This window comes from Kitasatospora sp. NPDC008050, from assembly GCF_042957465.1.
Lineage (GTDB): Bacteria > Actinomycetota > Actinomycetes > Streptomycetales > Streptomycetaceae > Kitasatospora.
Genome location: NZ_JBIBIJ010000010.1, coordinates 259,704 through 314,506, shown reverse-complemented (window position 1 = coordinate 314,506; position 54,803 = coordinate 259,704). Strand labels below are relative to the sequence as shown.

Genomic DNA, 54,803 nt, shown 5'->3' with positions numbered 1-54,803 from the left:
GGGGCGGGGGGTGCCGGAGTCGTCGACGAGGAAGAGGTAGCCGGGCAGGCTGGTGGACTCGTAGGGGATGCGCACGGCCTCGACGGGGGTGTCCAGCAGGCTCGCGGCGGTCGCGAAGGTCTCGCGGGAGAGCGTGGAGAGCAGCTTGACCTCGGGGTCGGTGGCCGGGTCGTCGCGGCGGTAGAACTCGGCGGTGCGGTAGTAGTTCGAAGCGCGCAGCAGGGCCTCGCGGGCGCTGACCCGGTGGCCCGCCGCCAGGGCGCGGGTGCCGATGGCGTGGACGCGCTCGGCGGTGGCCCGCCACTCGCGCAGCCAGGCCTCCTCGTCGCCCTCACCGATGGCGCGGGCGGTGGTCACGACCTCGCCCAGGTCGGCGCCGCCGTCGTTGGCGAACCCGGCCGCGCGCAAGGTCTCGAAGGAGAACGACTCGTCCTCGAAGAGGAATCGCATGGTGTGCTCCTGGTTGGGTGCTGGTCCAGTCGGTGCTGGTCCGGTGGGTGCTGGTCCAGTGGGTGACGGTCGAGACGGAACGGAGTCGTCTCGCCTACGAGGAAGACGGTAGTCCTGACATAGTCGAGACGCAAGCGTTCCGTCTGGTGTAGGTTCGGGGCATGTCGACCTCGCCCACGCCTCAGACCCCCGCCCCCGAGCGCCGGCTCCCCGGCGGTCCGGTGCTCCAGGACTCGGTGACCGAGGCGATCTCGGCCGCGTTCTTCGAGGAGCTGGCCTCGGTCGGCTATGCGCGGCTCTCCCTGGAGGCGGTCGCCAAGCGGGCCGGGGCGGGCAAGGCCGCGATCTACCGCCGCTGGCCGTCCAAGCTGGAGATGACCGTCGCCCTGGTCTCCGCGGTCGCCGTGGACGCACCCGAGGTCGCCGACAGCGGCACCCTGCGCGGCGACGTGCTCGCCTTCCTCACCGAGATCGCCGGCGCGCTGCGGCACCGGCTCCCGTCGAAGATCATCCCGGACCTGCTCGCCGAGGGCACCCGCAACCCCGAGCTGGCGCAGGCGCTCTTCGCCGCCGTCCGCGACACCCGCCGCGCCAAGGCCACCCGCCTGCTGGACCGGGCGGTCGAACGCGGCGAACTCCCCGCGGACGTCGACCGCGAACTCGCCCTCGACTTCCTCGCCGGCGCGCTCTACTGGCGCCTCGCGGTCGTCCACACCCCGACCGGACCCGACTACCTCGACCGCCTCGCCGACAAGCTCCTCGCCGCCTTCGCCGCCTGATCGCCCACGTCCCGGTCCCCGTCCCCGTCCCTGTCCACCGGACAAGCCCCAGGCCACAGGCCTGGGGCTTGTCGGTGGAGGTGGGGAATCAGGTGAGGGCGTTGGTGAGCCAGTGGGTGAGCAGGGCGGGGGTGCCGGTGACGGTGAGGGCGGGGGTGGTGGCGGGCAGGCGGCGCTTGAGGAGGAGGAGCAGGTCGGCGCAGCTGCCGGTGACGGTGACGTCGGCGGGGTGGCCGGCGGCGGCCAGGTCGGTGCGGGGGCGGGGGCCTTCGGGGGTGCGGGTGATCAGCCAGGCCGAGGGGGCGTCGTCGGGGGCGTCGGTGACACGGAAGAGGAGGGTCTCGCCGGTGCCGCGCAGGTTGGTCACCTTGGGGTCGTAGAAGGGGATGGTCGCCGGGTCGCCGAGGGCCGAGAACCAGAAGTCGATGGCGTCGTAGGAGAGGTCGGCTGCCAGCTCGAAGTCACGGCCGGCCAGGAGTTCGGCATCGGCCCGGTGCACCGCGGTCTCCATCGCGCCCCAGCGGGACCAGAAGTGGGCCTCGTGCGGGCCGTAGGTCGTCCAGACCGGGGAGTGCGGGCCGCCGGAGCGCAGGGCGTGGACGAAGCGGTCGGCCTCGTCGGTCAGCCAGGCGGACAGCCTGTCGCGGCCGCCGTCGCCGGCGAACTGGGAGATCGAGCCCTGGGCGAGGTCGTTGACCGCGGTGGCCCAGTCGGCGTCCCCCGCACCGGCGCCCTCCGCCGCGCCGGTCGGGGGGACGAACTGGGGGGCCTCGGTCTCCACCAGCAGCGCTCCCCAGCCCAGTGCCTGGTGGAGGTGGCCGATCAGGTGGCCGGCGGTCCAGCCGGGACAGGTGGTCGACGGGTGGTCGAGCGGGACCGTCTCCAGGGCGCGGACGAACTGCCGGGCCTCGTCGGCGATTCCGTCGCAGAGGCGGTCGTGGGCGAGTGGGGTTGAGGGCATGCGGGTTCCTTTCGTCGCAGCGGCCGCCGTGGCCTGATTTCGACGCGGCTGGCCGGTTCGGTGAGCTTGCGCCGGCTCTGTGACGCCCCAATGACTCGCCAATGACACGCCAATGACACGGCGCTGACGCGTAGTTGGGAAGCCTGGCGGAGCCGGGCGGCGGCGGATACGGTGCCGTGTGCGCTGAGTGATTGGGCGTCAGCGCCGTGTCAGCACGCTCTGGTTGCATGGACGCGTGTGGGCGCCGTGTGACCGTCGCTCCGGGGCCGGTGCGGCCGTCGGAGGCGAGAGCGGACCGGGTCGGACGGAGTCAGCGCTGTTTCGCCACAGTGATTGCCCCAAGTGGCCGCCAGGAAAGGGAAATCCCATGCGCAGGTCTGTCAACGTCGCTCCGCGCGCTGGCTGTTGTGGCCTGTTGCGGTGTCAGCGTGCTGATCGGCGGCCGGCCCCGACCGCGGAGCATGGACAGCTGTTACGACTCAGGAGGGCTCGGACATGACCACCGAAGCAGAACTGAAAAGCGCCACGGCCGAGGCTGTGCCGCCCCCGGAGGGCTCGGCGGACAAGCCGGCCTGGGGGGCGCTCCTGGTGGTGCTGGCCGGTCTGTTCATCACCAATCTCGATTTCTTCATCGTCAATGTGGCCATCCCCTCGTTGCAGAAGGGGATGCACGCGAGCCCGGCGCAGATCCAGCTCGTTGCCGCGACCTTCAACATCGGCCTGTCGGCCATGCTGATCACCGGTGGCCGACTGGGCGACCTCTATGGACGGCGGCGGATCTTCTCGATCGGCCTGGGACTGTTCGCCCTCTCCTCGCTGGTGTGCGGCATCGCGCCGAACATGACCGAGCTGATCATCGCCCGTGGGGTCCAGGGTGCGGCCGCCGCGCTGGTGATCCCGCAGGTACTGGGCATCCTGACCACCGCCTACGAGGGCAAGCACCGGGTCACCGCGTTCAACGCCTACGGTCTGGCGCTCGGTGCCTCGGCGGTGTTCGGGCAGCTGGTCGGCGGTCTGCTGATCAAGGCCAACATCTTCGGCCTCGACTGGCGGACCATCTTCCTGATCAACGTGCCGATCGGTGCGGTGGTCCTGCTGCTGGCGCCCAAGAAGGTGCCCGAGTCGAAGTCCGACGGCCGTACCGGCCTGGACCTGCTCGGTTCCGTCCTGGTCACCGCGGGCCTGGCCGCGATCGTGCTGCCGCTGGTCCTCGGCCGCCAGCAGGGCTGGCCCACCTGGACCTGGGAGTGCATGATCGCCGCCATCCCGCTGCTGGCCGCCTTCTGGCTGCTGCAGCGCCGGCTGGTGGCCCGCGACAAGTCGCCGCTGGTCAACCCGGCCATGTTCGGTGACCGTTCGTTCAGCGTCGGGGTGGCGGCCATCTTCGGCGTCTTCTCGGTGATGGCCTCCTTCTTCCTGGTGCTCGCGCTGTACCTGCAGGAGGGACGCGGCACCGGGGCGCTCAGCTCGGGTCTGCTCTTCATGCCGCTGGGTCTGGGCTTCTTCCTCTCCTCCACCCAGGCTCCGCGGGTCGCCGCGAAGCTGGGACGGCAGGTGCTGGCGCTGGGTCTGGTGGTGCAGGCGGTCGGCTACGTGGCGCTCGCCGAGACCGCCTCGGAGCTGCACCACAGCGGTTCGGTGGTCTGGTGCATCCCGGCGATGGTGATCTGCGGCGCCGGTATGGGCCTGGTCGTCGCGCCGCTCACCTCGCTGGTGCTGGCGGGCGTGCGGCCGCAGTACGCGGCTGCCGCGTCCGGGGTGTTCTCCACCGCGCAGGAGATGGGCAACGCCGTGGGCATCGCGATCATCGGCGTGGTCTTCTTCACCGCGGCCGGCCACCACAGCGGCACCACCGGCTACCCCGGCGCGTTCGGTACCAGCCTGTTCGTCCAGGCGGGGATCTGCGTGCTGGTCGCCGCCCTGGTGCAGCTGCTCCCCCGGCAGTCCGCCCCGCAGGGCTGACCCGAGAGAACGCGTGCGGACCGCCAGGCCGGCGGGTGCCCCGGAGGAAAGCTCCGGGACGCCCGCCGGCCGTCGTGCGTGCCGGCCTTCGTGCGTGCCGGCCTTCGTAGGTGTGGGCCTTCGTAGGTGTGGGCCTTCGCGCGGGCCGGTGTGGGGGCCGGGCCGGACCGTCAGGCGGGCATCAGGGTGGGGTCAGAGCCCAGGCGCAGCATGGTGGTTGTCAAGAAATGCCCCCCATCCACCGCAGCCAGAGGTACCAGCCGTGTCTGACACCATCGAGGCGTTCCCCGCCTGGCCCATGCCGCGCTCCTGCCCCTACTCGCCGCCCGACGCCTACCGCGCGCTGCGCGACCAGCCGCCGCTGAAGGTGCGGATCCGGGACGGTGAGGCCTGGCTGGTGACCCGGCACGACCAGGTGCGCCAGGTGCTGACGGACCCGCGTTTCAGCGCGGACGACCAGCAGCCCGGCTTCCCGATCCGCATCCAACTGCCGCCCGAGCCGGGCGTCATGTCCTTCAACCGGATGGACGACCCGGAGCACGGCCGGCTGCGCCGGATGGCGATGACCGAGTTCACCGCCCGCCGCACCCGTGCCATGCGCCCGGACGTCGAGCAGCTGGTGGACCGGCTGCTCGACGAGCTGGAGGCGGGCCCGCGCCCGGTCGACCTGGTCGACAACTTCGCCGTCCGGCTGCCCTCCCTGGTGATCGCCCGGATGCTCGGCGTCCCGGAGGAGGACGAGCACGACTTCACCGAGCAGAGCCGGACCATCCTGTCCCAGGAGGCCAGCGGCGAGGAGATCTACGCGGCCTTCGTGGAGATGTCCCAGTACCTGGACCGGCTGACCGCGCAGAAGGAGCGTGAGCCGCAGGACGACCTGCTCAGCCGTCTGGTGGAGCGGTACGTGGCCACCGGCGAGCTGACCCATCAGGAACTGGTCGCCATGGGGCGGTTCTTCCTGGTGGCCGGCCACGAGACCACCGCGCACCAGATCAGCCTCAGCGTGCTGAGCCTGCTGCGCGACCCCGCGCAGCTGGCCGAACTGCGCCAGGACCCCGAGCTGTTCAAGCCGGCCGTCGACGAGCTGCTGCGCTACTGGTCGATCTCCCAGGACAACCAGGTGCGGGCGGCGATCGAGGACGTCGAACTCGGTGGCGCCCTGATCGCCAAGGGCGAGGGCGTGATCGTGGCGATCCCCGGCGCCAACCACGACGAGTCGGTCTTCCCGGACGCGCACCGGCTGGACATCCACCGGGACGCGCGAGCGCACATCGCGTTCGGCTACGGCCCGCACCTGTGCCCGGGCGCGCCGCTGGCCAAGATGGAGCTGGAGGTCTGCCTGCGCGCGCTGTTCACCCGGTTCCCCACGCTGCGCCTGGCAGTGGACGAGCCGAAGGTCGACTTCCGCGAGAACACCATCGTCTACGGTCTGAACCAGCTGCCCGTCACCTGGTAGGAGTTGCCCGTGTCGTCGTCCGAAGAAGTGGTGCCGGAGGAAGTGGTGCCGGGGGAAGTGGCGCCGGAGGAACTGGTACCGGAGGAACTGGTGCCGGAGACCTTGCTCCGGCTGATGCCGTACGCCGTCGAGCTCGGGGTGCGGCTGGGCCCGGCCGCGGCCGGGCAGGTGCGCGGCGAGCTGGACTGGGCGCCGCGGCTCTGCACGGCGGGCGGGGTCCTGCACGGCGGGGCGCTGATGTCGCTGGCGGACGCGGTGGGCGCGGTCTGTGCCTTCCTCAACCTGCCCGAGGGGGCCGCCACCAGCACGGTGGAGTCCTCGACCCACTTCTTCCGGGCGGTCCGCGGCGGGACGGTGTCCGCGCTCGCCACCCCGCTGCACGTCGGGCGTTCGTTCGTGACGGTGCAGACGGAGCTCCACGGCGAGCAGGGGCGCCTGGTGGGCCGCACCACGCAGACGCAGGCGGTGCGGCAGCAGGGCTGAGGACGTCCCTTGGGCGCGGCCGCGGGCAGGGAGAACCTGCCCGCGGCCGCGCCCAAGGCGTTTCAGCGGGCCGCGGGCTGGTGTCCGGCGCGGGCGCGGCAGGAGCGGCCCGGTGGGGCGGGGGTGGCGCCCGAGGGTGACCGGGCTGGGGGAGGTGCCGGCCTGGATGCGGGCGGCCGGGCGGCCGGGCGGGCAGGCCGGTCAGCCCAGGAACGCGGCCTCGATCCAGCGGCGCACCGCGCGCGGCCGCATCCGGTGCAGGCCCGCGGCGGTGTCGGCGACCCGCTGCGGCCCGCCCACGGAGAGGAACTTCTGCCGCATCATCTCGGCGTGGTTCACCCGGGTGTCCGGCCCGGCCGCGCCGATCGGGATGAGGCGGGAGCGGGTGACCGTGCGGCCGTCCTTCATCCGCACCACGACGCGGGCGCCGGTGGCCTTGGTGGAGCCGGTGAAGTCGGGGGCGTCGCCGCCGAGGGTGCCCACCAGCTCGACCAGTTCGTCGCCGCCGAAGCTGCGCAGCCAGGGCGTGGCCAGCGGGCCGGCCTCGCGCACCGCCTCGCCGAACGGCGCGTCGGAGGCGAAGAGTTCGCGGGTCATCGCGGTGTCGTGTTCGAGGCGGATCCGGCGGGCCAGGTTCCAGCGGGCGGGGTCGTCCAGCAGTGGCGAGGAGAAGTCGTCCACGCCGAACTCCCCGGTCAGCAGCGTGGTGGCGACCGGGTAGGGCACGTCGAGGACGAGCGCGCCGAGCGGGGAGCCGGGGCCGCAGATGTAGGAGGAGGCGCGCTGCCCGGCGAAGAGGGTGTACAGCGAGGCCTCGACCACGATGTCCGCGACGTCCTCGGGGCGGATCGGCCCCAGGATCCGGTGGATCTCCGCGGCGCAGTCGATCGCGGCGTCGATGCCGGGGCCGCCGGGGTGCACCTTGAACGACAGGGTGTCGGTGTGCCAGCGCCGGCCCAGGCCCTTGGCGACCGCCTGGGGCAGCGGGACGGTGGCGAACCGGGCGAGGAAGCCGTCCTCGTGCTCGATGATGTCGGGGGCGCCGCGCAGGCCGGCGATCGCGCCGTCGCAGGCGTCCATGGCGGTGCGCACCGGCGTGAAGGTGTTGAACAGCCGTGCGTCGCTCGCCAGGAACCCGCGCATCAGCGGCCAGTTGGGCATGGCCAGGGCGAGGCCGAGGGCGTCCTCCCAGACCCGGCCCGGGGCCCGGTCGCTGTGCAGCCGCCCGGCGACCGCGCCGGCCAGGTGGGTGTGCACCGCGCTCTGGCCGCGCAGCGGGCCCAGGGTGGCCGAGGCGGTGATCCGGGCGGCGCACTCGTTGGCGGCCACCACCGCGGTGAGCAGCGAAAGGCCGTCCAGCTGCCGCGCGTAGGCGTAGGCGAGCGGAACGGCGACGGTGGAGTTGGACAGGTGGCCGGCGTAGGCGGTGTCGTCCAGGTTGAGCCAGGAGCCGAGCGCCGCGAACATCGCGGCGGAGGCGCGGGGGTCGGGCTGCAGCGGGTGGCCGAAGGCGGCGACCAGGCGCCGGCCCAGCGGGTGGGCCAGTCCCGCGCGGATCGAGGCCGCCTGGGAGAGCACCTGACTGGCCGCCAGTTTGAGCACCCGGCAGGGTATGTCGGTGGGGCGCAGGGCCGCGGCCCAGTGCGCCAGCTCCCGCAGCGGGGTGTCGGCCGTGGCACGCGGGCGGTGCCCGGCGGTGGGTCGCTGCCACTCCTCGCACAGGGTGGACAGCACGTCCTCGCTCAGGATCGACGCCATGGGCTGTGTCACATCCCTTGTCCGGTCTGGGGCCTGTCCAGCGGATCTTGCCGGACAGGCCCTGGGTAGGCGAAAAAGCAGAACGGGAGCTGCCGGGTACGGGGGTGAACCCGGCAGCTCCCTGTTCGGGTCGGGCGCCCTGGGGTGGGCGCCCGACCGGTCAGGCGGCGGGCAGCTTGTCGAGGAAGCCGTAGACGCCCTTGATCCGGCCGTCCTCGTCGGTGACGGCGACGTCGAAGCCGATCGCGATCGGCTCGGCACCCGCCTCGGTCACCAGGCCCCACTGGAAGCGGGCGATGTTGTGGTGGGTGTCGACGGCGCCGTGCAGCTCGAAGGAGAGGCCCTTGAACTGGTCACGGGCGCCGGTGATGACGGCCGCGATGCCCTCGTGGCCCGCCACGGCGGCCAGCGGGTCGATGTACGGGGCGTCCGCGGTGAACAGCCCGGCGATGGCGGCCGCACGCTTGTCGGCGTCCGCCTCGTTCCAGATGGCGAGGTAGCGGTTGACGGTCTCGACCAGGTCGCTCATGGTGTGTCCCTTCGATACGGGGGATTCGCATACGGGTAACGGAGTGGCGCAACGGTGTGCCGCGGGTGCGGCGGTGCGGTGCGGATGGCTGCCGCACCAGGTGACCGGCTGCCGCGGGTGCGCGCTGGAGCGCGCCGACGGCGGCGCCGGAAGCTCGGTGTTCAGTCGGTCGGTGCCCAGGCGGCCAGGGCGCCCGGCATGACCTCGAAGGTCGCGCGGGAGCCGATCTCCATCTGGTACTCCCCGTCGTGTTCGAGGGGGAGCCGTTCACCGTCGGTGCGTTCGACGGTGATCCGCCGGCCGCGGGCGTAGACGGTGGCCGGGTGGGTCAGGTGGGCGGCCTGGAGGGTGAGGGCGGGCACCTCGGCGGCCGGCAGGTCGCCGATGACGCAGACGTCGAGCAGGCCGTCGTCGAGCAGCGAGTGCGGCAGCACCAGGTACTGCCCGCCGCGGTAGCGGCCGCCGCCGACGTTGGCCAGCGTGGTCGGGCCCTCGTGCACCACCCGGCCGTCGACGGTGACCCGCCCCGGGTACGGGGTGTAGCCGCGGGCGGTCTCGGCATAGGCCCGGGCGTAGCGGGCCCGGCCGGCCTCCGGCACGGTGCGGGCGGTGAGCAGCGAGTCGGCGATCACGCCGGAGCAGCCGCCGAGGTAGACCACCCGGTCGGTCTCGACGAGTCTGGCCAGGTCCAGGCGGCGCAGTCGGGAGCCGCCGCCCGGGCCGGAGTCGGCCAGCACCGACTTGAGGGTCTCGGCCCAGAAGCGGTCGCCCCAGAGCATCCGGTAGCCGGAGTTGCCGGTGCCGCCGGGGACGACGAAGAGCGTCGCCTCGGTGCCCCGGGCGTCGACCAGCCCCTGCACCACCTCGCGGACGGTGCCGTCGCCGCCGATCGCCACGACCAGGTCCGGTGCGCCCTCGGTGCGTTCGAGTGCGTGCCGGACCGCGGTGGTCGCGTCGCCGGGGGCGGTGGTGCAGTACACCTCGGCGTGCCGCAGGTAGTCGGCGCAGAGCTCCTCGACCTCGTAGACCAGCTGCGGGTTGTGCGAGCCCGAGGCCGGGTTGGCGACGATGAGGGCCCGGGACGGGCCAGCCGCGTGGATGGGATCGGCCATCTCCGGGACTCCTCCTTCAGTCGATGGATCCAGTCGGTGAATCGGGTGGCGGCCGGGGTTGCGGTGGCCGCCGCATCGCATCTGTCTCGACTATGACGAACCGGGCTGACGGGGCCCTGACGCGTGGCTGACCGGGCGTCAGCTCACGGCAACTGCCGCGCCGGGGCCGCCGGCTCAGCGGCCGGCCGCCACCAGGCGCTGGAGCCGGTGCGCGAAGTGGCTGGTGACCGCCTGGGCGTGGCTGTCGATGTAGAAGTGGCCGCCGGCGTACTCGTTGTGGCCCAGGTAGCCGGGGGTGCGCTCGGCCCAGTGCGACATGGCGTCCGGGTGCTCCTGCAGCGGGTCCGAGCGGCCGCCGTAGGAGGCCAGCGGGCACTCGACCTTGGCGCCGTCGTCGACGTACTGGGCGGCCACCCGCAGGTCGGCACGGAGCGCCGGGACGACCAGGGCGAGCATCTGCGGGTTGTCGTAGACCTCGGCGGGGAAGGAGCCCAGCTTCTTGATCCACTCGACCATCTCGGCGTCGGGCATCCGGCTCTGCTCCTCGGTGGGCTGGAAGAAGCCCTCCGGCGACCAGCCCGACATGCCGATCATGATCGGCTTCGGGCCGCCCTCCTGCTCCATCTTGATGGTCAGCCGGAACGCCAGCTGGGCGCCGAGGCAGTGGCCGAAGAAAGCGAACGGACGGTCGTCCAGATCGTCGAGCACCGCGTCGTACAGCGCCTCCAGCAGCGGGTCCCAGTCCTCGTAGCTCTCCTCGTAGCGGCGGTTGTGCCGGCCGGGCAGGGTCACCGCCTGCGGGGCGATGTCGGCCGGCAGCAGGGACTCCCAGTCACGGTAGATGACGGCCCCGCTGCCGGCGTGCGGCAGCATGAACAGCCGAACGGAGGCGTCCGAGGAGGGTTCCACCGGGTGGAACCAGTGGCCCGCCTTCGACATCTCCTGGCCCAGAACATTGGTCACGATGCACTCCCAAGGGCGATGGTCGGTGAGCCGAGCGCGCGCACCGCGGGGAGCAGCACCTCGGCGATCTCCTGAAGTTGCGGTTGCGGGTCGTAGGACCCGATCCGGATCACGATGTGCCGGGCGCCGGCCCGCACGTAGCCGGCCAGCCATTCGGCGCAGCGCTCGGCGCTGCCCCAGCCGTAGGCCTGGATGGCGGCCATCTGCTCCAGCGAACGGCCGTAGTAGTGGCTGATGTAGTGCTCCAGCTCGGCCTTGGCCGCGGCCTCGTCCCGGTTCACGGTGATCGTGGCGTAGAGCGCGGGGGTCACCGCCTCCGGGGCCCGGCCGGCCTCGACACAGAGCTCGGCGAGCTGCTTGCGGGCGCTCGCGTAGGCCTCGGTGGAGGGCAGGAAGGGCAGCCAGCCGTCGTAGTCGCGGGCGACCCGGGCCAGCACCTTGGGCGTGTCACTGCCGGCCAGCCAGAGCGGCGGGCCGCCCGGGGTGCTGGGCCGCGGCAGCCGGTCCAGGCCGGCGGCCTGCCAGTGCTTGCCCTCGAAGGAGGTCGGCGCGCCGGGCTCGCCCGCCTGCCAGGCCCGCCGCCACAGCGCGGTGATCTCGTCCAGCCGGCCGACCCGGCCGGCGAAGGAGGCGCCGACGGAGGCGAACTCGGCCTCGGTCTCGGGCATCGGGAAGCCCGAGCCCAGGCCGAGCACCAGGCGGCGGGAGGCCACGTGGTCCAGGCTGGCGATCAGGTTGGCGCCGATCAGCGGGTGGCGCAGGGCGGGGGTGAGCGCGGCGGTGCCGACCGTGATCCGGCTGGTCACCGCCGCGGCGGCGGACAGCACGACCAGCGGGTCCAGCCGGGGGCGGGCGGTGAGCGAGTCACCCGCCCACAGCGAGTCGAATCCCAGCGACTCGGCCTGCCGCGCGAAGTCGAGCAGCGGCGCGGCCGAGTAGCCGCCACTGATGGCCTGCTCCCGGGTCGGCAGCAGGATGCCCAGCTGGGGTGGCCCGGCGGACGAGGACATGACGGTCTCCGATCGTGGAAGGGCTGATGATGCGTCAGATATCGTTGGTTCGGCCGACCTTCAGCCGGCCTTGTGCAGGCTCTCGCGGACGGTGCGGCGCAGCACCTTGCCGGAGGGATTGCGCGGCAGCTCGTCGACGATGTGGTACGCGGTGGGGATCTTGTAGTCGGCCAGCCGGCCGCGCAGCGACAGCATCAGCTCGCGCGCGGTGACGCTGTGCCCGGGCCGCAGCACGACGCAGGCGTGCACGCTCTCGCCCCAGCGGGTGTCGGGCAGACCCACCACGGCGGCGTCGGCCACCGCCGGGTGGTTGCCCAACTCCATCTCCACCTCGACCGGGTAGATGTTCTGGCCGGCCACGATGATGGTGTCGTTCATCCGGTCGCACAGGTAGACGTACCCGGCCACGTCCAGATAGCCGGCGTCGCCCATGTGCAGCCACTCGCCCACCACGGTCCTGGCGGTCGCCTCGGGCAGGTTCCAGTAGCCGAGCATCCGGGAGGGGGTGCGGATGCAGATCTGCCCGATCCGGCCGGGCGGCAGCTCCTCGCCGTCCGGGCCGATCACCTTCACCTCGTTGCCCGGGCAGGGCCGGCCCACCGACCGCAGCCGTCCGACGCCCGGACGGTGGTCCTCGGGTGGCAGGCAGACCGCCACGCTGCCGGTCTCGGTGCTGGCGTAGATCTGGGTGAACTCGCAGCCGAAGGCCGCCAGGCACTCCTGCAGCAGCAGCTCGGACATCGGCGCCGCGCCGTAGGCGATCTTGCGCAGCGAGGTGAAGGAGGCGGGCCCCGCCTCCCGTTCGGCCATCAGCATCTGCAGCATGGCCGGGGCGGCGAAGGTGATGGTGACCCGCTGCTCGCGGATCAGCCGCACCGCCTCCTGCGGGATGAACTGCGGCATCACCACGTTGACCGCGCCGGCGTTGAAGCCGTGCATGAACCAGCCGATGCCGGCGATGCCGAAGCCGGGCAGCGAGATCAGGCTGACGTCCTCGGCCTGCCAGTCGATCCAGTCGACGCCGTGCTCGCGCATCGCCGCCGGCAGGCTGAAGAAGCTGCGGTGGGCGAGCACCGCGCCCTTGGGCAGGCCGGTGGTGCCGCTGGTGTAGATCTGCACCACCGCGTCGTCGGGGCCGGTGCCCGGGTCGAGGTCGGTGTCGGGCTGTCCGGCGTACCAGGCGCGCAGGCCGGCGCCGCGGTCCGCCGCGCCCTTGGGGTCCGTGCCGTCCAGCGCCACCACGGTCCGCAGACCGGGCAGCTGCGGGCGGACCGACTCCAGGGCGGCGGCGAACTCGGCGTCCACGTAGACCAGGACGGCGCCGGAGTCGCGCACGATGTGCTCCACCTCGGTGGCGGTCAGGCGCCAGTTGACCGGCACCGTCACCGCCCCCGCCTTGGCGCCCGCGAGGAGCGCCAGGTAGTAGTACTCCGACTCGCGTCCCAGGTACGCCACCCGGTCGCCGCGTCGCACGCCCGCCGCGAGCAGGGCGTGGGCGGCCCGGTTGCTCTCCCGGTGCAGCTGCCCGTAGCCGGTGGTCCGGCCCTCGCAGACGATCGCGGGCCGGTCGGCCCGGGTGTCGGCGTGCGCGCGCGAGGTGTGGACCAGCGTCCACGCTCGGTTGTCTTCCACTGTCTGTCTCCGAAGGTGTCGAAGGTGGCGGCCGCGGCGGTGCGGGCGGCCCGGCTCAGGCGCCGGCCGGGGCGAGCTGCTCCTCCAGGAAGGCGCTGAGCTGACGCACCGTGGGGTGGTCGTACGTCAGGGAGGCGGGCAGCGGGAGCCGGAAGGCGGCCTCCAGGCCGGTCTTGACGGTCTGCGCCATCAGCGAGTCCAGGCCCAGCGAGAGGAACTCGGCGTTCGGCGAGAGCTCGTCGCCGCCCTCCATGTGCAGCACGTCGGCGACCTTCTCGCGCACCAACTGGTCGATCAGCGCCAGTCGTTCGGGCTTGGGCAGGGCGGCCAGCGCCTGCGGTTCGAAGCTGCCGTCGGCGGCCTCGCCCTGGCGGGCCAGGCGGTCGTAGAAGGCGTCCTCCACCCCGCCGACCACATAGCGGTCCCAGTCGAACTCGCCGACCAGCCGCTGGGTGCGCGGGCCGTCCCAGAGCCGGGCCAGGGTGGCCAGGGCCCGGGTGGGGGAGAAGAACCGCACGCCGCTGCGCTCGATCTCGGCGATCAGGTGCTCCTCCAGCCGGGCCGACATGCCGACCCGCGCCCAGGCCGCCCAGTTGACGGACAGACCGGGCAGGCCCTGCCGGGTGCGCCACTCGGCGAGGCTGTCCAACGCGGCGCCGGCGGCGGCGTAGTGGCCCTGGGTGGCGCCGCCCAGGACGGCGGCGATGGAGGAGTAGGAGACGAAGAACTCCAGCTCCGGGAAGGACGCCGCGGCCTCGTGCAGCAGCCAGCCGCCGTAGGCCTTGGCGGCCAGCTGGTCGTCGATCGCCTCCCAGGTCAGGTCCGCGATCAGGGTCTTGTCGAAGGAACCGGCCGCGTGCACGATCCCGCCCAGCGGGCGGGCGGCCGTGTGCAGCAGGCCGGCCAGCCGCTCGACGTCCTCGGGACGGCTCACATCGGCCCGCACCACCTCGACCTCGGCCCGCTCGGAGAGCTCGGCCAGCAGCCGGGCGGCCTCCTCGGTGGCGCGCCCGCTGCGGCTGACCAGGGTCAGGTGCCGGGCGCCCAGGTCGACCAGCTTCGCGGCGGTGACCAGGCCGAGGCCGCCGAGGCCACCGGTGACCAGGTAGCCGCGGTCCGGCCGGACGGTGGCGGCGGCCCCGGCGGCTGCCGGACGCAGGCCGGTGAGGTCCACCCAGGCCCTCTCGCCGCGGGCAGCGGCGCGCAGCGCCTCGCCGGTCTCCTCGCCCAGGTAGGTTCCGGCCCCGCCCTGGGCGGCGGCCGGCTCGACGGCGGCGGAGGGCACCAGCAGGGTGCTGCGGAACGCGCCGTCCCAGCGCACCAGGACCTCGGTGCCCGGGGCGTGGGCCGCCTGCGGGCCCGCGGCCCGCACGATGCCGCGGGCGAGCGAGCCGAGCACCGGCCCGCGCTCGCCGCTCTCGGCCCGGGAGGCGTCGAACGCCACCGCGGCGTCCTCGGCCGTCAGGGCGACGGCGGTGACCTCGACCCGGACCTGGTCGCCGGTGGGGGCCTCGTCGACGGCCGCTTCGAGCGCCAGGTCGGACAGGTCGCCACTGGCCGGGGCACGCAGCTCGAAATCGCCCGAGGCGGGGGCGGCGGTGTCGCCGGCGACCAGCCGGCGCACGTAGCGCCGCCCGGCGCGCAGCGCCACCTGGTGTTCGCCGGCCGGCTGCGCGGTCAGCTCGGCGGCCAGCGGCGCGAGCGAGTCGGCCGGGTCCAGGTCCACCAGCGTCACCCGGTACTGCGGGTACTCGCTGAGCAGCACCCGGCCGAAGCCCCACAGGGTGGCGGCGGCCAGGTGCCCGCCGGTGCCCTGCGGATCGCCGGGCAGCCACTGGGCCCCCTCGGTGACCAGCCACAGCCGCGGTGGGCGGCGGGAGGCGGCAGCGGCCAGGGCGGCCGGCAGGGCGAGCAGTTCGCGGTAGTTGGCCTCGCACTCGGCGCGCAGCCGCGCGAGGGAGGGCGCGGTGGCGTCCTGGGGGCGCCAGACCCAGCAGACGTCGGTGACGCCCGGTTCGCGCAGCGCCTCGGCCAGGGCGGCCGCATCCGCGCACGGGGTCACCGCGACGTCCGGGCCGGCGGCGGCCCGGAAGGCCTCCAGCGCGGCGGCGGTGTCCACCGCGGCGGCCCCGGCGGCGATGGCACCGGCCGCGGTGGCCGGGCGCTCGCGGTCGACCAGGACGATGTGCCGGGCGGCCGCGCCCGCGGCGGGCGCCAGGGCCCGGCGCACCCAGAGGGGCCGGTGCAGGAAGCTGCGTGCTCCCGCGCGGCCCTCGGGACGCGCCAGCTCGACCCCGCGCAGCTCGGCGACCGGCCGCTCGTCCTCCAGCAGCAGCAGGTCCGCGGTGTGGCGGCCCGCCTCGGTGCCGACCTTGGCGAGGACCAGCAGCTCGCCGCCGCGCGGCTTGCGGTGCAGCGTCAGGGCGCCGATCGCCCGCGGTTCGAGCACCGGGCCCTCGGGGTGCAGGACCACGCCGGCGAGCAGGGCGGCGTGCAGCAGCTCGGCGGGCAGCTGCTCGACGGCGGTGCTGTCCTTGCCGCGCACCCGCGCGCTGAGCAGGCCGTTCTCGTGCCGGCAGACCTCCAGCAGGTGGCGGATCCGCGGTCCGTGCGGGTGGCCGACGGAGGCGAGGTCGGTGTGCAGGTCCTCCTCGTCGATCCGCAGCACGGTGGCGCCGAGGTCGCCCGGCGCGGGCCAGGCGGCGGCGGGCGGAGCGGCGGGGGCGATCCGGGCGGTGGCGTGCACGAGCTCCTCGCCGTCGACCAGGGTGACCACCGCGACCTCGGCGCCACCGGCCGCGGCGCGCCGCAGCCGGTGGCGCACGGTGACGGGGTTCTCGGCGTCCAGCACCAGCGGTGCGTGCAGCCGCAACTCCTCGACGGCGCCCCGGGTGTGGCCCTCCACGGCGTCCTGGAGCGCGAGCAGCAGGTCCGGGTAGGCGCCGGCGGGCAGCGTCAGGCCGTCCTCGGTGGCCAGGTCGGCCAGTGCGCCGAGGTCCTCGACGACCAGGTCGGCGCTGAACTCCACGGTGTCGCACGGCTCCTGCTGGCTCACCCGGGTGCCGAGCAGCGGGTGGTGGGCGGCGCCGCCGGTGGCGGTGGCGCGGCGCGGGCCGGGGGAGGGCAGCCAGTAGCGCTTGCGCTGGAAGGCGTAGGTGGGCAGCGGGATCTGGGCGGGGGCCGGGGTCCCCTCGTGCAGCCGCTCGAAGGAGAGCGGCAGGCCGGCGGTGTAGTAGGCGCACAGCGCGTCGAGCAGGGCGTTGCCGTCCTTGTCGCGCCGCCGCAGGCTGGGCAGCCACAGGTGGTCGGCCGGGTCGAGGCAGCGCTGGGCGAGGGCGGTCAGCGCCGCCGAGGGGCCGACCTCGATCATCGCGTGGCGGCCGCGCTTGGCCACCGCCCGGATGCCGGCCAGGAAGCGCACCGGCTCGCCGATGTGCCGCACCCAGTACTCGGGGGTGCCGATCTCGGAGAACCGCGCGGGCTTGCCGGTGAGGTTGGAGACCACGGTGATGGTGGGCTCGTGGAAGGTGATGTCCTTCAGCGCGGTGCGGAAGTCCTCGTAGACCTCCGCCATCAGCGGGGAGTGGAAGGCGTGCGAGACGGCCAGGCGGTCGATCCGCACGCCGCGCTCGCGCAGCACCTCGGCGACCTGATCGAGCGGTGCCACGGCGCCCGAGATGACGCACTGCTCGGGCGAGTTGACGGCGGCCAGGGCCAGGTCGGGGTGGTCGGCGAGCAGCGGCTCGACCTCCTCGGCCGGCGCGTTGACGGCCAGCATGCCGCCCTCGGCGCGGACCGCCTGCATCAGCCGGGCGCGGGCGGCGACCAGGGCCACCGCGTCGGGCAGCTCCAGGACGCCGGAGACCGCGGCGGCGACGACCTCGCCGATGCTGTGGCCGATCAGCACGCTCGGCTTGGCCCCCCAGTCCATCCAGAGCTGGGCGAGCGCGTACTCCAGGGTGAACAGGGCCGGCTGGGTCAGCTCGGTGCGGTTCAGCGCCTGCGGATCGGCGGCGGTGCCCAGCAGCAACTCGCGCACCGAGCGGCCCAGATGGGGCTGGAACAGCTCGTCGCACCGGTCGACCAGCTCGCGGAAGAGCGCGTGGCGCCGGTAGAGCGCGGCGCCCATGCCCGGGTACTGCGAACCCTGGCCGCTGAACAGGAAGGCGATCTTGCGGATGCCCGCCGGCCCCTCGTGCTCGGTGTTCTGCGCGCGCTCCAGCAGCTTGTCCAGGGTGGCGTGGTCACCGACGATGCCGGCCACCCGGTAGGGGAAGTGGGTGCGGGCGGTGTGGCCGGTGCGGCAGAGCGCGTCGATCGCCACCTCCGGGCGCTCGGCGAGCAGCAGCCGGTAGGCGCCGGCCTGGTCGCGCAGCGCGGCGGCGCTCTTGGCGGAGAGCGTGAAGAAGCCAGCGGCGGGCGACTTCGCCTGCTCACCCCGCGGCTCCTGCTCGGGCGCGGCCGGCTGCGGGGCCTGCTCCAGGACGACGGCGCCGATCGTGCCGGCGAAGCCGAAGCTGTTGACGACGGCGCGCCGCACCGGGGCCGGCCACGGCTCGCACGCGGTGGGGACCCGGATCGGGTAGAGGTCCCAGGGGATGCGGCCGGAGGGGGTGGTCAGGTTGAGGTGCGGGTAGATGGTCGCCGAGCGGATCTGCAGCAGCGCCTTGATGACGCCGACCAGGCCGGAGGCGGGCTCCATGTGGCCCAGGTTGGTCTTCACCGAGCCGACCAGCAGCGGGTCGGCGCTGGTGTGCGAGTCGGCGAAGGCGTCGCCGATGGCGCCGAACTCGATCGGGTCGCCCAGCGGGGTGCCGGTGCCGTGCGCCTCCACGTACTGGATGTCGGCGGGCTCCAGGTGGGCGGCGGCGAGCGCGGCGCGGATCACCTTCTCCTGGGCCGGGCCGTTGGGCACGGTCAGTCCGGCGCTGTCGCCGTCCTGGCCGACCGCGGTGCCGCGGACCACGGCGTGGATCTCGTTGCCGTCCCGCAGGGCGTCCGACAGCCGCTTGAGGACCAGCACCCCGCAGCCCTCGGCGCGCGCGTAGCCGTCCGCGGACTCGTCGAAGGTCTTGCACTGGCCGTCGGGCGCGAGCATGTTCGCGTTGGAGAACATCACCGGGATGCGCGGGTGGTGCACGGCGTTGACGCCGCCGCACAGCGCGATCTCGCACTCGCCGGCGCGCAGGCCCTGGGCGGCCAGGTGCAGCGCCACCAGCGAGGAGGAGCAGGCCGTGTCGATGCTCATGCTGGGGCCGCGCCAGCCCAGGAAGTACGAGATCCGGCCGGACAGCGGGAACATGGTGATGCCCGAGGCGAGGTGGCCGTCCAGCTCGGTGTACGGCAGCGAGTCCAGCTCCAGGGCGTAGTCGATCGAACTGGCCCCGACGTACACCCCGCCGTCGCCCCGGCGCAGCGGGGTCGGGTCGATGCCCGCGTGCTCCAGCGCCTGCCAGGCCGTCTCCAGCAGCATCCGCTGCTGGGGGTCCATGTACTGGGCCTCCTTCGGCGAGATGTTGAAGAAGGCGGCGTCGAAGCGGTCGACGTGGTCCAGGAATCCGCCGCCGGTGGTGCGGATCTTGCCCCGGTCCTCCGGGCCCTGGGGCGTGAACGCCGCTACGTCCCAGCGGTCCTGCGGCAGCGGGCCGATGCCGGAGCGCCCCTCCCGCAGGAAAGCCTCGAACTCGTCGAGCGAGTTGCTGCCGCCCGGGAAGCGCAGACCGACACCGACGATGGCGATCGGTTCCGGCGGCTGCGGGTGCGTCACATCGGTCTTCGCTGCCACAGGCGACATGCCTGGTCCTACCTTTCGGATGTGGGGTCAGTGCTGGGCGGCATGGCCTGGGCCCGACCGGCGCAGGCGGGTGGAGCCAGGGCGGGTCCTGGGGCCGGCCGGGTCCTGGCCGGCGAGTGGCCGGGCGGCACTAGCCGGCGAGTGCATCGGTGAGGTGCCCGACCAGGCGCTCGACCGTGGGCTCGTTGAACAGCACGTTCGCGTTGATGGCGAGGCCGAGCCGGGACTCCAGGCGCTCGCGGATCTCGCTCAGCCGCAATGAGGTGAGGCCGAGGTCGAAATAGCTGGTCTCCTGGGGAAGGTCCTCGTGCTCGGACATGAGCAGGTATTCCCTGAACATCTGCTGGACGACGGTCTCGACTTCCTCGCGTATTTCCAGCGGCGACAGCCCGCGCAGATCGAGCGGCGCTGAGTTCTCGGTTTTCATGGCAGAGCCCCAATCCAGGGACAGCGAATGGCGGACCGGTGTGCGGATCATCCAAGCCGCCGGGGCTGACGCGGGGCTGAGGCATCGCTGACGCGTTCGAATTCCGTACGTCAGTGGCCTGTTGGGGCTGCGGTCGGCGGGTGGGCCCGGTCCGGCGAGGATCAGCAGGGCGTCAGCAACGAGTCAGATGAGATTGCGACCATCAAATCGCCCGAAAGCATGTTCTCCGGATCTGCACCAAGCACCCGCGCCCCGGTTCCACCGTGCGACGGAACTATTCCGGAACCCCACTCGGAAAGGCTGATGATGCTTCGCGGAACTGTACAGGAGGGAAGCGCCGAGGCGTACTCCCGATCAACCGGGACGGCCGGCCGGGCCGAATCCGTCAAGCAACTGAAGAGTTATGACCTCCTTATCGGGGGTCAGGATGTCCCGGGTGACGGCTGGGTCTACACCGTCAGCGGCCGCTCCCTGCTGGAGGACGTCTTCACCAGCGTGAGCCTCAAGCGCACCCTGGAGCAGGACCCGGAGTCCGAGGTCGCCCTCCACCCCTACGTGGTCGGGCGCTGCGCCGTCGCGAACGACGCGGCCATCGACTGGGCCACCCAGGCGGCCGCCGCCGCGGCCCCGCTGTGGGCGGCGGTCCCGCTGGAGCACCGGATGAAGCTGGGCACCCGGTTCCGTGAGGAACTCATCGCCCGCCAGGACGAGTTCCTGGAGATGCTGGTCGCCGAATCGCACCCGGTGAAGCTGGCCCGCTGGGAGCTCAGCTGCCTGCTGCAGATCTACGCCCCCGGCAGCCTGCGCTGGTACACCAAGCAGATGCGGGTCGAGAAGGAGTACGGCGACCGCAAGCTGATCCTGCACCGCCAGCCCGACGGCGTGGTCGGCTTCAACCCGCCGCAGAACGCGCCGCTGCCCAGCGCCGCGCTCTCCGTCCTCGCGATGATGGCCGGCAACGCGGTCGTGGTGCGTGCCCCGCGCAGCATCGCGCTGAGCACCATGTGGCTGCTGCGCGACGTCGTCGCCCCGTTGCTGGAGGAGCTCCAGGCGCCGCCCGGCGTGCTCAACGCGATCTGCTCCAACCCCAAGCAGACGATGGACCGTTGGGTGGCCGACCCGCTGATCGACGACATCTTCTACATCGGCGGCAGCCAGGAGGGCCTGAAGTTCGAACAGGACTGCGTGGCCAACGGCAAGAAGCCGATCCTGGAGCTGGCCGGCAACGACGGCATCGTGGTGTGGTCCGACGCCGACGTGAAGTACGCGGCCGAGGCCATCACCGAGTCCTTCTACGGCTCGGGCCAGATCTGCATGGTGCCGAACTACGTGCTGGTCCACCCCGCGGTCGCCGACGCGCTGATCGCCGAGGTCTGCGAGCAGGTCAAGGGCATCAAGCCGGGCCTGCCCGAGCAGGAGGACGTGCTGCTCTCCCCGGTCCGCCGCAGCGAGCGCTTCTTCCGCCTGCTGCGCCAGGCGCTGGGCAACGGCGCGGAACTGCTCACCGGCGGCAACCGGATGGAGGTGGACGGCACGGTGTCGGACACCGGCGTCTTCCTGCAGCCGACCGTGGTGAAGGTCTCCGGCCTCAAGGACGCCCGCAGCTACGACGTGGTGCGCGAGGAGACGTTCTTCCCGCTGATCCCGATCATCGTGCCCGAGGCCGATGACGACGACGCGCTGCTGGAGGCCTTCCTCGGCTTCGTCAACAGCAACGACTACGGCCTGCGCAACTCGCTCTGGGCCGGCTCGGACGAGGTGATCGACACCTTCGTGCGCCGGGTGGTCAACGGCGGTCTGCTGAAGGTCAACGACTCGCACATCGGGTTCCTGCCCTACCTGCCGAGCCACGGCGGGACCGGTCGCACCGGTGGCGCCTTCGGTGAGGCGAACTACCCCATGCTCAAGACCTCGCACGTCCAGGGCGTCAGCATCGCGCGCGGCGTGAGCCCCTACCGGGCGGTCTTCGGCGACTGAACACGCCTGTCCAGTTGTCCAGTTCACGATCGATCGGAGGTATTCCGTTGCGTTCCCTCGACGCCGCCCGGGCCGTCTGTGAGCGGTACCACCCGGGCCTGCTCAAGGAGTTGGAGAACATCCCGTTCGCCGAGCGGGAGAAGCCCGGCAGCCCGGTGATCGACCTGTTCCGGGTCTACGGCGGAGTCGGCCTGCTGGTGCCCACCGAGTACGGCGGGCACGGCGCGGACCCCCTGGACGCGCTGCTGGTCCAGCAGGCGCTGGGCGCGATCTCGCCCTCGCTGGCCGCCGCGGTGACCATGCACCACTTCACCGTCGCCATGCTCTACTCGCTGGCCGGCCGCTCCGACCGGCTCACCGACGCCCAGCTGAACCTGCTGCGCCGGGTCGTCCAGGACCAGCAACTGCTGGCCTCGGGCTGGGCCGAGGGCCGGACCCAGGCGAACATCCTCACCCCGGCGGTCACCGCGCGGCCGGTCCAGGGTGGCTACCTGCTGTCGGGTTCGAAGAAGCCGTGCAGCCTGTCGGCCTCGATGAGCCTGCTGACCGCCAGCATCGCGGTCTACCACGAGGACGGCCCCGCCGAGCTGGCGCTGGCCCTGGTGCCGGCCTCGGCGCCGGGTCTGAGCGTGCACCGCTTCTGGGGCAACGAGCTGCTGGCCGGCGCCGAGAGCGACGAGGTGCGGCTGGCGGACGTGTACGTCCCCGAGGAGATGGTGGTGCGGGCCGGCGCCGACGACCCGCGCCGGCTGGACGACCTGCAGACGGCCGGCTTCGTCTGGTTCGAGACGCTGATCAGCGCCGGCTACGCCGGTGCGGCCGCCGCCCTGGTCGAGCAGGTGATCAAGCGCGAGCGCGGCGGCGTGCCGGAGCGGACCGACCTCGCCATCGAGCTGGAGGCGGCCCTCACCCTGCTGGAGAGCGCGGCCCGCGGCATCGGCCCACTCCCCGACGACGACGCGGTGGCGCGCAGCCTGGTCGCCCGGTACTCGGTGCAGCAGATGCTGCCCCGGATCGCCGCGCGGGCCCTGGAGCTGCTGGGCGGGCTGGACTTCATCCGCTCGAACAACCACACCGCGGCCGCGGCGGCCGTCCAGGCGCTCGCCTTCCACCCGCCGGCCCGGGCCGCCGCCAGCGAGCCGCTGCTGCGCTACTTCCGCGGCGAGGCCCTGGTGCTGGCCTGACCGGAGCCCGCCCCGCACTCGACCCGGACCCGTCGATCCGACCACCCCCATGCTTCCTTGGAGTGAGTACCCCGTGACCACCGTTTTGCAGGAGTCCGACCGGGCCGCCGCCTCGGCCGCTGCCCCAGCCGACAGCGAGGAGAGGATCCTCGGGCTGTACCGGGCCCACCTGAGCAAGGGCAGGGCCACCCTCGCCGAGCTCTTCGGCAGCCACATGGAGACGGCGTCCGAGGGCGCCTGGCTCACCACCAGCGACGGCGAGCGCTTCCTGAACGCCGGTGGCTACGGCGTGTTCATCATGGGCGCCCGCCACCCGATCGTGATGGAGGAGGTGGAGCGCCAGCTGCGCACCCACCCCACCGCCACCCGCATCCTGCTGGAGCCCACCGTGGCCCAGGCGGCGGAGGCGCTGGTCTCGGTCATGCCGCCGGGCCTGGACCGGGTGCACTTCGCGCTCTCCGGCGCCGAGGCGGTGGAGACCGGCCTCAAGCTGGCCCGCGCCGGCGGGTTCCGCCGCACCGTCTCGATGAAGGGCGGCTACCACGGCAAGACGATGGGCGCGCTGTCCGCCACCGCCAAGGAGGTCTACCAGGCCCCGTTCCGCCCGCTGGTGCCGGACTTCCTGCACCTGCCGTTCGGGGACGCCGACGCGCTGGAGGCCGAGCTCGCCGCCCACCCGGGTGAGGTCTGCGTGATCCTGGAGCCGGTCCAGGGCGAGGGCGGGGTCATCATCCCGCCCGCCGGCTACCTGAAGAAGGTGGAGGAACTGGTCCGCCAGTACGGCGGGTTCCTGATCCTGGACGAGGTGCAGACCGGCTTCGGCCGGCTCGGCACCTGGTGGGGCGCGGACGCCGCGGGCGTGGTCCCCGACGTGCTGCTGACCGGCAAGGCGCTGGGCGGCGGGGTGCTGCCGGTCTCGGCCGCCGTCGCCACCCGCAAGGCCTTCCGGCCCTTCGACAAGGACCCCTACGTCCACACCGCCACCTTCTCCGGCCAGCCGGTGCTGATGGCGGCCGTGCAGGGCGCGATCCGGGCCATGCACGAGGAGGACCTGGTCGCCAAGTCCGCCAGGCTCGGCGCCGAACTGCTGCCGAAGATCGCCGAGATCGCCCACCGCAACATCCCCGACCTGGTCGTGGACGTGCGCGGCCAGGGCACGCTGATCGGCCTGGAGCTCATCGAGGCGGGCCTGGCCGGCGAGTTGCTGATCGAGCTCTTCAACCACGGCGTGGTGGCCAACCACTCCATGAACGGCAGCTCGGTGGTGCGGTTCACGCCGCCCGCCGTGCTCACCGCCACCGACGTGGCGTTCCTGCTCAACTCCTTCGATCTGGCCACGCGCGACCTGGTGAAGGGCGCGGCCACTATGCCGGAAGGCGGTACCAAAAGTGCGGCACGTTGAACTGATCGCCCTTGTCCCCGGGCAGGAGGCCGCGGTGGTCCTCGACGCCGTGCGCCGCTGGGAGAAGTACCCCACGCTCGCCCCGCACGTGAAGGCGACCACGGTGCACGCGACGCTGCCGGAGCCGGTCGGCTCCTCCAGCTGGGAGCTGCACTTCCGCAGCGGCCTGCTGCGCTGGACCGAGGACGACGTCTTCGACCTGGCGGGCAACCAGATCCGCTTCGAGCAGACCGACGGCGACTTCGACAGCTTCACCGGCGTCTGGTCGCTGGCCCAGGAGGGCGACGGCGTGCGGGTGACCTTCGAGGCCGACTTCGACTTCGGCATCCCGAGCCTGGAGGGGATCCTCGACCCGATCGCCGAGCGGGTCATCAAGGAGACCGTGGCCTGGGCGCTGACCGGGCTCTACCCGGACACCGAGGTGGTCGGGGGCATCGAACTGACCACTCCCGCCGCTGCCGCCGTGTAGCCGCCCGCCTCTCCTGGAGCTGATGATGGATCAGGCAAATCCCTTCGAGACGCCGAAGACCTACTCCCTGCACCGCGCGGAGTACCTGGTCGCCTTCGCCGTCACCACCGGCCTGCTGATCGCCCACCTCGACCAGGTGCGCTGGCTGCCCGCGGTCGCGCTGTTCCTGTACATCGACCTGATCGGCTACATCCCGGGCGCCATCGCCTTCAAGCGCAGCGGCGGGCGGCCCATCCACAAGGGCTACTACGTGGCCTACAACGTGATGCACAGCCTCATCACGCAGGGCGCGGTCGCCGCGCTGTGGTGCCTGCTGGTGAAGCCGGAGTGGGCGCTGCTGGTGCTGCCCTTCCACCTCTTCGGTGACCGGGGCCTGTTCGGCAACTTCATGAAGTCCTTCGCGCTCCCCTTCGAACCGGTGCGCCAGAGCGGCTACCTGCGGCTGCTGGACGACCTCGGGCTGGCGCACCCCAAGCCGGTGGGGCACACCGGTGACCCGGTGCCGGTGGGGCACGTCCCCGCCAAGGCGGCGGCCGCCACCCGGCGTCCGCAGCCGGTCGGCGCACCGGCGGCCGTCACCCGATCGGCAGCAGAACGGGAACCGGTGCGATGAGCGCCGCGGCCGTCAGCGTTGCCGAACCCGTGGGCGGCCCCGCGCCGGTCGTCCGGCGTCCGGCCCGGCAGGACCCGGCCGAGCGGCGCCGGGCCCTGTACCACCTGGCCTCCCCGGTGTCGGTGCTCACCGTCAACCGGGACGGCCACCTGCACGGGACCACCGCCAGCACGGTCACCCTGATCTCCAAGGACCCGCTGCTGCTCGGGGTGTGCCTGCGGGTCGGCTCCTCCTTCGCCCAACTGGCGAAGGAGGAGGGCCGGTTCGCGGTCAACGTGCTCGGAGCCCAGCAGGCCGAGCTGGCCCAGCGGTTCGCCGGCCGGCGCCCGGACGGTCTCGGGCAGTTCGCCGGCGTGCCGTGGTCGCCCGCCCCCTACGCGGGCGCCCCGCTGCTCGACGGCGCGCTGGCCCACTACGTCTGCCGGGTGCACGGCACCCTCCCGCTGGGCGACAGCCTGGTGCTGCTCGGCCAGGTGGTGCACGCCACCGCCGTGGAGGACTCGCCGCTGCTGAGCTACTCCGGCGGCCTGTTCGCCGGTTTCCTGCGGCCGGTGCCCGCCCCACCGGTGCCCGGCTCGCACGCTCCTGCCCTGTCCGCCCCTGCCCTGTCCGCCCCTGCCCTGTCCGCCCCCGCCTTGTCCACCCACGCCTCGCCCGCCCCCGCCTCGCCCGTCCCGACATCGAAGGAGACATCGACATCATGAACCACCCTGTGGCGCCCGAGGCCGGCTGGGACACGGCTCCCGGCCTGCTCGACGGCGCGAAGGAACTCACCCTCGGCCCCGAGGAGTGCAACCTCGCCTACTGGTTCACCTCGGTGGCGCAGGGCACGCTCCGCGACCGCGGCGAGACCGGTCACCACCGGGACGCGGTGGTGCCGGACTTCCTCAAGGAGCCCGGCCCGCTGCGCGACGCGCTGGTGCTGGAGTTCGGCTTCCGGGGCCTCTCCGAGGAGATCGCCACCCGGCTGCTCGGCCACTACGTGGCCATCGCCCCCGGCGTGCCGGAACTGGAGTTCTACGCCACACAGTTGATCGACGAGGCGCGGCACGCCCGGGTGTTCCGCAACCACCTGGTGGAGCTCGGGCAGCCGGCCGCGACGCTGCTGCGCGACATCGACGAGATGGCCGCCGACTACCGGGCCCGGGTGCTGGAGCCGGTCGTCGACTTCACCCTCGACATCGTCCGGGACAAGGCCGACTTCCCCGGCGGCGTCGCGGTGTTCGCCATCGTCATCGAGGGCGTGCTGGCCCCCGCGGCCGAGCTGAGCGAGCGCAAGTGGACCCCGCTGTCGCCCGCCACCGGGGAGATCTCCCGCGGCACCGCGATTGACGAGATCCGCCACCTCACCGTGGCCAGCACCATCCTGCGCGACCACGTCGCCCGCCACCCCGAGTACCGCCCCCGGCTGCTGGAGATCCTGCGGGCCGGCGTCAAGCTCTGGGACGAGGTGCCCGACCGGGAGTTCGTGATCCACCGCGAGGAGCTGTTCCAGAAGGGCATGGTGCAGCACGCGGACCTGATCGGCGACTACGAGGTGTGGCCCGGCGTGCGGCTGCTGGACACCACCCCGGACCAGCGCTACGACATGGCCGAGCGGTGGACCGACGAGATGGCCGAGGCCCGGATGGCCTACATGGGCCTGCCGGTCGAAGTCCTCGCCTCCCCGGCGGCCGACCGGTGAGCCCCCACCGTGGCCCCGCCGCGGTACTCACCGGGCTCGGCGCCTACCTGCCGCCCCAGGTGGTCACCAACGAGGACCTGTCGCGCCGGCTGGACACCTCCGACGACTGGATCCGCAGCCGCACCGGCATCGCCAGCCGGCACATGGTCTCGCCCGGCACCGCCACCTCCGATCTCGCGGTGGAGGCGGGCTGGCGGGCGCTGAAGTCGGCGGGCGACGACCGGGTGGACGCCGTGGTGCTGGCCACCACCACCCCGGACCAGCCCTGTCCGGCCACCGCGCCGCAGGTCGCGGCCCGCCTGGGCCTGGGCCACGTGCCCGCCTTCGACGTGGCCGCGGTCTGCTCCGGCTTCCTGTTCGGGCTCGCCAGCGCCGAGGGGCTGATCGCCGCGGGCATCGCCGAGCGGGTGCTGCTGATCGCGGCGGACGCCTTCACCACGATCATCAACCCCGAGGACCGCACCACCGCGGTGATCTTCGCGGACGGCGCCGGCGCCGTCGTGCTGCGGGCCGGCGAGGCCGCCGAGCCCGGTGCGATCGGCCGTCACATCCTCGGCAGCGACGGCGAGTTGAGCCACCTGATCGAGGTGCCGGCCGGGGGCTCCCGGCAGCGCTCGGCAGGCCGGCCCGCCGAGCCCGGGGACGAGTACTTCCGCATGGTGGGCCGGGAGACCTACCGCCACGCGGTCGAGCGGATGACCAGCGTCTCCACCGAGGCCGCCGAGGCGGCCGGCTGGCGGCTGGACGAGGTCGACCGCTTCGTGGCCCACCAGGCCAACGCCCGGATCCTCGGCTCGGTCGCCGACCGGCTGGGGATCCCCGAGGACCGGCGGCTGAGCAACATCGGACACGTCGGCAACACCGGCGCCGCCTCGATCCCCGTGCTGCTCGCCGAGGCCGCTGCCGACGGCGGGCTCCAGCCCGGCCACAAGGTCCTGCTCACCGCCTTCGGCGGCGGGCTCTCCTGGGGCGCGACCACCCTCGTCTGGCCCGAGGTCGCCTCCACCTGATTCCACCTCACCCTGCCCGAAGTTCCACCTACCTTCAGTCAACGAAAGGGAACTGCCATGCAGCTGGATCAGTTCAGGGAAATCCTGGTCGACACTCTCAAGATCTCGCCCGAGGCCATCACTCCGGAGGCCACCCGCGAGGACATCGAGCTCGACTCGCTGGCCGTGGTGGAGCTGTCGCTCCTGCTGAAGGCCGAGTTCGGCCTCGACATCAGCGACGACGAACTGCTGGAGGCCGAGACCGTCGCCGACATGGTGCGACTCATGGAGGAGCGGAGCGCGAAGGTCTGATGGCCGGCATCGACATCGCGGTCACCGGTCTGGGGCTGGTCACACCAGGCGGCGTGGGTGTCGAAGCGAGCTGGGCGAGCGTGTGCGGGGGCCGTTCCCCCGCCGCGCTCGATCCGGCCCTTACGGGCAACCCGGTGCGGATCTCGTGCCGGGTGCCCGACTTCGATCCCGAACGCCTGCTGAATGCCCGCCGGGCCCACCGCCTGGACAGGTTCGTACAGTTCGCCCTGGTCGCCGCCCGGGAAGCCATCGCCGACGCCGGCCTCGACCCCGCCACCTGGGACGGGGCTCGGGTCGGGGTGGTCCTCGGCTGCGCGGACGGCGGCCCCGGCACGGTCGAGCAGCAGCACCAGGTCCTGCGCGAGCAGGGCTCGGACCGGGTCTCCCCGCTGCTGCTGCCCAAGCAACTGCCCAACATGCTGGCGGGTCAGACCGCCATCGAGTTCGGCGCCACCGGTCCCAACCTGGTGGTCGCCACGGCCTGCGCCTCCGGCGCCACCGCCATCGGCACGGCCCGGGACCTGCTGGCCCTCAACCGCTGTGACGTGGTGCTGGCCGGCGGCAGCGAAGCCATGATCACGCCCCTGGTGATGGCCGGGTTCGCCCAGATGGGCGCGCTCTCCAAGCGCCAGGACGACCCGGCCACCGCCTCCCGCCCGTTCGACGCGGACCGGGACGGCTTCGTGGCCGGCGAGGGCGCCGGGATCCTGGTGATGGAGCGGGTCGCCGACGCCCGGGCCCGTCGCGCGCGCATCCGCGGCCGGATCATCGGCTACGGCGCCACCGCCGACGCGCACCACATCACCTCGCCCCACCCCGACGGCGCCGGCGTCGAGGCGGCCGTCCGCGCGGCCCTGGCCGACGCGGGCGCGGACCCCGAGGACGTGCAGCACGTCAACGCGCACGGCACCTCCACCCCGCTCAACGACCTGGCCGAGGCCCGGATGATCTACCGGGTGCTCACCGGCAGCCCGCTGGTCACCTCCACCAAGGGCGTCACCGGCCACCTGCTGGGCGCGGCCGGGGCGGTGGAGGCGGCGTTCTCGGTGCTGAGCGTGGAGAGGGAGACGGTGCCGCCCACCGCCAACCTGTTCCTGCCCGACCCGCGCATCGACATCAAGCTGGCGCAGAACCTCTCGCACATGCCGATCGACCTGGCGCTGAGCAACTCCTGTGGTTTCGGCGGGCAGAACACCGTGCTCGCCATCGCACCCGCCTGACCCCTCCCCGGCCCACCACGCCCTCCTCCTGGAGCTGCCATGCCCGACAACAGACCCACCCGCCGGCCGGAGGCCTCGGCCGCTCCGGCCGGCCGGCTGACCACTCGTCACATCCTCTTCCTCATCGTCGCCGCGGCGGCACCGCTGTCGGCCATGGTCGGCACGGTGCCGCTGGCGTTCGCCTTCGGGAACGGCGCGGGGGTGCCGGCGGCCTTCGCCTTCGCCGGCATCACCCTGCTCTGCTTCTCGGTGGGGTACGCGGTCAGCGCCCGCCGCACGGGCGGATCGGGCGGCTTCTACGCCTCCACGGCAGCCGACCTGGGCCGGCCGCCGGCGGTGGCGACCGGGTACCTCGCCCTGCTCTCCTACAACTGCGCCACCATCGGACTGGCCGGTGCGCTGGGCTACTTCACCCAGATCATCCTGGCGCAGCACGGCCTCAACGTGCCCTGGGAGTGGTGTGCCGGGGTGGGCATCGCGCTGGTGGCCGTCCTGGGCTACCGCGAGATCGGGGCCAGCGCCAGGCTGCTGGCCCTGCTGATGCTCGGCGAGATCGGGATCCTGTTCGCGCTGGACGTCGCGATCCTGGTCAAGCACGGCACCCACGCGCTGCCCGCCTCCTCCTTCTCCGAGCACAGCATGACCGGCCCGGGCACCGGCGTGGCGCTGATGTTCGCGTTCGTCTCGTTCATCGGCTTCGAGTCGGCCGCCCTCTACGGCAAGGAGGCCAAGGACCCGCGCCGCAGCGTGCCGCGTGCCACCTACGGTGCGGTGGTGCTGATCGCCGGCTTCTACGCGCTGACCAGTTGGCTGGCGGTGGGCGCGGTCGGCACCGGACGGCTGAAGGAGGTCGCCGGGACCGAGCTGGGCAACCTCTTCTTCGACCTCGGCAACAGCTACCTCGGCACCGCCGGCAACACCTGCCTGCAGGTCATGCTCTGCACCAGCCTGTTCGCCGCCACCCTCGCCCTGCACAGCGCCGCCAACCGCTACGCCCAGGTGCTGGCGGCGGACGGGCTGCTCCCGGCCGGGCTGGCCGAGCAGCACCCCAGGTTCGCCTCGCCGCACCGCGCCAGCGTGGTGCAGACCGTGCTGACGGCGGTGGTGGCCGCCGGCTTCGCCCTGGCCGGGCTGAACCCGTACACCTCGATGACCACCAGCATGCTGGGCCTGGGCACGCTGGGCATCGTGGTGCTCCAGGCAGTGGCCGCGCTCTCCGTGGTCGTGTCGCGGCTGCGCGGCGGCGCCCGCGGCGGCAGCTGGCTGCGCGAGGTGGTCATCCCGCTGGTCGGCTTCGCCGGGCTGGTCGTCTCGGTGTGGCTGGTGGTGGGCAACTTCAGCATGCTGACCGGCTCCACCAACGTGCTGGTGGCCGACCTGCCCTGGCTGGCGGTCGCCGTGGTGGTGTTCGGCTTCCTGACCGCCGCCTGGCTGCGCTCCGCCCGCCGCTCGACCTACCAGCGGCTGGGCACGGCGCACCTGGTGACGGAGTCCGCTCCCGCACCCGTTGCCGCCCCCGCTCCCGTCCGCGCGCCCGCCCCGGTGGCGGTCGCGGTCCCCGAGATCGACGTCGACGCCGACCTGGCGGCGGCGGTCGCGGCGGGCGCCGTCCTGTCCATGTCCCACGCTGATTCCGGAGAACGCCATGCATGATCCGCGTGAGCTGATCGAGAGGGACCCGGAGGCGGTGCGCCGGCTGGCCCGCCGCAAGTTCGCCTTCGACCGCGAGGGCTTCGCCGCCGCCTACCAGCGCCGGGCCGAGGCCCAGGGCGAGGTCGACCGGCTGCGGGCCGAGGCCAACGCCGCCACGCGGGCCCGCAAGGCCGGCCCGCCGACCGAGGAGGCCAAGGAGGCGGCCCGCGAGCTGCGCGCCAGGACCCAGACCGCCGAGGCCGAAGTCCGCACCGCCGAGCAGGAGTTCGAGGCACTCGCACTCGGGATCCCGAACATCGCGCTGGACTCGGTGCCGGACGGCGACTCCGAGAAGGAGGCCGTGGAGCTGCGACGGATCGGCCCGACCGTCCGCACCCCGGGAGTGACGCCACGTCACCACGCCGACATCGGCGAGGACCTCGGCATCTTCGACACCAAAACCGCCGCCAAGCTCTCCGGCGCCCGGTTCAACCTCAGCCGGGGCGCCGGCGCCCGCCTGGAGCGGGCCCTGGCCGACTTCCTGCTGGACCTGCACACCCAGGAGCAGGGGTACACCGAGTACGCGGTGCCGTTCCTGGTGAACCGGGAGACGATGACCGGCACCGGGCAGCTGCCCAAGTTCGAGGAGGACCTGTTCGCGACGTCGGTCGGTGGTCGCGAGCTGTTCCTCATCCCCACCGCCGAGGTGCCGCTGACCAACATGGTGGCCGGCCAGACCCTGGACACCCGCGAACTGCCCTACGCCTTCACCGCCCGCACCCCGTGCTTCCGCGCGGAGGCCGGCGCCTACGGCCGGGACACCCGCGGGGTGCTGCGGCTGCACCAGTTCGAGAAGGTCGAGCTGGTCCGGATCTGCGCCGCCGAGGACGCGCCGCAACAGTTCGAGCTCATGGTGGCGCACGCCGAGGAGTGCCTGAAACGGCTCGAACTGAGCTACCGCGTCGTCCAGTTGCCCGCCGGAGACCTGGGCTTCTCGGCCCGGGTCACCTACGACATCGAGGTCTGGCTGCCCGGCAGCGACTCCTACCGGGAGATCTCCTCCGTCTCCGACTGCGGCACCTTCCAGGCCCGGCGGGCCGGCATCCGCTGCAAGACCCCGGACGGCCGCAAGGGCCCAGCGGCCACCCTCAACGGCTCGGCCCTCCCGATCGGCCGCACCATCGCGGCCCTCCTGGAGCAGGGCCTCCAGGCGGACGGCTCGGTCCTGCTGCCCGACGCCCTGCTCCTCTACACCGGCTTCCGCCGCCTGCTCCCGGGCGGCGGCACCGCCCCGGACTAGGAGAAGGACCAGGCACTGCGCGCAGCAGCAGGGCCCGGCCGGGGGAGACCCGGCCGGGCCCTGCTGCTGTCCCCCAACCGGTTCAGAGGGGGTCTGACAGGTAGTGCCCGTCAGGCTGCATCTCCGTCGAGCCGGCGGAGTCGGCAAGCGTGTGGGCCCCGGAAGCGGTGGACACCGATGCGTGGGCTGCAGTCTGCAGCGGCGCCGCGATGGCCAGCGCAACGGCGACCGCCGCGGCACCGGTAACAACTGCCTTGGTGAACCAGGTAGTCATCTCGGGCATTGGTCCCTCCGTCTGTTGCCCGCCCCAGTGGCGGGTGTTGATTCTGCCTCGGAGAGTACCTCGACATGATCCACCGTCAACCGTTGGTCCTGCCGCTGTTCGGTGGGCGGTGTTGGATGACTCGGCCCGTTAATGAGGATTCGCCGTCCAACTCTTCGCCGGGCGTGTAGATCACCACGTCGCTGGTCGCTCCGGGCGACGCAACCAGTGAACGACCGTCAGGGGTCCATCGGTAAGGAAAAGTGCGACGGTCCTGCTGGCACGAGGCCGGAAATTTTGGCGCGCTCTTTACCCGAACATCTGCGCCGAGAGTAACGACAGCGCTACCGTGCGTCTATGGGTGACAATGCCGCACTCCGCCAAGCCATTGCCGAACTCGGTATCAGTCATGTCGAGTTGGCCCACAGGATCAACACCCACACCGAAGCTCTGACAGGTCGGTACGGGACCTGTACCGAACGCACGGTGCACAACTGGGTAGCCGGCAGGACCGGCTGGCCCAACGCGCGTCAACGAGCAGGCTTGGAAGCAGTATTCGACTGCACGGCCGAACAGCTCGGCTTCACCCCACGGGGCCAACGCTCCGTGTCGCTCTCGGAGGAACCAGTGCGGCGCCGTACCTTCATCACGGCCGGGCCGACCGCCGCAGCAGCGGTCGCTGCCCCGATGCTCGCCACCCGCCACACCGTCGGCCTCTCGGACGTCGGCCGGATGCGCGCCGGTCTCCAGGCACTGGATGCCTTGGACGATCACCAGGGCGGACACGCGACGCTCGAACGCGCTGCGCTTGCCGGCGCCCGACAGGTGATCGACTTGCAGCAGAACAGCACCGCCGGCGAACGTGTGCGGCGACGCCTGTTCAGTGTCGCGGCCGACTTCACGGCACTCGCGGCCTGGTCGTGCATCGACGCGCGGGAACCCGACCGGGCCCGGCAGCATCTCGACCGGTGTGCGACGCTGGCCGGCCTCGCGCAGGACTCGACCGCGCAGCTACGGGTGTGGAACTCGATCGCGATCCTGGCGAACCAGGAGCGCCGCCACGGGGACGCCGTGGCAGCCGGGCGCGCCGCACAGCGGACGGGGATCACCCGCCAGGATCCACTCTTCGCGTCGCTGGCACATGCCCGCACTGCCGTTGGGCTCGCGAACTGCGGGGACCGTCAGGGCGCGCTGCGGTCGCTCGGGCTCGCCGGCGACGCCCTTGGCCGGGCCTGCGATCAGCCGCGCCCGACGTGGATGGCGTTCTACGGACCGGCCGAACTGCACGCGCTGACAGCGATTGCCCGGGATCGGCTCGGTGACGCCGAGCAGGCCGAATGGGCATCGCACCGGGCGCTGGCGACGTTGCCGGAGCGTTTCCGCCGCAACCGGGCGCTGGCTACCGCGTGACTGGCGCTCGCCCAACTCCATCAGGGCGACGCCGAGCACGCGACCGCCACGGCCGGTTCGGTGTTCGACCTGATGACGGAGGCGCCGATCCCCGCCCGGATTCGGACGTTGCTCGGGGACTTCTACCGCGATCTGCTGACCCTTTCGGCGACCGCCCCTGCTGCGCGAGAGTGGGCGGACCGCTTCCGTACCGAATGGAGCCGATCGTGATCGAGCTACGGCACTACCGCCACGGCGAGCTGCCGGAGGACTTCCGAGACCTGCTGCTGGGCGTCCACGCGGATGCCTACGCGGACCAGATGGACGACCCGTTCGTGCAACGGTTCCCGTGGTTCGTGGATCACTGGTCGGGCCTGGACGGCTTCGCGTGCGTGGTCGGGTTCGACGCCGGCGAACCGGTCGGGTTCGCCTACGGCGCGCCGGCGAAGACCGGCCGGGAGTGGTGGCGGGAGCACGTCGTGCCCGCCCCGGAGCGGGACTCGACGTTCGCGTTCTCCGAGCTGATGGTGTGTCCGAGGTGGCGCAGGACCGGGGTGTCCGAGCACCTGCACGAAGCGCTGATGGGGAGCCGGGAAGAAGCGCTGGCCGTGCTGCTGGTCGATCCGGACCACCCGAAGGTCCAGGCTCTGTACGAGTCGTGGGGCTACCGGAAGGTTGGTGATCGGCAGCCCTTCCCCGACTCGCCTCGCTACGCGGTGATGTTGCGCGAGCTGGGCTGACCAGCCGTCACGTAGTTCATCAACTCCGAAAGGTGATCGCGCACATGCTCCTTTGGCAGAAGTCCACTTTCAGCGGCAGCAATGACGGGAATTCCGTCGAGTTGGCACCGGGTGACGCCGAGCTGATCCACATCCGGGAGTCGCTCGATCCTGACACGATTGTCACCACCGACCGTGCGCGTCTGCGCGCCTTCGTGCTCGGTGTCAAGGCGGGCGAGTTCGACCACCTGCTCTGATCAGCAACGGAGCCTTGCCCCGGTACTGCCGGCGGTTGGTCCGCGCTTGGTGCCGCCCACCTTGCCAGGGGTGGGCGGCTACGTGCGGCCCCGCAGATATCCGCCCTACACCCCCATCGCGTGGACGCCGCCGTCGACGTGGACGATCTCGCCCGTGGTGGCGGCGAAGAAGTCGGACATGAGTGCCACGGCGGTGCGGGCGGTGGGGGCGGGGTCGGTCTGGTCCCAACCCAGCGGTGCGCGGGCGTCCCAGCCGTCGGCCAGGTCCGCGAAGCCGGGGATGGACTTGGCGGCCATCGAGCGGATCGGGCCGGCCGCCACCAGGTTGCAGCGGATGCCCTGGGCGCCCAGATCACGCGCCAGGTAGCGGTTGGTGGACTCCAGCGCCGCCTTGGCCACGCCCATCCAGTCGTAGCGCGGCCAGGCGACCTGGGCGTCGAAGGTGAGGCCGACCAGGGCGCCGCCGCGCTCCATGAGCGGAAGGCAGGCGACCGCGAGCGACTTCAGCGAGTAGGCCGACACGTGGACGGCGGTGCCGACGTCCTCCCAGGTGCCGGTGAGGAAGTCGAAGGCGCCGGCCGGGCCGAAGGCAATGGAGTGCAGCACGCCGTCGAGGTGTCCGTCGTCCCCGGTCAGTTCGCGCACCCGGTCGGCCAGGGAGCCCAGGTGCGCCTGGTCGGTGACGTCGAGCTCCAGCACGGGCGCGGGTTTGGGCAGGCGCTGCGCCATCCGGTCGACCAGACTGAGCCGGCCGAAACCGGTGAGCACCACCTCCGCCCCCTCGTCCTGGGCGATCCGGGCGGCCTGGAAGGCGATGGAGGACTCGGTGACCACGCCGGTGATCAGCAGGCGCTTGCCCGCGAGCAGGCCGCTCATACGGTCACCGGGCCGGGGGCTGTGCTGTTCGACATGAGAAGTCCCTTTCGGTGGAGGGGAGTTCGCGGGAGCGGAGGGATCACTTGGAGAGGACCCGGTCGACCGAGACGCCGGTGGTGCGCCCGCCCAGGGCCAGGACGCTGACGACCATCACCACCGTGGTGGCCGCGATGACCTCGAAGAGCGCGTCGGCGCCGTGGTGTTGGAGGACCGGCAGCAGGATGAAGGGCAGCGCGCCCGCCGAGAGCTTGGAGAGCGAGTACGCGGCCCCGGAGGCGCCGCCGCGGATCTCGGTCGGGTACTGCTCGGACAGGTAGACGTGCGAGACGCTGGAGAAGACGTTGCTGCACAGCGTGTAGACGAACCCGAGTGCCACGATGAGCTCCGGCGAGCGGGCCACGCCGAAGCCGAGCCCCGTCAGCGCCATCGCGGTGGCCGCGAGGACCAGCAGGGTGCGCCGCTCCATCCGCTCGACGACGGGCACCGCCAGCGCGGAGCCCACCGGGTAGCCGAGGAAGCACAGGGCGGTGAAGCCCAGGCTCGCGACGATTCCGTAGCCCTTGGCGGCCAGGATCTGCGGTACCAGGGTGCCGAAGCCGTAGTAGCCGACCACCGAGAGGATGCACAGGATCCACAGCATCACGGTGCGCCGCCGCAGCCCCGGATCGAAGGCCCCGCGAACCCGCTGCGCGGGAGCCGCCGCCGACTCGGCGGCGGCAGCAGCAGCCGGCCGCGCCGTCGCCCGGCCGTCCTCCATCACCGTGACCAGCGCGTCGGCCTCGGCGACCCGGCCGCGTGCGGCCAGCCAGCGGGGCGACTCGATCAGGTTGCGGCGCAGCACCCAGACCACGGCGGAGCCGAGCGAGCTGATCAGGAAGAGCCAGCGCCAGCCGGCCAGCCCGAGCGGCGACAGCGGCACCAGCCACAGCGCCGCGAAGCCCACCGCGGGCACCCCGCAGTAGGCCAGCGTGTAGGCCCAGGCGATGAACCGTCCGCGCCGGGAGGCGGGCAGCACGTCGGCCAGGTAGCAGTCGGCCAGTGCCTGTTCGGACCCGATGCCGATGCCGGCGATGAACCGGGTGGCGATCAGCCAGGTGGCGTTCGGCGAGAAGGCGCCCACCAGGGAGAAGCCGGAGTAGAGCGCGAGGTTGAGCAGGAAGGCCCGGCGTCTGCCGAACCGGTCGGCCATGCGGCCGACTACCAGCGAGCCGAGGAACTGGCCGATGAACGCGGAGGCCAGCACGAACTTCAGCGTGGTGGCGTCCATCGCGAACTTGTGCTGGAGCACCTTGCCGATGGTGCCGGAGAGGTTGTTCTCGAAGGTGTCGAAGAGCAGCCCGGCGCCGATCACGGCGGTGAGCCGGCGGTGGACCGGGCCGATCGGCATCCGGTCCAGCCGGGCTCCGATCGAGGCCGGGGTGGGCCCGGGGGAGAGGCGGGGGCCGGTGATGGTCTGGGACATGGTGAATGACTCCTGGGAAACAGATCGCCCGTGGGAAACAGATCGCCCGGGACCGCAGGGCGGTCCCGGGCACTCGGGCCCGGAGACCGGACGACCGATGGCTCGCGGTACACCGGGAGTTGGGGGCACTCGGGAGTGGTGGGGCACTCGGACGGGACGGGTGAGGTGCGCGGTTCAGGCCGCCTGCCGCAGGGCCGCGTCCGCCTCCCCGCTGCGCACGGGGGCGCTGACCTCGTGCAGGAACGAGGCGACCTCGCGGTAGGAGGCCCAGAAGCCGACCTCGTGGTACGGCATGCCGCGCTCCGCGCAGTACTCGCGGGTGAGCACCCGGGCGCGCCCCAGGTGGTTCTGCGGCATGGCCGGGAAGAGGTGGTGCTCGATCTGGTAGTTGAGACCGCCGTAGAGGAAGTCGATGAGCACCGAGGGCCGGATGTTGCGGGAGGTCAGCACCTGGCGGGCCAGCCAGTCGAGGGTCTCCGCCTCGCCGTCACGCACCTCCATGCCCTTGTGGTTGGGCGCGAAGATCATGCCGAAGTAGACGCCCAGCACGGCGTACTGCACCAGGATGAACGCCACCGCGAGCACCGGGCTCAGCACGGTGAAGACGGCGACCAGGTAGAACACCGCGCGCGCCACCAGCAGGACGGTCTCCAGCACCGGCCGCTTGGTCTTGCCCTGGGCGATGGACTGGAAGGCGGTGCGGTTCATCTTGAACGACTCCAGCACCAGCAGCACGAAGAAGAGCACGCTCTGGTAGCGGACGATGAAGCGCTGCACGCCGGTGCGGGTCCGGTACTGCTTGAGGTCGAAGATCGCGGTGCGGCGCCCGATGTCCGGGTCCATGTCGAGGTGGTTGGGGTTGCTGTGGTGGCGGTTGTGGTGGTTGACCCACCAGCCGTAGCTCACGCCGTTGACCAGGTTGGCGTGGAAGTAGCCGACGGCCGAGGACACCTTCTTGTTGTGGAACATGGCCTTGTGGCCCGCCTCGTGCCACATGAAGGCCGACTGCCCGCCGCACAGGCCCATCCACAGGGCGACGACCAGCTGCCACCAGGAGTCGCCGATGAGGAAGAACGCGGCCAGACCGGCCACGATCAGGCCGGTGTTGAGGATCAGCCGCCGCACGTAGTACCCCTGGTCGAGGTCCATCAGCCCTTCGGCCTTGACGCGGGCGAGCAACTCGGAGAACGTGGCGGACGCGCCGACACGCTGCGGCGCGGCGGCCGGGGACCCCGGCCCCGCCGCGCGTGTTCGGGTCTGGACAGGCTGAGGCTGCATGGATCTCTCCTTGCGAGATGAAGCCGCCGACAGGCGGCTGCGGTGCCGCACCCGTGAGCGCGGGTGGACGAGCGGCGCGGCGAGGAGCCGGCGGTGCTCCGGCGCGGAGCGGCTGGTCGTGCTCCGGCGGAGCGCCCGAGGGATCAGGCCGGCCGGGGTGGCGCGCACGCGTGCCGCCCCGGCCGGGCGGCGATCGAGCTCATCGAACAGCGTTCTGGGTCGGCCTGATGTGGAACTGACACTCGACTGATCAGCCGGGCCGGCCTGGGAACTGGCGCCGCGTCAGGCCGCGTCGGCGGTGGCGCGCAGCGCGGCGTCGAGCTTGCGGACGATCTCGTCGCCGGCGGCGGCGACGTCGGCGTCATCGGGCGCACCGATGACGCCCATGAGCCCCTCGACCATGGCGTGCTGGAGGGTCTCGATCGGGTCGGCCGTACCGGCCGGGGACTGGTCGTCGGACATGTCCGGCTCCTCTGCGTGGGTGGGAAGGCCGCGGTGACTTAGTGCCGCGTCAGGCAACCTTCGCCCCGTCGCGACGCCCGGCACGCACTCTCGCCGCACCGGCCGAAAGCCCAAGTACGTCCAGTACGAGGGCTTCCGGCCGGCACGCCGATAGCACGCACCGAACGCCGCTCCTTGACGGGCAAAAGTTGCCTGACGCGGCACTAGAAGGCCCCGCAGGCCCGGAAGATGTGCGCGAAGGAGGCCAGTGACGCCTGCCCGTCGAAGGCGACGTACTCGGGGATGGTCAGGTCCGGGGCCCACTTCTGCTTGTAGTTCAGCTGGGTCTGGGCGGGGTAGAGGGCCGCGCCCTCGGCCCAGAGGGCGTGCATCAGCCACTGGAAGGCGGGGCTGTAGCCCTCGATCTCGTGCGTGGCGTCCAGGCCGGTGAACGGGGTGAACCCGAAGTGCAGCCACTCGACGCCCTCGCTGCGGAAGACCTCGGTGGCGTGCGCGTTGATGGCCTCCATCAGGCCCGGCGAGCCCTCCGGCAGCCGCCGGCTGAGGTCGTGCATCCAGCCGGCCCGGCTGCCGTAGACCGGGGAGTAGGAGATGTAGGCGACCGGGGCGCCGTCGATGGTGCCGACGAAGAGCCGGCGCTGCGCCTGGGCCTCGCCGCCGATCTGGCCGACCAGGAACTCCAGTTGGCTCGCGCCGCCCTTGGAGGCCAGCCATGCGCCGTCGATCGTCCTGATGCCGTCGGCCCAGTCCTCGGCCGGTACCTCGCTGATCTGGAGGCCGTTGCGCAGGGCGCGCGAGATCTTGTTGCGCAGCTGCATGAAGCGCGAGCCGCGCAGGGTGTGGTCGGGGATCCGGACCGCCCAGGAGGCGCCGACCTGGTTCACGGTGAAGCCGCGTCGCGCGTAGCGCTCGGCGTCGTGGCGCTGCAACTGCACGCCGACCAGGCTCAGGTCCTGCTCCCGGACGTGGTCGATGAAGCGCTCGGCGAGCGTCTCGTAGTCGTCCGGTGCGGCGAACGGGCCGCCGAACTGCACCACGTGCCGGCCGGTGCGCCGGTAGACGATGACGCCGTCGAGACCGGGCGCCGTGAACACGCTGTTCCCGCTGTTGAGCGTCAGAAATGAGCTGGGATTCTCGGCCAGGGTGTGCTGCCGCACTGCTGCGAGAATCGGATCGGCGGTAGCCGTCGGAGACATGGAATCGCATCCTCTCGCGAAGGGTGGATGTCGGTGAGAGTAGAGCACAGGCAGCCATTTCAGGGAAGGCCTGAATTGCTCTTCGAATTCGCGTCAGGGAACCGTCAGTTGGGCGTCAGAGACGGCTGGCAGAGTTCTTCTCGTGAACGGCACGGGAAACCGGGCCGGGAATACGGAGAGGTGCCCGGAGTGGTTGATCGGGGGCCGGGCCCGCTGGTCCGGTCGGGTGGCGCAGGCCGCCTTCGCAGGTTCGAATCCTGCCTTCTCCGCCGTGCCGCCCGAGGGCCCGCCGCCCTCGGGCGGCCTTGTGTTTTCCAGCCGGGCGGGCACCGCGCGATCACCGGCACCACGGGTGGCCGCAGGGCGCCAGGTGCCCTGGTGTCCCACCCGCCGCGCAGCCGGCCGGTGCTCGCACCGCCAGGCGGAGCGGGTCCGCCGGGGAGTTCGACGGCCGGCTCCGGCCACCCCTGGACGTGCCCTTGTCCGGTAGCGACAAGAGGACAGCCGGTACTCAAGCGAAACTCAAGAGTAGCCGTGCAACCATGATTCACTGCATCGTTTGCTTTGAGAAGCCAAGGGGGCAGCATGCTGAGTTTCTCGATCCTCGGAGCCCTGGAGATCAGAACGGCCCTGGGGGCCGCCGAGATCTCCGGCGACCTCCAGCGGACGCTCGTTCTGACTCTGCTCGTCAACGAGGGCCAGTCCATCTCCGGCGAAAGCCTGATAGACGAGATGTGGGGCGACGCTCTTCCGGACAACGAGTCCAACGCACTTCAGGCGCACATCAGCCGGCTTCGCAGGAAGCTGAAGACCCTGGAACCGGATTATCCGGGGGCCCGGCTGACCATTCACCCCTCCGGATACCGGCTCTGTCTGCGGGACGCCGTGCTGGACGCCGTCGAGTTCATCAAGGCGGTCCGTCAGGCCGAGGTCCTCTCCCAGGCCGATCCGGCGGCAACCGCGACCCTGTTGCGGGACGCGCTGGCCATGTGGCGCGGACCGGTGTTCGGCGGGTTCACCGGCGGGTCGTCCTGCCAGCTCGCCCGGGCCCGGTACGAGGAGCACCGGATGCGGGCCATGGAGCTGTGCTTCGACGCGGAGCTCCGGCTGGGCCGGCACGCCGCGATCCTGCCCGAACTCCAGGACGCCCACCGCAACCACCCGTTGCGCGAGCGTTTCTGCGAGCAGCTGATGGTCGCGCTCTACCGGTCCGGGCGGCAGGCGGACGCACTGGGTTTCTACCGCCTCATGTGGCAGAACCTCTCCGAGGAGCTGGGGATCGAGCCGTCCCCCGCGCTGCAGCGCCTGGAGCACGCGATCCTCTCGCACGCCCCGCACCTGGACGGCGCCGCGCGCACCCCGGCTCTTCAACTGGCCTGACGGGCAGGTGGCTTGGCACGGCGGTCCGGGCCGTCGTGTGTCAGTGCCCGGTCAGTGTCGGCTGCCACCATCGACCGACAGGAGGCTAATCGTCCCCTCGCATCGGGGCAGGGAATTCACGTCTGTTCCTGGACCGTACCGCGTCCCGTGCCCGGCCGAATGGAAGGGAAGAGATGATATCCCAGATCGAGGAGCTGGCACATATACGGCAGGAGGTGCTGGACGGACCCAGTGCCCGTGCCACCGCCGCGCAGCTGGCCAAGGGAAAACTGACGGCACGTGAGCGCATCGCGCTGCTGCTGGACGATGATTCGTTCCGCGAAGTGGAGCCGCTGCGCCGGCACCGGGCGACCGGGTTCGGTCTGGAGCTGAAGAGGCCCTACACCGACGGTGTGATCACCGGTTGGGGAACCGTCGGCGGGCGGACGGTCTTCGTCTACGCCCACGACTTCCGGATTTTCGGCGGGGCACTGGGCGAGGCGCACGCGGCGAAGATCCACAAAATCATGGACATGGCGCTCAACGCGGGCGCGCCCCTGGTCTCCCTCAATGACGGTGCGGGAGCCCGGATCCAGGAGGGCGTCACCGCGCTGGCCGGCTACGGCGGCATCTTCCGCCGCAACACCCGTGCCTCCGGGGTGATTCCGCAGATCAGCGTGATGCTCGGGCCCTGCGCGGGAGGCGCGGCGTACAGCCCGGCGCTCACCGACTTCGTCTTCATGGTCCGCGACACCTCGCAGATGTTCATCACCGGGCCCGACGTGGTCCGCGCGGTGACCGGCGAGGAGATCAGCCAGAACGGGCTGGGCGGCGCCGACGTCCACGCGGAGCGGTCCGGGGTGGCCCACTTCGCCTACGACGACGAGGAGTCCTGCATCGCCGAGGTGCGCTACCTGTTGTCGCTGCTGCCGCAGAACAACCGGGAGACCCCGCCGGCGGAGGTCTGCGACGATCCGGCCGACCGCCGTTGCGAGGCGCTGCTGGAGCTGGTCCCGGTCGACGGCAGCCGCCCCTACGACATGCGCGCGGTGATCGAGGAGATCGTCGACCACGGCGAGTACCTGGAGGTGCACGAGCGCTGGGCCACCAACGTCATCTGCGTGCTGGCCCGGCTGGGCGGCCGCGTGGTGGGCATCGTCGCCAACCAGCCGCAGTCGCTGGCCGGCGTGCTGGACATCACCGCCTCCGAGAAGGCCGCGCGCTTCGTCCAGCTCTGCGACGCGTTCAGCATCCCGATCGTGACGCTGCTGGACGTCCCCGGGTTCCTGCCCGGTGTGGACCAGGAGCACGGCGGCATCATCCGGCACGGCGCCAAGCTGCTGTACGCGTACTGCGACGCCACGGTGCCGCGGATCTCGCTGATCCTGCGCAAGGCCTACGGCGGTGCCTACATCGTCATGGACTCGCAGTCCATCGGCGCGGACCTGACCTACGCCTGGCCGATCAACGAGATCGCCGTGATGGGTGCGGAGGGGGCGGCCAACGTCATCTTCCGCCAGCAGATCGCCGAGGCCGACGACCCGCAGGCCAAGCGGGCCGAGCTGGTCAAGGCCTACCGGACCGAGCTGATGCACCCCTACTACGCGGCCGAACGCGGCCTGGTGGACGACGTGATCGACCCGGCGGAGACCCGGCAGGTGCTGATCCAGTCCCTGGAGATGCTGCGCACCAAGCACGCCGACCGGCCGTCCCGCAAGCACGGCAACCCTCCGCAGTAAGGGGACCGGGCGATGACCGCGATCGAGATCCGGGTCCGGCGCGGCGAGGCCACCGCCGAGGAACTGGCTGTGCTCACCGCCGTGTTGCTGGCCCGCGCCGCGGCGGGCGCCGCCTCGCGGGCCACCGGCGCCGGCTCGGCCTGGCAGCCGGACGGCTTCGAGGCCCCGCACAGCTGGCACAGCCGGCCACCGAGCCCGGCGTGATGTGCGTGTAGCCGGGTGGGCCCCGGGTGATGATGCCGGTATGGACCTTCGTATCTTCACCGAACCGCAGCAGGGCGCCTCCTACGAGACCCTGCTGGCCGTTGCCCAGGCGGCGGAGGAGCTCGACTACAGCGGGTTCTTCCGCTCGGACCACTACCTGCGGATGGGGGACGGGGACGGGCTGCCGGGGCCGACCGATGCCTGGGTGACGCTGGCCGGGCTGGCGCGGGAGACCAAGCGGATCCGGCTGGGCACGCTGATGACCGCGGGCACCTTCCGGCTGCCCGGGGTGCTGGCGATCCAGGTGGCCCAGGTCGACGCGATGAGCGGCGGCCGGGTCGAACTCGGGCTCGGGGCAGGCTGGTTCGAGGCGGAGCACCAGGCGTACGGGATCCCGTTCCCCGAGCGGCGGATCGACCGGCTGGCCGAGCAGCTGGAGATCATCACCGGGCTGTGGCGGACCCCCGTGGGGGAGCGGTTCTCCTTCGCCGGGGAGCACTACCGGCTGACCGACTGCCCGGCGCTGCCCAAGCCGGTGCAGGCGCGGGTGCCCGTGCTGGTCGGCGGCAAGGGGCCCCGGCGGACACCGGCGCTGGCGGCGCGGTACGCGGACGAGTTCAACATGGCGTTCGTCTCGGTGGCCGACACGGTGACGCAGATCGGACGGGTGCGGGCGGCCGCCGAGGCGCGCGGGCGCTCGGGCGACGACCTGGTCTACTCCAACGCGCTGGTCGCCTGCGTCGGCCGCGATGACGCCGAGGTGGCCCGGCGGGCGGCCGTGATCGGGCGTGACGTGGCGGAGTTGAAGGCCAACGGCCTGGCGGGCACGCCCGGCGAGGTGGTCGAGCGGATCGCGCGCTACCGGGAGGCGGGCAGCGGGCGGATCTACCTGCAGATGCTGGACCTGCACGATCTGGACCACCTGGAGCTGATCGCCGCGCAGGTCAGGCCCCAGCTGGGGTAGCCGGCCCGCCCGGGCTGCCGCGCCCCGGCCTGCCCGGGCCGCTGCGGTGCGGCAGGATTGACGGACCGTGGGACGCTCCGTCACGGTGAGTCGAGTCACGGCGCGGGTGCCGGTGGGCGGCCGGGCGGGGCGAACCGAACGGAGGCGTGGATGCTGTCTGTTGCCGCTGGACCACTGCACGGCGCACCGGTGGTGCTGCACAACGCGCAGGAGCCGCACGAGGCGGCCAGCACCATGAAGGTGGCCGTGCTGGCCGCGCTGCACCGCAGCGGGCTGGACCTGGACGCCGAGGTGCCGGTGGTGAACCGCTTCGAGTCCGCGGTGGGCGGCAGCTTCGCCAACGACCCCGGCTACGACAGCGATCCGGAGCCCTGGCAGCGCATCGAGCAGGGCCGGGCCCCGCTGCGCTGGCTGGCCGAGCGGATGATCACCCACTCCTCGAACCTGGCCACCAACCTCTGCCTGGCCCAGGTCGGCCGCGAGGCGGTCGCCGGGGCGTGGCGGGCGGCCGGCGCGACGAACAGCGCGAGCCCGCGCGGCATCGAGGACGCCCGGGCCCGCGCGGCCGGGGTGCGCAACCAGGTCACCGCGCTGGACCTGATCCGGCTGGTGCGATCGCTGGAGCCGGAGCCGCTCGGGCTGCTGGAGCGCAACATCTGGCGGGTGGACCTGGCGGCCGGACTGCCGCCCGGCGCCCGGATCGCCTTCAAGAACGGCTGGTTCACCGGCGTGCGGCACAGCGTGGGCCTGGTCCGGCCGCCCGACACCGCGCCCTATCTGATCGCGGTCTGTTACACCGGCCCGCTGGCCTCGGGGGCGGCCGAGGGGGACCCGGCCGCCGCGCTGCTGGCGCGGCTCTCCGCCCGGGCCTGGGCGCGGCGCCACGAGCTGGCGGGCGGACGGCCGTGACGGAGCGGACCGCCTGCTGGGTGCCCGGCACCGAACGGATCCACCGGCTGCTGGCCGACGGCGTCCGCGAGCACGTGTACCCCGGCGCGGTCTGGGCCGTCGGGGACGCCACCGGGAGCCTGGCGAGCGGCACGGTGGGCGTGCCGGACCCCCGGCGGCCCGAGCTGCCGATGCGCGCGGACACCCTCTTCGACCTGGCCAGCCTGACCAAGATCCTCAGCGTCTGGGCCGTCCTCGGCGGCCTGTGGGAGGCCGGCCGGCTGCCGCTGGACCAGCCGCTGGGCAGCTACTGGCCCGAGCCGGCCGGCCACCCGCTCGGCCGGGTCACCGCCCGCCACCTGCTCACCCACACCGCCGGGCTGCCGTTGCGGGCCCAGCTGGAGGCGCTGTACGGGCGGGACCCGGCAGTGATCCGCCCCGGCGTGCTGCGGGCGGCCCCGCACCGGCCGCCCGGCGAGGCGGTGGAGTACACCGACCGGGCCGCGCTGATCCTCGGCTACCTGGCGGAGCACCTGACCGGCGAGCCGCTGGACCGGCTCGCCACCGAGCGGATCTGGGCCCCGCTCGGGATGCGCGCCACCCGGTTCGGCCCGCTGCCCGCCGCGGCGGCGGCCCGCTGCGCGCCCACCGAGCTGGACCAGGCCGGCGGCGCGCACTGGCAGGGCATCGTCCACGACCCCTCGGCCCGGCTGCTCGGCGGGGTCTGCGGCAGCGCCGGGGTCTTCTCGACCGCCGGCGACCTCGGCGTGTTCCTGCGTCACCTGCTGGCCCCCGGGGCCGGTGCGGGGAGCGCGGCCGGGACCGCCCGGCACGGCGTCGGCCCGGCCTGGACGTCCGAGTCGCTGCGCGTGCAGACCGGCGAACTGCAGCCGCAGCGCGGGCTGTTCTGGCACCTGGCGCCCGGCACCGGCCCGGCCGAGGGGATCTGGACGCACTACGGCTTCACCGGCACCGGCCTGTGGATCGCGCCGGGACCCGGGCGCTGGGCGGTGCTGCTGACCAACAAGGTCTTCCACACGCGCGAACGCCAGCCGCTCACGGACATCCGCAACGCCTTCCGCGCGCTGGTCTTCGCGTAGGGCCGGTCCGGCGGATCTCTCCGGGCGGTAGGGCGTGTCCGGACCGACCCTGACCGGCACGGGTCCGCGCCGGTCAGGGAGGTTCGCGGGGGCGGTTAAGTTACTGGTCGTCGGAGTAGCTGAGGTCGCCGACCGTCCAGCTGCTCACGTCGGCGATGGCGATGCGGTACATGCCGCCGGTGTGCGGCAGGCCGAAGCTGCCCTGCAGGATCCGGGCGACGTGCAGGTGCAGGTGGGTCGGTTCGCCGGGGGCGCGCTCGGCGACGTGCGTGGTCGGACTGCCAGGCGCGGTGGGTGCCGCGAACAGGCCGGCGAAGGGCTTGAGGTGGTCCGAGGCCGCGAGCACCTCGGCCACCCGTTCCCGCCACAGGCTCTCGGGTGCCAGTCGGCCGGTGATGACTGCCCCCGGCACGACGACGGTCATGGGCATCTGATTGCTGCGCTCGGACTCCACCATGGTGGCGATGTCGACGAGCAGGCCGTCATGTTTCGACATGGCCGACAGAGTAGTGCCTACGGCCGTGCCACGGCCCGGTGCGTCACCAGGTCACCAGCAGGCGGTGGACGCCGTAGATGATCATGTCGTCGCGGAACGGCACCTGATCGAGCGGCTCGGCCAGGCGCAGGGCGGGGAGCCGGGCGAAGAGCGAGGTCAGGGTGATCTGCAGTTCGGCGCGGGCGAGTTGCTGGCCCAGGCACTGGTGCGGTCCGAAGCCGAAGGCCAGGTGCGCGGTCGGCGGGCGGGTGATGTCCAGCTGCTCCAGGTCCGGCCGGAGGCCGACTGCGTCCGGGCCGGCGCCGAGGCCGAGGTCCGGGCCGGCGCCGAGGCCGAGTTCCGGGCCGGCGCCGCGGCCGAGGTCCGGGTCGCGGTTGGCGGCCGGCAGCGCGACCACCACCTGCTCGCCGGCGCGGATCGCCCGCCCGCCCACCGCGGTGTCCCGGGTGGCGACCCGGAGCAGGCCGAACTGGATGATGGTCAGGTGGCGGAGCAGCTCCTCCACCGCGCGGTCGGCCAGTGCGGGCTCCGCGCGCAGGGCGGCGAGCTGCTCCGGGTGCTGGAGCAGGGTGAGGGCGCCGAGCGAGATCATGTTGGCGGTGGTCTCGTGGCCGGCGATCAGCAGCAGCGAGCCGAGCACGGTGAGCGCCAGGTCGTTCAGCGGGCCGTCCGGATCGGCGTCGGCCTGCGCGATCAGCGTGCTGAGCAGGTCGGCGCCGGGGTCGAGCCGCTTGGCGGCGACCAGGTCGGACAGGAAGGCGCCCAGCTCCAGCCGGGCCTGCGCGGCCTGCTCCGGGGTGATGTCGATGGTCAGCAGCCGCCCGGCCAGGCCCTGGAAGGTGGCGCGGTCCTCGTAGCGCACCCCGAGCAGCTCGCAGATGACCAGCGAGGTGACCGGGAGCGCGAGTTCGGCCACCAGGTCGACCGGCGCCCCGCCGGAGCGCCGGGCCGTGTGCTCGATCGCGTCCAGGTGTTCGTCGACGATCCGCTGGATCCGTGGCCGCAGTTGCTGCACCCGCCGGACGGTGAACGCCTGGATCACCGGCCGCCGGTAGCTGCGGTGCTCCGCGCCGTCCAGGCGCAGCAGGGCCCCCGGCAGGGCCTGCTCGGGCAGCGGGATGAGGGTCCGGCGCACGTGCGGGGAGCCGGTGCTCAGCCGGGAGCTGAACGCGGGGTCGGCCAGCACCGCCCGGGCGTCGGCGTAGCGGGTGACCAGCCAGCCGGAGCCGCCGCTGGGGAAGGCGATCCGGCTGACCGGCCGCTCCTCGCGCAGCCGGGCGTACTCGGGGTCGGGGTCGAACGGGCAGCCGCGCCGCCGGGGGAGCGAGGGAAGATCTGACGCAGCGTCAGATGGGGTGGGACTGGCCTGGGTTGGCTGGGTCATGCGGTCCACCCTAGAGAAAGTGGCAGAACTGTCAATATTTTCCGCGAGGACTCCGGTGGCGGTGGTGGCGCGCATCCGCCACGCTGCCCGGATGTCGGACGAGCGATGGTCCAGATGCTGAGACGAGGGGGCCTGCTGTCTTCTCCCGGCCATGACTGGTGGTCGCCGCCCGTATCACTTGAGTGAGGTGACGGAAGTGAGCAGAGTGGGTGGTGCGAGCCCGTGAGGGAATCGGCCGTCGGGGAGGCGGCCGGTAATCGCTTCCATAGACCTTGAGTTGGGGGCCAACCATGTCTGCGATCATTCGTACCCGCCTGTCCGCGTTCGCCCTGCTGGCGCTGCTCGTCGCCGGGGCCGGCGCGGCCGCCGGTCCGGGCCTGGTGGAGGCCGGCCACCACGGCGCGTGGCCGGCCGGGACCGGCCACCACGGTCTGATCAGCCAGGCCGCCGCGGCGCCGACGTCGGGCACGCCGACGAACAACCCGAACGACAACGGCTGGTGGTAGACCGCCACGGCGGTACCGGGCAGAAGTCGGGCAGCGGCGACGAGGCCGTGGCGGCTGAGAGTGTCGGCGACGAGTCCGCAGCGGCCGGGAACCCAGGGAGAAGAACACGCGATGAGCAGGGCGACGGGGGCGGTCAGCGTCGGGATCGTCGGGTTCGGGGTGGCGGGCCGCCAGCATGCCGAGGCGCTCGCGGGCCTGCCCGAGGCCCGGGCGGGCGCGGTGCTGGAGGCCGACCCGCGGGTCGACACCGGCCCGTTGCGCCGGGTGGACAGCTGGGCACAGCTGCTGGCCACCCCCGAGATCGAGCTGGTGGCACTCTGCGTACCGCCGGGCGGCCGGGCCGAGTTGGCCTGCCAGGCGCTGGAGGCGGGCAAGTCGGTGCTGCTGGAGACGCCCCCGGCCGCCTCCGAGCGGGAGATCGACCGGCTGGCCGAGGCGGCGGCCCGGGCGGGCCGCTCGGTCGGGGTGATGGTCCAGCACCGGCTGCGGGTGCCGGACCCGGTGCTCGCGCTCGACTGGTCGGGTGCGGCCGTGACCGCCACGCTGCTGGTGTCGCGGTTCCGGCCGCCGGCCCACTACCGGCGCGGGGGCTGGCGGGCGGATCCGGCCGCCGCGCTGGGCGGGGTCGGCGCGCACCTGGGGGTGCACTACCTGGACCTGGCCTGCCAGTTGCTCGGCCCGCCGCGCACGGTAGGGCCCGCCGCGCGCCGGGAGGTGGCCCCGGGCATCGACAGCCGACTGTCCGCGGTGGTCGAGTTCGCCGGCGGGGCGAACCTGTGCCTGACGCTGACCAGCGAGTCGGCGGCCCGCGCGGAGCACCTGCACGTGCTCGGTACCGACCGCACGCTCTGTGTCGAGGGCGGCGTGCTGCGCACCGAGATCGGGGAGTCCGACCAGCTGTGGCCCACCCGTGGCGGCACCGAGCTGCGCGCCGCGGTCTACCGCGAGATGGTCGAGGCGATCCGCACCGGGACCGGTCCGCGCCGCTGCGACCTGGAGAGCACCCGTGCCGTGACCCGGCTGATGGCAGGTCTGAGGGGGTCCGCCGATGGCGGCCCCGCAGCGGTGAGTGAACCATGACCAGCACCACGATGTGAGGTTGCGATGTATCAGATCGCTGTGAGCCACGAGCACCCGCTCATCGAGTGGGCCGTGAGTCGGGCCCTGACCGAGGCGCCGGACATGCGGGTCCACCAACTGCACGCCGGTCCGCCGGGGGCCGCCGGAGCGGACGGGCACCTGCCCGCCCGCTTCGACGTCCTGGTCACCGATCAGGTCCCCGAGCGCTCGCCGGTCACGGCGGCCGCCGCGGCCCGCGCGTCCTGCGTCCTGGTGCTGGCCGCCGCGGCCCCGACGCAGGCCCAACCCGGCGTCAGCGGCTACCTGTTGGACCGGGCCGAGCCGGGCACCCTGGCCGCCGCGGTGCACGCCGCGGCCAGTCGGTCGCGGGTGCGGCCGCTGCCGAACCGGTGCGCCGCCGGGGCGGGCCGGCAGGCCGCCGTACCGGGCGCGGCGGCGGAGCTCTCCGCCCGCGAGCAGCAGGTGCTGCGGCTGCTCGCCGACGGCTTCACCCACGACCAGGCCGCCCGCCGGATGGGGGTCAGCCGCCACACCGTGGACACCTACGTCAAGCGGGCCCGGGCCAAGCTGGGCCTGGGCAACAAGGCGGACCTGGTCCGAGCGGCGATGGCGTACGGCTGGGCGTCGTGACCGGCGGTACGGCCGGGCCGCAGGACCGGCCCGGGCAGCACGCCGACCGACACCCGCACGAGCCGCGACCGACGGCCGAGCAGAGCCGCTCCGCCGCGCGGGACGTCCTCGTCCTGGTGGACAGCGACCACGCCGACACGCCGTACGACCAGTGGGCGGCCGGCACCGACCTGCGGCTGCACCTGCTGGTGGCGGCCGACAAGCACGGGCAGTACGGGCGGGTGCCCGGCGCGCTGGCCGTGGCCGACTACGCGCACGGCGGCGCGGTGGAGCAGGCCGCGCTGGCGGCGGCCGACCGCCTGCGGCTGCGCGCCGTGCTGGCCCGCGCCGAGGGGGACGTGCTGCGGGCGGCCCGGCTGCGGGAGCTGGCGCAGGTGCCGGGGCAGCACTGGAGCAGCGCGATCGCCTTCCGCGACAAGGTGCTGATGAAGACCCTGCTGCGCGAACAGGGGATCCTGGTACCGCAGTTCGCGCCGATCCGGGTGCTGGCCGACCTGTTCGGCTTCGTCCGCCGGCACGGCTACCCGGTGGTGGTGAAGCCCGCCTACGGCTCCGGCTCCACCGGCACCCAGGTGCTGCGCGGCCCGGTGGACCTGGCCGAGCTGCTGCGCGCGCCGCTGCCCGAGCACGCCGAGGTGGAGTGCTTCGTCGAGGGCACCATGTACGTGGTGGACGGGCTGGTGGCGGGCGGCGAGCTGGTCGCGGCCTTCGCCTCGCGCTACCTCAACGACTGCCTGTCCTACCGCTCGGGCGGCTACCTCGGCTCGGTGCAGCTGACCGCCGACCAGGAGCTGACGGGGCGTCTGATCGGCTACGCCCGCCGGGTGCTGGCCGCGCTGCCGACGCCCGAGTGCACCACCTTCCACCTGGAGGTCTTCCACACCCCGGCGGACGAGCTGGTGATCTGCGAGGTCGCCAGCCGGACCGGGGGCGCGCTGACCACGGCGGCGATCAGGGCCGCCGGCGGCTTCGACCTGGACCGCGAGTGGTTCCTGGCCCAGGTCGGCGAACCGGCGGGCACGGCCGGTACGGTGACGGGGTGTGCGGCGGGGCGGGCGGCGGCCTGGCTGGTCTGCTACCCGGAGCACGGCACCCTGCTGGCACTGCCGGGGCAGCCGCCCGGGTACGTGGTCGAGCAGCGGCTGCGTGGTGAGCTCGGCCGTGACTACCAGGGCGGCGAGAAGTCCGGCCGCTACCTGGCGGGTTACGTGCTCACCGGGCCGGACACGGCCGAGGTGGAGCGGCGGGCCCACGAGCTGGCGCGCTGGTTCGCCGCCGGAGCGCGGTGGCAGCAGTGAGGATCAAGGGAGAGTCAACGCCATGCGGTACATCATCATCGGCGCCGGCGCGATCGGCGGCACCATCGGCGGGCGGCTGCACGAGAGCGGCCACCAGGTGGTCCTGGTGGCACGCGGCACGCAGTACCGGGCGCTGCGCGAGCACGGGCTGGAGCTGACCACCCCGGACCTGGGCACCCGGGTGCTCCCGGTGCCGGTGGCCGAGGGGCCCCAGGAGGTCGAACTCGGGCCGGACGACGTGCTGGTGCTCGCGGTCAAGACCCAGGACACCGAGGCGGCGCTGGTCGCCTGGGCGGACCGCCCGGTGGCCGGCGGCGGCACCGCGGGCGAGCGGCTGCCGCTTCTCTGCGCGCAGAACGGGGTGGAGAACGAGCGCCTGGCGCTGCGCCGGTTCGCCCGGGTGCTGGGCATGTGCGTGCTGCTGCCGGCCAGTTACCTGGCGGCCGGCTCGATCACCGCGCCCTGCACCCCGTACACCGGGATGCTCACCCTGGGCCACTGTCCGCCGCGCCCGCAGCACGACCGGACGCTGGTCGCGATCGGCGAGGACCTAGTGAAGGCCGGTTTCCTCGCGCCGCTGGCCCCCGACGTCATGTACTGGAAGTACGGCAAGCTGGTGACCAACCTGGGCACCACCGTGGAGGCGCTCTGCGGCCCGGGCGGCGGCGAGGCCGTCCGGCGGGTGATGCGGGAGGCGGTGGCGGAGGCGCACCGGGTGCTGGACGCCGCCGGGATCGCCCGGGCGAACGCCGCCGAGATGGCGGACATGCGCACCGGCAAGGTGGAGAAGCCCGCGGTGGCGGGAGCGGCGACCGGCGGGTCCTCCTGGCAGAGCCTGGCGCGCGGCACCGGCTCGATCGAGGCCGACCACCTGAACGGCGAGATGGTGCTGCTCGGGCGGCTGCACGGGGTGCCGGCGCCGGTCAACGAGGCACTCCAGCGGCTGGCGAACGCGAGCGCGCGGGAGCGCCGGGCCCCGGGCAGCCTGACCGGCGAGGAGCTGGCCGCCGCCGTCGGCCTGGGCTAGGGCCTGCCCGGGCGTGGCGGTGGCCGGCCGCGGCCGCCCGCCGCTCACCCCTGCCCCCGCGCGGCCACCGGCTGGTGGTCGCGCGCGGGCAGGCCGTCGATGCTCAGGCTGTTCTTCAGCCGCATGTACTCCTCCAGCTCCTGCGGGCTCTTCCGCTCGCCCCACTTGTCCTGCAGGTCCCGCTCGTTGACCAGCTCCATCACCGGGACGGTGAAGCCGCAGGAGTCGGCGATCCGCTCCAGCGCGACCACCACGACCGAACGCGGGATGGGGTGGTGGCCGAAGTGCCCGATCAGCCCGGCCCACTCGGCGGTGTCCGGCAGCACGATCCGGCCCCGGCCGTAGAGCCGCAGGATCTTGGGGCGCCGGGTGAACGAGCAGAACATCAGCGTGATCCGGCCGTTCTCCCGCAGGTGCGCGATGGTCTCCGAGCCCGAGCCGATCAGGTCCAGGTAGGCCACCGTGCTGTCGTCGAGCACGGCCAGGGTGTCCGTCCCGCCCTTGGGCGAGACGTTGACCCGGCCGTCGGCGCTCAGCGGGGCGGTGCCGGTGAAGAAGAGCGGTGCCGCTTCGACGAACTCCCGCAGCTCGCGGGTCAGGACCGGGTAGAGCCGTCCCATGGGTCACCTCCTCTCGACGTCACGGCCCTCACTGCCAGCGGGTGTTGGCGAACCACCAGGCGCCGGCCTCGGTGAGCCGCTCACGCACCTGAGCGGCGCTCTCGCCCGCGGCCACCACCGAGGCCGCGGCCTCGCCGGTGTTGTGCAGCCCGGTGCACTCGGTGCCGGGCTCCAGGTGCAGGGTGAGGTCGATGCCGGGGACCGGGCAGGGCCCGGCGGGCGGCACGAAACGGCCGTGGCCGGGCGGGAAGAGGCTCCAGCCGACGGCGGGCGCGGGCGCGGCGGCCTGCTCGGTCAGCGACAGCGGCACCCCGCACTGCCCGCGCAGCCCCTCCTTGGCCAACTGCACGCCGAAGGCCCGCTGGTAGGCCTCGGCGATCGGGCCGCCGCCGGCCCGGGAGGCGATCTCGCAGAGCACCGGGCGGCCGTCGGGGCCGAGCCAGGCCTCCAGGTGGAAGCTGCACGGCTGGGCGCCGGCCGGCAGCGCGGCTATCACCTCGGCGGTGAACTGCCGTAGCACGGCGGTGCGTTCGTCCCCGGGTTCGAGCAGCAGGCTGCTCAGCACGCTCTCGTCGCGGGCGTACTCGGCCAGGCTGCCGCTGTACTGGGACGGCCAGCAGTGGACGATCTCGCCGCCCCGCATCACGCCGTCGACGTGGAAGAAGTCGCCGGCCACGAAGCCCTCGGCCATCCACTGGCCGGGCAGCTGCGGTGCCACCTCGCCGCCGCCGGCGTGCAGGAAGTCCATCAGGTCCGCCTCGCCGTCCAGCTTGGCGAAGCCCTGGGCCCCGGCGGCGGCGCGCGGCTTGACCACCACCGGGTAGCCCTGGGCGTCGATGAAGTCCAGCAGGTCCAGCGGGTCGTCCACGGCGGCGAAGGCGGGCACCGCGAGCCCGGCCGCCCGGGCCAGCTGCTTCATCACCACCTTGTCCCGGTAGGCGAGCGCCGAGGAGCCGTCCTGCCCGGTCAGACCGAGCCGGTCGCGCAGCCGGGCGGCGCGCACCACGTCGTCCTCGCTGGTGCTGGCGATCAGGTCGACCCCGTAGGTCCGGGCGGCCTCCTCGGCCACCCGCTCGGTGGCCCAGGAGCCGTAGTCGTCCACCAGCCGGTGGCCGAGGAAGCGCTCGTCCAGCACCTCCTCCCAGCCGGCCACCGCCTCGGCGGGGGTGACCAGCACGACGGAGGCGGCGGCCTCGCCCAGCCACTCGTGCAGCGGGCGCTTGCCGAGCGGCTGGCGGGAGAAGAGCAGCACGGTGGGCATGGTCAGATCCTCACGGGGTCGTCGGAGTGGACGGGACGCAGGGCGCCCTGCAGGTGGACCAGGCCCGCGCCGGGGTCGCCGGCCAGCGCGTACTCCACCGCGCCGACCACCAGGTGGTGGTCGCCGAGCTGGAACTGGGCGTGCCGGGAGCAGACCAGCCAGGCCAGGCAGTCGGCGAGCAGCGGCACGCCGCGCGGCCCGGCGCTCCACCGGGTGGGTGGCGCGAACCGGTCGGTGCCCCGGGAGGC

At 72.8% G+C, this 54,803-nt stretch carries 51 protein-coding genes and 1 tRNA gene (2 of these 52 cut by a window edge); 31 read left to right on the top strand and 21 right to left on the bottom strand.

The window, feature by feature from the left end; genetic code table 11:
• Positions 1-450, bottom strand: partial view of an alpha/beta hydrolase family protein gene (locus tag ACFZB9_RS21880; RefSeq protein ID WP_391449505.1) — the 5' portion only. The gene continues 768 nt to the left of window position 1, outside the view; the window shows 450 of its 1,218 coding nt (coding positions 1-450); it begins with the start codon at positions 448-450; its stop codon lies off the left edge, out of view.
• Between the two features lie 161 nt (positions 451-611).
• Here ACFZB9_RS21880 and ACFZB9_RS21875 point away from each other — a divergent pair, with 161 nt between their 5' ends.
• Positions 612-1,229: a TetR-like C-terminal domain-containing protein gene (locus ACFZB9_RS21875; RefSeq protein WP_391449503.1), complete on the top strand. Its 618-nt coding sequence runs from the start codon at positions 612-614 to the stop codon at positions 1,227-1,229.
• Between the two features lie 88 nt (positions 1,230-1,317).
• Here ACFZB9_RS21875 and ACFZB9_RS21870 read toward each other — a convergent pair whose 3' ends face one another.
• Entirely contained in the window at positions 1,318-2,190 is an 873-nt protein-coding gene (locus ACFZB9_RS21870; protein ID WP_391449501.1) for a maleylpyruvate isomerase N-terminal domain-containing protein, read from the bottom strand.
• Between the two features lie 495 nt (positions 2,191-2,685).
• On the opposite strand from ACFZB9_RS21870, the gene ACFZB9_RS21865 reads away from it, so the two are divergent.
• The 3 genes from ACFZB9_RS21865 to ACFZB9_RS21855 all read left to right on the top strand — a co-directional run bounded on the left by ACFZB9_RS21865 (position 2,686) and on the right by ACFZB9_RS21855 (position 6,091).
• A complete protein-coding gene (locus ACFZB9_RS21865) occupies positions 2,686-4,152 on the top strand; it encodes an MFS transporter (protein ID WP_391449499.1) in 1,467 nt (488 codons plus the stop codon).
• Positions 4,153-4,414: 262 nt separating this feature from the next.
• The gene (locus ACFZB9_RS21860) at positions 4,415-5,608 is read left to right on the top strand and encodes a cytochrome P450 (protein ID WP_391449497.1); all 1,194 of its coding nucleotides are present in this window, start codon (positions 4,415-4,417) and stop codon (positions 5,606-5,608) included.
• 114 nt (positions 5,609-5,722) lie between these two features.
• On the top strand, positions 5,723-6,091 hold the full coding sequence (locus tag ACFZB9_RS21855; protein WP_391449536.1) for a PaaI family thioesterase: 369 nt from the start codon (positions 5,723-5,725) through the stop codon (positions 6,089-6,091).
• A gap of 201 nt (positions 6,092-6,292) precedes the next feature.
• Here ACFZB9_RS21855 and ACFZB9_RS21850 read toward each other — a convergent pair whose 3' ends face one another.
• The 8 genes from ACFZB9_RS21850 to ACFZB9_RS21815 all read right to left on the bottom strand — a co-directional run bounded on the left by ACFZB9_RS21850 (position 6,293) and on the right by ACFZB9_RS21815 (position 19,367).
• On the bottom strand, positions 6,293-7,849 hold the full coding sequence (locus ACFZB9_RS21850) for an MmgE/PrpD family protein (RefSeq protein WP_391449495.1): 1,557 nt from the start codon (positions 7,847-7,849) through the stop codon (positions 6,293-6,295).
• Positions 7,850-8,009: 160 nt separating this feature from the next.
• Positions 8,010-8,378, bottom strand: a complete 369-nt coding sequence (locus tag ACFZB9_RS21845) for a nuclear transport factor 2 family protein (RefSeq protein ID WP_391449493.1) — start codon at positions 8,376-8,378, stop codon at positions 8,010-8,012.
• Positions 8,379-8,539: 161 nt separating this feature from the next.
• Positions 8,540-9,490, bottom strand: coding sequence for a diacylglycerol/lipid kinase family protein (locus ACFZB9_RS21840; RefSeq protein WP_391449491.1), 951 nt, complete (start codon positions 9,488-9,490; stop codon positions 8,540-8,542).
• 174 nt (positions 9,491-9,664) lie between these two features.
• Positions 9,665-10,429: a thioesterase II family protein gene (locus ACFZB9_RS21835; protein ID WP_391449534.1), complete on the bottom strand. Its 765-nt coding sequence runs from the start codon at positions 10,427-10,429 to the stop codon at positions 9,665-9,667.
• A 20-nt stretch (positions 10,430-10,449) separates the two neighbouring features.
• Positions 10,450-11,463 carry an LLM class flavin-dependent oxidoreductase gene (locus tag ACFZB9_RS21830; protein ID WP_391449489.1) on the bottom strand — a complete coding sequence of 338 codons (1,014 nt, stop codon included), beginning with the start codon at positions 11,461-11,463 and terminating at the stop codon, positions 10,450-10,452.
• A 60-nt stretch (positions 11,464-11,523) separates the two neighbouring features.
• Positions 11,524-13,095 carry a fatty acid--CoA ligase gene (locus ACFZB9_RS21825; RefSeq protein ID WP_391449487.1) on the bottom strand — a complete coding sequence of 524 codons (1,572 nt, stop codon included), beginning with the start codon at positions 13,093-13,095 and terminating at the stop codon, positions 11,524-11,526.
• Between the two features lie 55 nt (positions 13,096-13,150).
• Entirely contained in the window at positions 13,151-18,889 is a 5,739-nt protein-coding gene (locus ACFZB9_RS21820) for an SDR family oxidoreductase (protein WP_391449485.1), read from the bottom strand.
• Positions 18,890-19,019: 130 nt separating this feature from the next.
• Positions 19,020-19,367 (bottom strand): acyl carrier protein, encoded by a 348-nt coding sequence (locus ACFZB9_RS21815; RefSeq protein WP_391449483.1) that lies wholly within the window; start codon positions 19,365-19,367, stop codon positions 19,020-19,022.
• 255 nt (positions 19,368-19,622) lie between these two features.
• Here ACFZB9_RS21815 and ACFZB9_RS21810 point away from each other — a divergent pair, with 255 nt between their 5' ends.
• From ACFZB9_RS21810 to serS, 12 genes are read left to right on the top strand one after another with little or no spacing between them, the layout of a single operon-like run.
• Complete coding sequence (locus ACFZB9_RS21810; protein ID WP_391449533.1) at positions 19,623-21,293, top strand: aldehyde dehydrogenase family protein; 1,671 nt, start codon at positions 19,623-19,625, stop codon at positions 21,291-21,293.
• Between the two features lie 47 nt (positions 21,294-21,340).
• Positions 21,341-22,477, top strand: coding sequence for an acyl-CoA dehydrogenase family protein (locus tag ACFZB9_RS21805; protein WP_391449481.1), 1,137 nt, complete (start codon positions 21,341-21,343; stop codon positions 22,475-22,477).
• A gap of 49 nt (positions 22,478-22,526) precedes the next feature.
• Complete coding sequence (locus ACFZB9_RS21800; protein WP_391449479.1) at positions 22,527-23,879, top strand: aspartate aminotransferase family protein; 1,353 nt, start codon at positions 22,527-22,529, stop codon at positions 23,877-23,879.
• Positions 23,866-24,348, top strand: a complete 483-nt coding sequence (locus ACFZB9_RS21795) for a type II toxin-antitoxin system RatA family toxin (protein ID WP_391449477.1) — start codon at positions 23,866-23,868, stop codon at positions 24,346-24,348. The genes ACFZB9_RS21800 and ACFZB9_RS21795 overlap by 14 nt, the downstream gene beginning before the upstream one ends.
• Before the next feature lie 25 nt (positions 24,349-24,373).
• Positions 24,374-24,961, top strand: a complete 588-nt coding sequence (locus ACFZB9_RS21790; protein WP_391449531.1) for a hypothetical protein — start codon at positions 24,374-24,376, stop codon at positions 24,959-24,961.
• Positions 24,958-25,665 carry a flavin reductase family protein gene (locus tag ACFZB9_RS21785; RefSeq protein ID WP_391449475.1) on the top strand — a complete coding sequence of 236 codons (708 nt, stop codon included), beginning with the start codon at positions 24,958-24,960 and terminating at the stop codon, positions 25,663-25,665. Before ACFZB9_RS21790 ends, ACFZB9_RS21785 begins: the two co-directional genes overlap by 4 nt.
• The gene (locus ACFZB9_RS21780) at positions 25,662-26,645 is read left to right on the top strand and encodes a VlmB-like protein (RefSeq protein WP_391449473.1); all 984 of its coding nucleotides are present in this window, start codon (positions 25,662-25,664) and stop codon (positions 26,643-26,645) included. The genes ACFZB9_RS21785 and ACFZB9_RS21780 overlap by 4 nt, the downstream gene beginning before the upstream one ends.
• Positions 26,642-27,655 carry a beta-ketoacyl-ACP synthase III gene (locus tag ACFZB9_RS21775; protein WP_391449471.1) on the top strand — a complete coding sequence of 338 codons (1,014 nt, stop codon included), beginning with the start codon at positions 26,642-26,644 and terminating at the stop codon, positions 27,653-27,655. The genes ACFZB9_RS21780 and ACFZB9_RS21775 overlap by 4 nt, the downstream gene beginning before the upstream one ends.
• 57 nt (positions 27,656-27,712) lie before the next feature.
• Positions 27,713-27,946, top strand: coding sequence for an acyl carrier protein (locus ACFZB9_RS21770; protein ID WP_327067866.1), 234 nt, complete (start codon positions 27,713-27,715; stop codon positions 27,944-27,946).
• The gene (locus ACFZB9_RS21765) at positions 27,946-29,166 is read left to right on the top strand and encodes a beta-ketoacyl-[acyl-carrier-protein] synthase family protein (protein WP_391449468.1); all 1,221 of its coding nucleotides are present in this window, start codon (positions 27,946-27,948) and stop codon (positions 29,164-29,166) included. The genes ACFZB9_RS21770 and ACFZB9_RS21765 overlap by 1 nt, the downstream gene beginning before the upstream one ends.
• Positions 29,167-29,205: 39 nt before the next feature.
• Positions 29,206-30,819, top strand: a complete 1,614-nt coding sequence (locus ACFZB9_RS21760; RefSeq protein WP_391449466.1) for an APC family permease — start codon at positions 29,206-29,208, stop codon at positions 30,817-30,819.
• On the top strand, positions 30,812-32,098 hold the full coding sequence (gene serS / locus ACFZB9_RS21755; RefSeq protein WP_391449464.1) for a serine--tRNA ligase: 1,287 nt from the start codon (positions 30,812-30,814) through the stop codon (positions 32,096-32,098). Before ACFZB9_RS21760 ends, serS begins: the two co-directional genes overlap by 8 nt.
• A gap of 82 nt (positions 32,099-32,180) precedes the next feature.
• On the opposite strand, the gene ACFZB9_RS21750 is transcribed toward serS, so the two are convergent.
• Positions 32,181-32,381, bottom strand: a complete 201-nt coding sequence (locus ACFZB9_RS21750; RefSeq protein WP_391449462.1) for a hypothetical protein — start codon at positions 32,379-32,381, stop codon at positions 32,181-32,183.
• Positions 32,382-32,717: 336 nt separating this feature from the next.
• Between ACFZB9_RS21750 and ACFZB9_RS21745 the strand changes: the two genes are divergently transcribed.
• The 3 genes from ACFZB9_RS21745 to ACFZB9_RS21735 all read left to right on the top strand — a co-directional run bounded on the left by ACFZB9_RS21745 (position 32,718) and on the right by ACFZB9_RS21735 (position 34,725).
• Positions 32,718-33,770 (top strand): XRE family transcriptional regulator, encoded by a 1,053-nt coding sequence (locus ACFZB9_RS21745; RefSeq protein ID WP_391449460.1) that lies wholly within the window; start codon positions 32,718-32,720, stop codon positions 33,768-33,770.
• A gap of 194 nt (positions 33,771-33,964) precedes the next feature.
• Positions 33,965-34,489, top strand: coding sequence for a GNAT family N-acetyltransferase (locus tag ACFZB9_RS21740; RefSeq protein ID WP_391449459.1), 525 nt, complete (start codon positions 33,965-33,967; stop codon positions 34,487-34,489).
• Between the two features lie 32 nt (positions 34,490-34,521).
• Positions 34,522-34,725, top strand: coding sequence for a DUF397 domain-containing protein (locus ACFZB9_RS21735; protein WP_391449457.1), 204 nt, complete (start codon positions 34,522-34,524; stop codon positions 34,723-34,725).
• Positions 34,726-34,830: 105 nt separating this feature from the next.
• On the opposite strand, the gene fabI is transcribed toward ACFZB9_RS21735, so the two are convergent.
• From fabI to ACFZB9_RS21710, 5 genes are all read right to left on the bottom strand, one after another.
• The gene (gene fabI / locus ACFZB9_RS21730; protein ID WP_391449455.1) at positions 34,831-35,601 is read right to left on the bottom strand and encodes an enoyl-ACP reductase FabI; all 771 of its coding nucleotides are present in this window, start codon (positions 35,599-35,601) and stop codon (positions 34,831-34,833) included.
• A 79-nt stretch (positions 35,602-35,680) separates the two neighbouring features.
• Positions 35,681-37,063, bottom strand: a complete 1,383-nt coding sequence (locus ACFZB9_RS21725) for an MFS transporter (RefSeq protein ID WP_391449453.1) — start codon at positions 37,061-37,063, stop codon at positions 35,681-35,683.
• Positions 37,064-37,237: 174 nt separating this feature from the next.
• Entirely contained in the window at positions 37,238-38,341 is a 1,104-nt protein-coding gene (locus ACFZB9_RS21720; protein ID WP_391449452.1) for a fatty acid desaturase family protein, read from the bottom strand.
• A gap of 282 nt (positions 38,342-38,623) precedes the next feature.
• Complete coding sequence (locus tag ACFZB9_RS21715) at positions 38,624-38,803, bottom strand: hypothetical protein (RefSeq protein ID WP_391449450.1); 180 nt, start codon at positions 38,801-38,803, stop codon at positions 38,624-38,626.
• A gap of 203 nt (positions 38,804-39,006) precedes the next feature.
• A complete protein-coding gene (locus ACFZB9_RS21710) occupies positions 39,007-39,999 on the bottom strand; it encodes a DUF2156 domain-containing protein (protein ID WP_391449448.1) in 993 nt (330 codons plus the stop codon).
• Between the two features lie 174 nt (positions 40,000-40,173).
• Between ACFZB9_RS21710 and ACFZB9_RS21705 the strand changes: the two genes are divergently transcribed.
• From ACFZB9_RS21705 to ACFZB9_RS21675, 7 genes are all read left to right on the top strand, one after another.
• Positions 40,174-40,268, top strand: a tRNA-OTHER gene (locus ACFZB9_RS21705).
• Positions 40,269-40,584: 316 nt separating this feature from the next.
• Positions 40,585-41,379, top strand: coding sequence for a BTAD domain-containing putative transcriptional regulator (locus tag ACFZB9_RS21700; RefSeq protein ID WP_391449447.1), 795 nt, complete (start codon positions 40,585-40,587; stop codon positions 41,377-41,379).
• A 173-nt stretch (positions 41,380-41,552) separates the two neighbouring features.
• The gene (locus ACFZB9_RS21695) at positions 41,553-43,097 is read left to right on the top strand and encodes an acyl-CoA carboxylase subunit beta (RefSeq protein ID WP_391449445.1); all 1,545 of its coding nucleotides are present in this window, start codon (positions 41,553-41,555) and stop codon (positions 43,095-43,097) included.
• A gap of 12 nt (positions 43,098-43,109) precedes the next feature.
• Positions 43,110-43,301, top strand: coding sequence for an acyl-CoA carboxylase epsilon subunit (locus ACFZB9_RS21690; protein ID WP_391449443.1), 192 nt, complete (start codon positions 43,110-43,112; stop codon positions 43,299-43,301).
• Positions 43,302-43,341: 40 nt separating this feature from the next.
• The gene (locus tag ACFZB9_RS21685) at positions 43,342-44,265 is read left to right on the top strand and encodes an LLM class F420-dependent oxidoreductase (protein ID WP_391449441.1); all 924 of its coding nucleotides are present in this window, start codon (positions 43,342-43,344) and stop codon (positions 44,263-44,265) included.
• A gap of 150 nt (positions 44,266-44,415) precedes the next feature.
• Complete coding sequence (locus ACFZB9_RS21680) at positions 44,416-45,174, top strand: serine hydrolase (RefSeq protein ID WP_391449439.1); 759 nt, start codon at positions 44,416-44,418, stop codon at positions 45,172-45,174.
• Positions 45,171-46,253 (top strand): serine hydrolase domain-containing protein, encoded by a 1,083-nt coding sequence (locus ACFZB9_RS21675; protein WP_391449437.1) that lies wholly within the window; start codon positions 45,171-45,173, stop codon positions 46,251-46,253. The genes ACFZB9_RS21680 and ACFZB9_RS21675 overlap by 4 nt, the downstream gene beginning before the upstream one ends.
• A gap of 100 nt (positions 46,254-46,353) precedes the next feature.
• On the opposite strand, the gene ACFZB9_RS21670 is transcribed toward ACFZB9_RS21675, so the two are convergent.
• Complete coding sequence (locus ACFZB9_RS21670; RefSeq protein WP_391449435.1) at positions 46,354-46,749, bottom strand: hypothetical protein; 396 nt, start codon at positions 46,747-46,749, stop codon at positions 46,354-46,356.
• 43 nt (positions 46,750-46,792) lie between these two features.
• Complete coding sequence (locus ACFZB9_RS21665; protein WP_391449433.1) at positions 46,793-48,133, bottom strand: cytochrome P450; 1,341 nt, start codon at positions 48,131-48,133, stop codon at positions 46,793-46,795.
• Between the two features lie 290 nt (positions 48,134-48,423).
• On the opposite strand from ACFZB9_RS21665, the gene ACFZB9_RS21660 reads away from it, so the two are divergent.
• The 5 genes from ACFZB9_RS21660 (at position 48,424) to ACFZB9_RS21640 (ending at position 52,674) form a co-directional block, all read left to right on the top strand.
• Entirely contained in the window at positions 48,424-48,639 is a 216-nt protein-coding gene (locus tag ACFZB9_RS21660) for a hypothetical protein (protein WP_391449431.1), read from the top strand.
• A 111-nt stretch (positions 48,640-48,750) separates the two neighbouring features.
• The gene (locus ACFZB9_RS21655) at positions 48,751-49,719 is read left to right on the top strand and encodes a Gfo/Idh/MocA family protein (protein WP_391449429.1); all 969 of its coding nucleotides are present in this window, start codon (positions 48,751-48,753) and stop codon (positions 49,717-49,719) included.
• Between the two features lie 24 nt (positions 49,720-49,743).
• Positions 49,744-50,349: a response regulator transcription factor gene (locus tag ACFZB9_RS21650; RefSeq protein ID WP_391449427.1), complete on the top strand. Its 606-nt coding sequence runs from the start codon at positions 49,744-49,746 to the stop codon at positions 50,347-50,349.
• Entirely contained in the window at positions 50,346-51,647 is a 1,302-nt protein-coding gene (locus tag ACFZB9_RS21645; protein WP_391449425.1) for an acetyl-CoA carboxylase biotin carboxylase subunit family protein, read from the top strand. The genes ACFZB9_RS21650 and ACFZB9_RS21645 overlap by 4 nt, the downstream gene beginning before the upstream one ends.
• A gap of 22 nt (positions 51,648-51,669) precedes the next feature.
• A complete protein-coding gene (locus ACFZB9_RS21640) occupies positions 51,670-52,674 on the top strand; it encodes a ketopantoate reductase family protein (protein ID WP_391449423.1) in 1,005 nt (334 codons plus the stop codon).
• 44 nt (positions 52,675-52,718) lie between these two features.
• Here the strand turns inward: ACFZB9_RS21640 and ACFZB9_RS21635 are convergent, their stop codons facing one another.
• The 3 genes in view from ACFZB9_RS21635 to ACFZB9_RS21625 are tightly spaced (at most 28 nt apart) and all read right to left on the bottom strand, a layout consistent with a single transcriptional unit that may run on beyond the window.
• Entirely contained in the window at positions 52,719-53,294 is a 576-nt protein-coding gene (locus ACFZB9_RS21635; RefSeq protein ID WP_391449421.1) for a pyridoxamine 5'-phosphate oxidase family protein, read from the bottom strand.
• Between the two features lie 28 nt (positions 53,295-53,322).
• A complete protein-coding gene (locus tag ACFZB9_RS21630) occupies positions 53,323-54,555 on the bottom strand; it encodes an acetyl-CoA carboxylase biotin carboxylase subunit family protein (RefSeq protein ID WP_391449419.1) in 1,233 nt (410 codons plus the stop codon).
• A gap of 2 nt (positions 54,556-54,557) precedes the next feature.
• On the bottom strand, positions 54,558-54,803 hold the 3' end of the coding sequence (locus tag ACFZB9_RS21625; RefSeq protein ID WP_391449418.1) for a flavin reductase family protein. Its footprint extends 252 nt past the window's final position; the window shows 246 of its 498 coding nt (coding positions 253-498); the start codon falls outside the window, past its right edge; its stop codon occupies positions 54,558-54,560.

What these genes read in the sequence shown, in the direction of transcription:
- ACFZB9_RS21875 (WP_391449503.1), top strand. Translation starts at nt 612, where the DNA reads ATGTCGACCTCGCCCACGCCTCAGACCCCCGCCCCCGAGCGCCGGCTC.
- ACFZB9_RS21870 (WP_391449501.1), bottom strand. Translation starts at nt 2,190, where the DNA reads ATGCCCTCAACCCCACTCGCCCACGACCGCCTCTGCGACGGAATCGCC.
- ACFZB9_RS21865 (WP_391449499.1), top strand. Translation starts at nt 2,686, where the DNA reads ATGACCACCGAAGCAGAACTGAAAAGCGCCACGGCCGAGGCTGTGCCG.
- ACFZB9_RS21855 (WP_391449536.1), top strand. Translation starts at nt 5,723, where the DNA reads ATGCCGTACGCCGTCGAGCTCGGGGTGCGGCTGGGCCCGGCCGCGGCC.
- ACFZB9_RS21850 (WP_391449495.1), bottom strand. Translation starts at nt 7,849, where the DNA reads ATGGCGTCGATCCTGAGCGAGGACGTGCTGTCCACCCTGTGCGAGGAG.
- ACFZB9_RS21845 (WP_391449493.1), bottom strand. Translation starts at nt 8,378, where the DNA reads ATGAGCGACCTGGTCGAGACCGTCAACCGCTACCTCGCCATCTGGAAC.
- ACFZB9_RS21840 (WP_391449491.1), bottom strand. Translation starts at nt 9,490, where the DNA reads ATGGCCGATCCCATCCACGCGGCTGGCCCGTCCCGGGCCCTCATCGTC.
- ACFZB9_RS21835 (WP_391449534.1), bottom strand. Translation starts at nt 10,429, where the DNA reads ATGTCGAAGGCGGGCCACTGGTTCCACCCGGTGGAACCCTCCTCGGAC.
- ACFZB9_RS21830 (WP_391449489.1), bottom strand. Translation starts at nt 11,463, where the DNA reads ATGTCCTCGTCCGCCGGGCCACCCCAGCTGGGCATCCTGCTGCCGACC.
- ACFZB9_RS21820 (WP_391449485.1), bottom strand. Translation starts at nt 18,889, where the DNA reads ATGTCGCCTGTGGCAGCGAAGACCGATGTGACGCACCCGCAGCCGCCG.
- ACFZB9_RS21815 (WP_391449483.1), bottom strand. Translation starts at nt 19,367, where the DNA reads ATGATCCGCACACCGGTCCGCCATTCGCTGTCCCTGGATTGGGGCTCT.
- ACFZB9_RS21810 (WP_391449533.1), top strand. Translation starts at nt 19,623, where the DNA reads ATGCTTCGCGGAACTGTACAGGAGGGAAGCGCCGAGGCGTACTCCCGA.
- ACFZB9_RS21800 (WP_391449479.1), top strand. Translation starts at nt 22,527, where the DNA reads ATGCTTCCTTGGAGTGAGTACCCCGTGACCACCGTTTTGCAGGAGTCC.
- ACFZB9_RS21790 (WP_391449531.1), top strand. Translation starts at nt 24,374, where the DNA reads ATGGATCAGGCAAATCCCTTCGAGACGCCGAAGACCTACTCCCTGCAC.
- ACFZB9_RS21785 (WP_391449475.1), top strand. Translation starts at nt 24,958, where the DNA reads ATGAGCGCCGCGGCCGTCAGCGTTGCCGAACCCGTGGGCGGCCCCGCG.
- ACFZB9_RS21780 (WP_391449473.1), top strand. Translation starts at nt 25,662, where the DNA reads ATGAACCACCCTGTGGCGCCCGAGGCCGGCTGGGACACGGCTCCCGGC.
- ACFZB9_RS21770 (WP_327067866.1), top strand. Translation starts at nt 27,713, where the DNA reads ATGCAGCTGGATCAGTTCAGGGAAATCCTGGTCGACACTCTCAAGATC.
- ACFZB9_RS21765 (WP_391449468.1), top strand. Translation starts at nt 27,946, where the DNA reads ATGGCCGGCATCGACATCGCGGTCACCGGTCTGGGGCTGGTCACACCA.
- ACFZB9_RS21760 (WP_391449466.1), top strand. Translation starts at nt 29,206, where the DNA reads ATGCCCGACAACAGACCCACCCGCCGGCCGGAGGCCTCGGCCGCTCCG.
- serS (WP_391449464.1), top strand. Translation starts at nt 30,812, where the DNA reads ATGCATGATCCGCGTGAGCTGATCGAGAGGGACCCGGAGGCGGTGCGC.
- ACFZB9_RS21750 (WP_391449462.1), bottom strand. Translation starts at nt 32,381, where the DNA reads ATGCCCGAGATGACTACCTGGTTCACCAAGGCAGTTGTTACCGGTGCC.
- ACFZB9_RS21745 (WP_391449460.1), top strand. Translation starts at nt 32,718, where the DNA reads ATGGGTGACAATGCCGCACTCCGCCAAGCCATTGCCGAACTCGGTATC.
- ACFZB9_RS21740 (WP_391449459.1), top strand. Translation starts at nt 33,965, where the DNA reads ATGGAGCCGATCGTGATCGAGCTACGGCACTACCGCCACGGCGAGCTG.
- fabI (WP_391449455.1), bottom strand. Translation starts at nt 35,601, where the DNA reads ATGAGCGGCCTGCTCGCGGGCAAGCGCCTGCTGATCACCGGCGTGGTC.
- ACFZB9_RS21725 (WP_391449453.1), bottom strand. Translation starts at nt 37,063, where the DNA reads ATGTCCCAGACCATCACCGGCCCCCGCCTCTCCCCCGGGCCCACCCCG.
- ACFZB9_RS21720 (WP_391449452.1), bottom strand. Translation starts at nt 38,341, where the DNA reads ATGCAGCCTCAGCCTGTCCAGACCCGAACACGCGCGGCGGGGCCGGGG.
- ACFZB9_RS21715 (WP_391449450.1), bottom strand. Translation starts at nt 38,803, where the DNA reads ATGTCCGACGACCAGTCCCCGGCCGGTACGGCCGACCCGATCGAGACC.
- ACFZB9_RS21710 (WP_391449448.1), bottom strand. Translation starts at nt 39,999, where the DNA reads ATGTCTCCGACGGCTACCGCCGATCCGATTCTCGCAGCAGTGCGGCAG.
- ACFZB9_RS21700 (WP_391449447.1), top strand. Translation starts at nt 40,585, where the DNA reads ATGCTGAGTTTCTCGATCCTCGGAGCCCTGGAGATCAGAACGGCCCTG.
- ACFZB9_RS21695 (WP_391449445.1), top strand. Translation starts at nt 41,553, where the DNA reads ATGATATCCCAGATCGAGGAGCTGGCACATATACGGCAGGAGGTGCTG.
- ACFZB9_RS21690 (WP_391449443.1), top strand. Translation starts at nt 43,110, where the DNA reads ATGACCGCGATCGAGATCCGGGTCCGGCGCGGCGAGGCCACCGCCGAG.
- ACFZB9_RS21685 (WP_391449441.1), top strand. Translation starts at nt 43,342, where the DNA reads ATGGACCTTCGTATCTTCACCGAACCGCAGCAGGGCGCCTCCTACGAG.
- ACFZB9_RS21680 (WP_391449439.1), top strand. Translation starts at nt 44,416, where the DNA reads ATGCTGTCTGTTGCCGCTGGACCACTGCACGGCGCACCGGTGGTGCTG.
- ACFZB9_RS21670 (WP_391449435.1), bottom strand. Translation starts at nt 46,749, where the DNA reads ATGTCGAAACATGACGGCCTGCTCGTCGACATCGCCACCATGGTGGAG.
- ACFZB9_RS21665 (WP_391449433.1), bottom strand. Translation starts at nt 48,133, where the DNA reads ATGACCCAGCCAACCCAGGCCAGTCCCACCCCATCTGACGCTGCGTCA.
- ACFZB9_RS21660 (WP_391449431.1), top strand. Translation starts at nt 48,424, where the DNA reads ATGTCTGCGATCATTCGTACCCGCCTGTCCGCGTTCGCCCTGCTGGCG.
- ACFZB9_RS21655 (WP_391449429.1), top strand. Translation starts at nt 48,751, where the DNA reads ATGAGCAGGGCGACGGGGGCGGTCAGCGTCGGGATCGTCGGGTTCGGG.
- ACFZB9_RS21650 (WP_391449427.1), top strand. Translation starts at nt 49,744, where the DNA reads ATGTATCAGATCGCTGTGAGCCACGAGCACCCGCTCATCGAGTGGGCC.
- ACFZB9_RS21640 (WP_391449423.1), top strand. Translation starts at nt 51,670, where the DNA reads ATGCGGTACATCATCATCGGCGCCGGCGCGATCGGCGGCACCATCGGC.
- ACFZB9_RS21635 (WP_391449421.1), bottom strand. Translation starts at nt 53,294, where the DNA reads ATGGGACGGCTCTACCCGGTCCTGACCCGCGAGCTGCGGGAGTTCGTC.
- ACFZB9_RS21630 (WP_391449419.1), bottom strand. Translation starts at nt 54,555, where the DNA reads ATGCCCACCGTGCTGCTCTTCTCCCGCCAGCCGCTCGGCAAGCGCCCG.